Source organism: Planococcus circulans (genome assembly GCF_020023385.1).
Lineage (GTDB): Bacteria > Bacillota > Bacilli > Bacillales_A > Planococcaceae > Planococcus.
The window spans coordinates 114,026-171,696 of the sequence record NZ_JAIQCL010000004.1; the positions used below are offsets into that span (position 1 = coordinate 114,026).

Below are 57,671 nucleotides of genomic sequence, written 5' to 3' on the forward strand. Positions count from 1 at the left end.
CCGAGATTGATCGCTGTATCCCGCCCCAGCGTCAGAACATCCAAGGACGAATTTTGTTTCCAGGCGAATGCAATCAGCAAAGTGATGATGGCCAGTGAGGTCCACACCAAATCAGAATTGACATTATTGAAGCTGGCAAACATCCGGTCCTGAATGATCGAGAATTCGTTGGGGTCGATCAGCACTTGGAGGAAAGTCGTAATACTGCTGAAAAACGTTCCGCAAATGATGCCGACCAATAAGAGAAAGTAAATCGGCCGATCGTTCTTTTTAAAGAGCAAGCGGTAGAATAACAAGGCGAAGATTACCATTACAGCAATCGACAGCAAGAAATTCACTTGCTTGTTTACGATTGTAATATGATCTGAACCCAGGAAAAAGATCAGCACCGTCTGAAGCAGCATATACAGTGAATCCAAGCCCATAATGCTCGGCGTCAATATCCGGTTATGGGTGATGGTCTGAAAGACAACCGTCGCATATGCGATGGCGACTCCCGTCAAAACCATGGCAAACACTTTTACCCCACGTCTCGGCAATGCGTAATCGAAACTCCCGTTCAGGTCCTGAAACAGATAGACTCCACAAGCCGCTAAAGCTAAAGCGACTAGTATGAGCATCTTATGTAGGTCACGCATACGATTTCCTCCTAAACAATAAGAAGAGGAAAATAAAGCTTCCGATAACGCCGACCATCAGGCTAATGGAAATCTCATACGGATAAATCAGCACTCTTCCCAAGATATCGCACATCAGCAAGAAAATAGCTCCAAGCATTGCAGTATGCGGCAATGTTTTTTGTAGATGATCTCCTTTGAAGATCGACACGATGTTCGGAATGATCAACCCAAGGAATGGGATAACCCCCACCGTCAAAACTACCGTCGCCGTAATCAAGGCTACGAGTGTCAAACCGATGTTGACGACACTCCGGTACTTCATCCCCAAATTTTTAGAGAAATCTTCGCCCATACCTGCTACCGTAAATCGGTTGGCGTATAGATAAGCGATGACAAAGACCGGAACGCTGATGTAGAGAAGTTCATAACTCCCCTTCATGACCATCGAAAAGTCACCTTGCAGCCAAGCGGACATGTTCTGGATAACGTCCGCCCGGTAAGCGAAAAATGTTGTAATGGACGACAGGATGTTCCCAAACATCAAACCCACTAAAGGAATGAATATAGCATCTTTAAATTTGATGCGATTTAGAATTTGCATGAAAAGAAAGGTACCGGCAAGCGCAAAGGCGAAAGCCACTGTCATTTTTTCCAGCATCGATGCATTGGCAAACATCAGCATCGATACCAGAATCCCAAGCCGAGTGGCGTCCAATGTACCTGCCGTCGTTGGAGACACGAACTTATTGCGGCTTAACTGCTGCATGATGAGTCCTGCCATACTCATCCCTGCACCCGCCAGCAAAATCGCGACCAGCCTTGGCAGACGGCTGATCAGGAATATCTGTGTCTCTTCCGATTGGAAATCAAGCAAATCAACAATGCTGATACTGCTGACCCCGACAAACAAGGAAATGATTGACAGTATGATTAATGTTGGTATTAAATAACGTTTCTTCATTCCTGTCCCTCATCTGTCCTCAATAAAACAATATTGATTATTCGATAGTGATAATCATTATCACTGCTTACAGATTTCAGTATAGCATGATGAAAAGAAGAGTCAATGAATAATTGAGAATAATTTTCATTTAGATGAGAATTGTGAGCATTTGTCAAAAGTTCGTCAAATAGTCAGAACATAAGGCAAAGAGCACACCAATGTGGCGTGCTCTTTGCTTTCTTATCTCTTCATCCTTATTGAACGCTTAATTTCTCAACCAGTACTATCAACCTGCTATTTCCTGTGCCTGCTCCACGACTTCAGCTGGTATGGTGATGGCTTCGATTTTATTGTACTGGCTGTAATCGGCCTGTACATCCGACTTGATGTTCATCATGTCGCCTTCTATATTCATATCCATGTCCATTTGCATATTCATGCTGTTTGTCAGGAAAGTTTCTTTATCGATCGTGAGAATGTAGTTCACTGAATGGATGGTCATGTCTTCAAGTGCCATTTGCGCTTCAATTTCCATTTGGCCTAAAGTTTTCTCCAACTGCTGATCCATCAATTTTTTAAATTTTTCTCCAGAAGCATCCAGTGTCAAGATATACTCATCTGCTGTCTGTTCAAATGTAAAATCTTCCTGGAATTCAGCTAATTCTTCAAGCTGTTGAGAAGGATCAGCTGTCTGTTGATCAGCCAAGCCTTTCAGGTCATCAATACTTTCATCTGGCATCTTCAGCCAAGTCGCCATTGTTTCTTCATACATATACATTCCTTGTTCCGTGAAATACATTTCCATCGTCATCGGATTTGTATTGTCGATCTCCTCAGACACGATGGAAGTTTCGGCCGTCTGGTGGAAAGCCAGCGGTTCAGCCGTCATGTCCATGGAAGAATCCACTTTCATATTGATCACCATGCCATCAGGCTGCATCGCCATCACCTGATCTGTTTCAATATCTGCATGAAGACTGTTAATGCCCTCAGAAGCCTCTACCGATTTGGTATACACCTCTTTTGCCGTCAAATCGCTGTTTTCACCTTTTGCCGTTACATCTCCAGACGCCGGTTCCGCTGTTTCTCCACAAGCGGAGAGGCCAATCGCCAAAGTAGCTGTGCTCATAAACAATATCCATTTCTTCAAAGTATTCGCCCCCTTGTTGGTTTTTATCCTTCTTTCCGATTTTGCCGTTCAATGGAGTGTATTGAAAAATAGCCCATTGTTTTTAGTTGTTTCTATACTTACGTAAGCCCTTGAAAAAGGTTCCATATTCATTATATACCCAAATACCATTCGTCTATTTCTCCATTTTCGATTATACTTTTCATTGTGAGAAAAAAACGAGGTGGATGTTTTTGAAATTAAAACAATTTTTTAAGTACTACAAGCCGCATAAACGGCTGTTTATCATTGATTTTTCCAGCGCCGTCTTTGTGGCTATTTTGGAACTGGCATTTCCGGTCGCTGTCCAATGGTTCATCGACGACCTGCTTCCAAGTGGAAACTGGGGAACGATCACTACTGTCAGCTTCCTGTTGTTGGCCGTCTTCCTATTAAGTACGTTATTACAGTATATCGTCAGCTATCTGGGCCATAAACTGGGCATCAATATCGAAACCGATATGAGGGAAGAGCTGTTTACCCACGTCCAACGACAGTCTTTCCGCTTCTTCGATAACACCAAGACCGGCCACATCATGAGCCGCGTGACCAACGACCTGTTCGACATTGGCGAACTCGCCCACCACGGACCGGAAGACTTTTTTATCGCCATCATGACATTTTTCGGGGCTTTCGGCATCATGTTCTGGATAAACCCGAAACTGGCATTGGTCACATTAATCGTCATTCCGTTCCTGATCTGGCTCATTACGTTCTGTAATATCAAGATGAACCAAGCCTGGGGCAACATGTATGGAAAAATCGCTGACGTCAACGGCCGCGTGGAAGACAGCGTCTCTGGAGCACGTGTAGTCCAATCGTTTACAAATGAAGAGTTTGAAATCGAACGCTTCAAATCAGACAATGACCGTTTCCGCCTGGCGAAGATGGTCGCTTACAAAGTCATGGCAGCAACACATTCCAGCATCTATATGATGACCCGTCTGTTGACTCTGGTTGTCTTGGTTTATGGAGCCTGGCTTAATTTTCAAGGTGAATTATCGTACGGGGAACTTGTCAGTTTTGTGCTGTTCCTGAATGTTTTGATCAAACCGATCGACAAAATCAGTGCATTGCTTGAACTTTATCCGAAAGGCATGGCAGGTTTCAGCCGTTTCCGTGATTTGATCGAACAGGCACCCGACATCAATGACCGGAAAGATGCCGTTGCCGTTGAAGGATTAAATGGAGACATCCGTTTTGATAATGTCCATTTCGGCTATGACGACAACAAACCTGTTTTATCAGGGATTGATTTGAAATTGCGCGCCGGAGAGACCGTTGCGTTTGTCGGGCCATCAGGTGCCGGAAAAACGACGATTTGTTCATTGATCCCCCGATTCTACGATATCCAGCAAGGTTCCATTTCCATCGATGGCATGGATATCCGGGATATGACCATGCATTCCCTGCGCTCGCAGATCGGCATCGTCCAGCAGGATGTTTTCCTGTTTACCGGAACGATCCGCGAGAACATCGCTTACGGCAAGCGGCATGCCACTGAAGACGAAATTCTTGCTGCTGCCAAAAAAGCGCATTTAGAGGATTTCGTCCAAAAATTGCCGCATGGCTATGATACACAGATCGGGGAACGCGGCTTGAAATTGTCAGGCGGCCAAAAACAGCGCCTGGCTATCGCCCGCATGTTCCTGAAAAATCCGCCGATCCTCATATTGGATGAAGCCACTTCTGCACTCGATACCCAAACAGAGCGTGTCATCCAGGAAGCTTTGGCAGCGCTCGCTGAAAACCGGACGACTTTGATCATCGCCCATCGCCTGGCCACAATCCGTGATGCAGATCGTGTGATCGTCGTTACGGAAGACGGCATTGCCGAACAGGGTGGCTACAGCGAATTACTGGAAACTGACGGCATTTTTGCAAATCTGCACCGCATTCAGTTTCAGCAATAAGAAATCACACCAACAAGTAAAAATAGAGGCTGTCCGATTCATTTATGAGAGGTGTATTGCGTCATGCGTGACTGGAATTACCGCCGGGGAATGTGGCGTATCAGAATTTGTGGCCATTGTGATCCGGCCGCTCATCTCGATGCATTGGTGCATTACCATCCCTTGGCCAAAACGACCATGAGCAAGTGGGAATTCACTGGAACTCATTCCACTACTACCGCCTCCAAGATGTTGAAATCGGCAAATATGCCATTCGCCGGGAGTTATAAAGATCGAATATATCCCATTTCTGAACTTTTTGAAGGCATGGAAAGTATTTAGAGCTTATTAGAAAGTATTCAGCCGTTTACGGAAAGTATTTGAACCCAAACAGAAAGTATTTTATCCAACTTGGATAGTAAGCTCTATTAATGGAACAAAACCATTCTTTTTTTCAAATAAAACCCCCAAAAACTGCATACAAAGCAAAAACCGCTGGAGAAAAATCAATGATTTTTCTCCAGCGGTTTTAGTTTAGGGACTTATGGGACAGCCCCTTTTTGACTTTCTATTTCCCGATGACAAACTCTTGGTAGCGGTCATAATCCGCATGGCTCATTTCCACTTTCAGCAAAGTGCCTTCTTCTTCGTATTCCGTTTCCAGAATACTTGCTTGTTCGTTCAGGTAAGCGACGATGTCTCCTCGATCGAATGGAATGACCATCCGGCAAGTGACGTAATCTGCAAAAATCCGTTTCTTGATGACTTCCAGCAGTTCATCCAGACCCTTGCCTTCTTTTGCCGCAATCCATAAGCCATCCCCATTTACGGTCGGGTAACGGACGCCTGCCAGATCTGATTTGTTGTAGACATACAGAGTCGGGACGTTCTCCACTCCAACAGCCTGCAGCGTCAGATTGGTCACTTCCATCATATAGCGGTGCTCTTCGTTTGAAACATCGACGACGTGCAGTAATAGATCCGCATTTCGGGCTTCCTCTAATGTGGAGCGGAAAGCTTTTACCAGGTGATGCGGCAGTTTGCTGACAAATCCGACCGTATCCGTCAGCAGGAAGCTTTTGTTGTCCTCAAGACGGATCTGGCGGACAGAGGTCTCGAGTGTGGCAAACAGCATATCTTTTTCAAATACCTGCTTTTCCTCATTCTGTCCGGTTTTCGCCAATAAGCCATTCATGACAGTTGATTTTCCGGCATTTGTATAGCCGACCAGTGATACGACTGGCATGCCTTTTTTGGTGCGCTGCTTGCGCTGTGTGACGCGCTGATCCTTGATATGCTCCAGCTCTTTATGAAGCTTTGAAATCTGATCTTCAATTTTTCGGCGGTCCAGCTCAAGCTTCGTCTCCCCGGCTCCACGGTTGGCTACGCCACCGCTACTGCTGCCTCCTTGGCGGCCAAGCGATGCGCGCAGGCCGATCAAACGGGGCAACATATATTGAAGCTGCGCCAATTCCACCTGCACCTGTGCTTCACGTGTTTTTGCACGCCGCGAGAAGATATCCAAAATCAGCATGGTCCGGTCGATAACTTTACATTCCAAGTCTTCTTCCAAATTCCGGATCTGCGAGGGCGACAGTTCATCGTTGAAAATCACCAAGTTTGCGTCCGATTCTTCATAAAAGGCTTTAATTTCTTCTACTTTTCCGCTCCCCACATAATGCGAAGGATTAATGCGGTCCAGATTTTGTGTAACTTCTCCTACTACTTCCACATTGCAGGCTTCCGCCAAGTTATGCAGTTCTTCCATTCCGTAAGTGAAATGCAGATCTTTTTGGAGCTGGACACCGACAATGACCGCTCTTTCTTGTAATTCATCCATTTATGTTGTCCTCCTATTTCAGGAAAGGAAAATTCCTATTCGATTCCTCCATTTTACCACAGTTTCTTTGCTGCCCCCTACAGACGGGGCAACCAGTACTGGCCATGCTCAAATTCCACTTTATTTTCGCCGTCCGCAAAATGCACTTCTTCCAGACGTTCCTGCGGCTGATCGGTTTTTCTGAATTCAATCCTGCAATTCTCCAATTCCAGGCTGCCGCCGAGAATCTTCCGCCAAGCAGCTGCGGTTTCTTCCGGATCCCTTACTCCAAATACGCAACGGCCGATTGCCAATGTTTCGTTTGAAGCTTCAATAGCTCCCGTATCCCGTAATTTTCTGTAGCGTTGTTCATCTGTTTCCTGCCATTCAATGAAAAACGGACAAGGCAGCCGTGCGGATATCTCTTCTTCAATGAACAGCATCTTCCACTTGATCAGCTGTCCGGCTTCTGTCCGGCGCTCCGCATCCAACACTCCTGATGTCTTGACCCCTCGGTCTCGCAATTCTTCATCCAGTTTTTTGATAGCAGCAGTTCGTACACAAATCGTCCCAAAACCGACTTGGTCATGCAACAGCAATCGGGTGAGCGGATGATTTGCCTGAGACGCAATTTCTGCTTTTTCGACTGTCAGCCACTCAATATAGCAGTCTTTCAAATACAGCAGTGCATTAAAAGTTCCCCATTTCTCGTGCCGGCCGCCAATAGCTGCATGAAATCCTTTTTGCTGCCACTCGGCTGTCGCCTTTTGGGGAGTTTGGCGGACAAAATGAACAATGTGATCCAATTCCATAAAGCACCTCACTTTTTCTACTTTATCTAACCGTTCGCTATTGCTTCCTCTCTTCCCTTTTTATCGGAGTAGAAAAACCAAATCCGAAGTTTTCTGATTATTCAAACGATTAATTTGATTTTTTTACCAAAATGGGTGGTATTTTTTCTGAATATTCGGTAGGGTAACTATATAAAAGTTTATAGGAGGTCGTGATGGATAAAAAACTGTTTTTAAATCCTGTATTTATAGTATCCGCCGCCGTCATTATTGTACTTGTTATCTTCGGTGCAACCACACCCATTCAATTCGGAGAAGTAGCAGGAAACCTATTCAGTTTCACAACCCTGAATTTCGGCTGGTTCTATTTACTCGCAATTTTTATCATTACACTTTTTCTCATCATCATCGCCATATCCAAATATGGGAGCATCCGGCTTGGCGCCGATAATGACCGTCCGGAATTCCCATTCTTTACATGGGTCGGCATGTTGTTTTCTGCCGGTTTCGGAGCCGGCCTTGTGTTTTGGGGCGTAGCTGAACCGATGAGCCATTTTTTCACCACCCCTTTCGGCGCTGAAGCACAAACGCCGGAAGCAGCAAGAGTTGCCATGGGCTATTCGTTTTTCCATTGGGGCATCAGCCAGTGGTCGGTCTTCGCCATTGTTGGCCTCGTCATCGGATTTCTCCAGTTTCGTAAAGAGAAACCGGGCTTGGTCTCTACGGCCCTTGAACCGGTGCTCGGCAGAAAGCCCTTAGTCAAACACTCGATTGATTCCCTTGCTGTTATTGCTACAGTCATGGGGATTGCCACATCCCTCGGCTTGGGCGTGCTTCAAATGAACGGTGGGCTAAATGCGGTATTCGGCATTGAAAACGCTTTCCCGATACAATTAGGGATTATCATTGTCATGTTCATCGCTTATACCATATCTTCTTCCACCGGCCTAAAAAAGGGTATTGCGTACTTAAGTAATTTAAACCTTGGTTTGGCTTTGGTTCTCATGATATTCGTCTTTATTGCAGGGCCGACCGTCTTTATCATGGAGACTTTCACTTTAGCGACCGGCGACTACATCACCAAATTCATCTCCTACAGTTTGCGCCTTGAACCTTATGAAAATGGCGAATGGGTTCAGGGCTGGACCATCTTCTATTGGGCCTGGTCAACTGCCTGGTCTCCGTTTGTCGGCGCGTTTGTTGCACGCGTATCCAAAGGGCGGACCATCCGCGAATTTGTCGTGGGGGTTCTTGTCATTCCACCGGCCATTGCCTGCGTTTGGATCGCCGTGTTCGGCGGCACGGCACTTTGGTACGATTTGAATCAGGGCACAGGAATTGCCGAAGCTGTCAATAACGATCTGACCTCGGCGTTGTTCCAAACTTTCGAAGTGCTGCCATTTACACCGATCATGTCCATTCTTGCAATCTTGCTGATCTTTACCTTCCTCGTGACTTCTGCCGACTCCGCTACATATATTCTGGCGTCGATGACTAGTTACGGAAGCCTGAATCCACCTACAATCTTTAAAGTTGTTTGGGGTGTGCTGATGGCTGCGATTGCGGCAGTTTTGCTGTATGCAGGTGGACTGGGAGCCCTGCAAACCGCTTCTCTGATATCCGCCCTGCCGTTCACGGTATTGCTGATAATCATGCTGTGGTCCTTCACTAAAATCATCCGTAAAGAATCACTGCCTATTCGGGAATCCGATTTACAGCGATTCAAGCTTATGGAAAAAGAAAACAAAAAACAAAGCGATAAATAATCGAATGACCGACAAAAGGCGTACAACCTTTCCATTTGGAAAGAGCTGTACGCCTTTTTGCTCGGAGAATTATTTGTCTTCGTTGATCAAACGAACTGTTTCGTCGAATTCTTTCTCAATCTGTGCATCCGGTTTGTAAGTAACAAGGCTAACTAGCCAAGTGACTAGCAAACACAGGAAGAATCCTGGAATGATTTCGTAGACACTGCCGATGAAATTCGTCATCTCAGTAGCTCCAGGATCATCTGCAGCCGTACCGATGAGATCCCAGATAATGACTGTGACAGCACCAACGATCATACCCGCTAAAGCGCCTTTTGAAGTCAGTTTGCGCCAGAACAAAGATAACAAGATGATTGGTCCAAAAGCGGCACCAAACCCTGCCCAAGCATAAGCAACCAAGCCGAGAATGGTGTTGTTCTGTTCCCATGCCAGGTAAGCGGCAATAACTGCAATCAATGCTACAGCAATCCGCCCCAAGTTTACATAGCCTTTTGGCGAAGATTCTTTTTTGAATGCGATTTTGTATAAATCTTCGATTAACGCAGATGAACTCACCAAAAGCTGAGAAGAAATTGTACTCATTACTGCAGCCAAAACAGCAGCCAGTACAAATCCGGCAATCAATGGGTGGAACAGGATCTGGCTCAAGTCAAGAAAGACCGATTCAGGATCCACTAAAGTTGCTCCAGGGTTCTGCTGGAAGTAAGCGATCCCGATAAGCGCTGTCGCAGTTGCTCCAAGAAGGCTGAAAATCATCCAGCCCATACCGATGCGGCGGGCTATGCGTACTTCCTTCAAGGTCTTGATCGCCATAAAGCGGACGATGATGTGCGGCTGGCCAAAGTAACCAAGACCCCAGGCCACCGCAGAAATAACTCCCACTGTCGAAGCTCCGGAAACCAGGCTTAACATATTCGGGTCAACTTCACGAATACTTGCAGCGGTTTCGCTAAATCCGCCTGTAGCGAAAATCCCAATTGCCGGTACTGCGATCAACGCCAGCACCATCATGATGCCCTGGACAAAATCCGTGTAACTGACCGCCAGGAATCCACCAAATAATGTATAGGCTACGACGACTACCGATCCCAGGACAAGCCCCAGATGATAATCCATTCCGAATGAACTTTGGAAGAATAATCCAGAAGCTACCATTCCTGATGATACGTAGAATGTGAAAAAGATCAAAATGATAATACCTGAAACAATTCTTAATAACCGTGATTTGTCTTTCAAACGATTTTCCAGGAAACTTGGAATCGTGATAGAGTCACTGGTAACGAACGAGTAAATCCGTAGTCTCGGCGCAACGAAGAACCAGTTTAAAAAGGCACCGATTGTCAATCCGATTGCGATCCACACCTCAACTAATCCACCGAGGTAAATAGCACCCGGCAAGCCGAGCAATAGCCAGCCAGACATATCCGAAGCACCTGCACTAAGTGCGGCGACTGCTGGTCCAAGCCCCCTTCCACCAAGCATGTAGTCGGATAAATTTACTGTTTTCCGATATGCGTACCAGCCGATGAATAGCATGGCTGCCAGATAGATCGTTAAAGCAATGATTTGATAGGTTGTATCTGTCATTCTATCCCCTCCTTGTTTAACAGTGTAACATTCTTGACACATATTAAAAGTCCCATTTTCGGTTTTACAGTTGATACAAGCGGGGAAAAGAGTGTCAAGGAGGCGATTATTATGCCATGGAGCAAAAATGATTACCCGGATTCGTTCAAAAATCTCGACAATTCTGTGCGCAATAAAGCCATTGAAATTGCCAATGCGCTGCTTCGTGATGGCTATGAAGAAGGCCGGGCAATCCCGATCGCTTTAGAACAGGCAAAACGAAATGTGGAAGGTGATGAAGAGCGGCCAGTCTATGAAATCAGAAAACATGATGAAGGATGGCAGTTAAAGAAAAGAGACAGCAAGAAAGCGATTCTAATCGAAGATACCAAAGAGAGCCTGATGGGAGAAGCCAAGCGCTACGTCAACAAAAACCATGGAGAACTGCATATTTACACTGAAGATGGTTCCTTGTCGGACACGCTCTACGAATAACTATAAACAAGAAAATGCTGCTGTCGCTTCTGACAGCAGCATTTTTATTTGAACCAGCCTTTTTCTTTGAAACGCGAAATGGCTTCGATCCTGTTTCCAACTTCCAGTTTATCCAGAATCGTCGAAATGTAATTCCGCACTGTGCCAGTCGTGATGAACAGCTCTTTGGCAATCTCTTTCGTGCTTCGTCCTTCCGCAATCAATTCCATTACCTGACTCTCCCGGTCGGTCAATGGATTTTCATCAGCATACGCCAGATCCACTAATTCCGGTGCATAGATCCGGCGCCCATCCATGATCGACCGGATGGACGTAGCCAAATCTTCACTTGGGCTGTCCTTCAGCAAATATCCGCTGACTCCCGCTTTTCTAGCGCGCTCAAAATAACCTGAACGGGCAAAAGTCGTCAAAATAATAATCTTGCACGGCTGATCTTTAAGAATTTCCGCAGCATCCAATCCACTCTTTAATGGCATCTCGATATCCATGATGCAAACATCCGGCTGCAGTTTTTCGACAAGCTCAATCGCCTCTTCACCGTTTGATGCTTTACCGACAACTTCCATGTCCTCTTCCAAATCCAGTAATGAACCCAAAGCTCCAAGCATCATCCGCTGATCTTCAGCTAATACGATCCGTATCATTCGACCGCCTCCTTTGAACTATAGAGAATCACGTTTGGCACCCGGATGTTCAAGGTGGTGCCTTCCATTTCCTTAATATCCACTGAACCATTCACAAATTCGAGCCGTTCCCGCATACCTGCCAGTCCGTTCCCTTGCAGGAAAGTATTGCCTTCCGGGAACCCTTTGCCATCATCCTGTACCTGAACAAGGATTTCTTCAGGATTTTGCTTGATCAAGACGCTGCAGCGCGTAGCACTGCTATGTTTGACGACATTTGTCACGGCTTCTTTCAAGCACATGCTCAAAACATTCTCCACCAAAAGTGGTGTATTGGTCAGCTGCGGAGAACCATAGAACACAAAATCAATTTCAGCCGCTTTTAAAATCTGTTGAATACGTAATAACTCTTCGTCCAACTTGGTGCCACGCATATTGGAAACCAGTTCCCTCACTTCCTTTAATGCAGTGCGGGCAGTTTGGCGGACATCATTTATTTCACTTAAAGCAGATTCTGGATTTCGGTAAATCAACTTTCCAGCTAAATCACTTTTCAACCCGATCAACGAGAGCTTTTGGCCTAGCGTATCATGAAGATCACGTGCAATCCGTTCGCGTTCTTCAATGATGACCAGTTGAGAAATCCGTTTATTGGCATCTTCAAGCTGACCTTCTAATTTCTCTCTCTTATTGCGGTTGTAGGTATTGAAAGGCAGGAGAATCACACCCAATATGCTGAGCACAATGAACGGCAACTCCGAAATATACAATTCATTATGATCGAGAAAACCGAATACCAAAGCCATTATTGTCGTTCCGATATGGAGGCCATAGACGATGAAGAAACCGACTTTATTGCGCAGATTCCCGATGAAGAAAGCAACAAAGATAGCAAGGTACACATAACCGAACAACAGGATCATACCAATGTTGATGGCCATCTCCAGACTTACCCAAACATACACAAAGCCGGTCCTTGAATTGAAAGACAGCCGGTAAGCAATGAAGAACAGCAATAGCAGAAAAATGCCAAAAATAATTTCAGGCAGTGAAGAAGAACGAAAGATAAAGAAGAACGGCAAAATACAAAAGATAACCCAAGCGTAAAGACTCAACCACGGGTTTTTAGGAAATATTTGATACCAGCTTTGCATAAGGGCCTCCTCTTTCTTACTATGTAACCCAATCATAGCAAAAAATAAGCAAAAGAAAAAACCATTCCGCTAAGAATGGCTTTTCTGTTTGGTTCTTATTGTTCAGCCGTTTTCGAATTGCCAAGCAAGTGTTTGATATCACCAAATGTAACGAATGTTTTGTTTGGTGCATCATACAATTTGTAGCGCAATGATTTAAGGCTCGATTTAATATTGATTGTTGTTGCCTGTTGAAGCGGTGGCGTAGAAACATGCGCTTTTTCCAGGTTGTAGTTTGGAACTCGCGGGCTTAAGTGATGCACATGGTGGAAACCGATATTGCCGGTTACCCATTGCAATACTTTTGGAAGCTGGTAATACGAGCTTCCTTCTACAGCCGCTTTTACATAATCCCATTCGTTTTCGTCTTCAAAATACGAATCTTCGAATGTATGCTGGACATAGAATAACCAAATACCAAATGCTCCAGCTACGAACATGGTAGTTCCCTGAACGATCAGGAATGCCTGCCAGCCGATTGCCCAAATCAAGAGCGAGTATATGACCACAAGGGAGATATTGATCAAATACGTGTTATTACGTTCTTTTTTACGCGCATCTTTGCGGTTGAAACGGCTTGAAATCAAGACCAGGAATAATGGGCCAAATCCAAACATGACCAATGGATTGCGGTACATGCGGTATTTGAAGCGTTCCCACTTAGAAGCTTCTACATATTCTTCAATTGTCATAACCCAGATATCGCCAACTCCGCGTTTATCAAGATTACCACTTGAAGCATGGTGGATCGAATGCTCGCGTTTCCACTTCTCATAAGCGAAAAGTGTCATGATGCCGGTAATCGTACCGACAACTGCATTTGCTTTTTTGTTCTTGAAGAACGATCCGTGCGTACAGTCATGGAAGATGATGAACGTGCGGATAACGAATGCGGCCGCTACTACTGATAATGCAATGGTCAACCAGATAGAGACATCAAGTGCCTGATAAGCCAGGAACCATGCCAAAATAAAAGGTGGGATTGTATTCACTAATTGTCTTACACTTGATTTAACATCGGCTTTTTCAAAAGGAGCGATAAATTTACGTAACTGTGCTGTTTTTTCTCTGCTCATGCTTTCGTCTTCCTCCTCTATACGGACTATTTCAGCCCGGATAACTTATTAACCTAATCATAAAGGAAAAATTATATGGCAATAAGACATAAACGTCTATCTTTCTATATGACAGGTGTCATGTATTTCAAGAAATCTACTTCTTTAAAATTACAAGCGATATGTGTATACTAAGAGTAATCAGAAAAATCAGAACGGAGTGAGGCATATGACCGGTCTTGTTGCCGTCATTATGATCTTTTCAATTCCACTGGCAGGTATCATCACTTCGCATCTTCAAACACAGACCAAACTTAAGCATAAGATGATCAGCACGGAGTTAGAACTCGAAAAGTTAAAACACGAGAATTTTGTCATCGAGACACAGAAGATGCGTCTCGAATTGGAACAATTGAAGTTGGAAGATGCCAAAAAAGATGAACACTTGCTGCTGAAGTAAGGCGGTGGAGAATGCCGCAAGTATGGAAAAGACCCTGCACACGATTAGGTGCAGGGTCTTTTTTGTGCTTTTGGGGCTTGTGCTTTTAGGTTAGCATCTGCTTTTGGGCGCTTCCGCTTTTCTTTTTGTCCAGGCTCCAGCGCCTAGAACCTCGGGGTCTTAAGTCCGCTTGCCTGTGCGGCTGAAGGAACGCCGCTTCGGCAAACTGCCTTAAGCCTGTCGGTTCTAAACAGGCGCTTCCGCTTTTCTTTGTCCAGTTGCAAGCGCCTAGCTCTTCGGGATGTAAGCCACTCTGGCTGTGCGGCTGAAGAGATGCCGCTTCGCCAGAGCGTCTTACACCTGTCAGAGCTGAACAGGCACTTTCACTTTTCTTGTTGTCCAGGCTCCAGCGCCCAGCTCTTTGGGTCATAAGCCAACCTGGCTGTGCGGCTGAAAAGACGCCACTTCGCCAGTCTGTCTTATGCCCGGCAGAGCTACACGGGCGCTTCCGCTTTTCTTATGCAAATACACTATTCTCGATTTGCTTTAGTTGGTGGAAATATGATTTTTTCTTCATCAGTTCTTCGTAGGATCCGGTTTCCACGATGCGGCCGTTTTCCATTACGATGATTTGATCCATCTTTTCAAGCCCTGCCAAGTCATGGCTGATGATGACGAATAGATCGTTCTCGCCCTGTTGGAATAATTCCTGATAGATGGTGTGGCCAGTGAGGCTATCGACTGAAGAGACCGGCTCGTCGAGAAGCCACAGTGACTTCCCTTTCAGCAGAGCGCGTGCAATTGCCAGCCGCTGCTTCTGCCCACCTGATAAATTCTGTCCTTTTTCCTCGACATTCATCTCCAGCGGAAACAACTCCAGCTGAACTTTGGCCAACGCCTGCTCCATCTGCTCATCGCTTGCTCTAGGGTCAGCGATCAATAAGTTGCTGCGGATGGTTCCGTAAAAGAAATGGTTCTCCTGCAGCACTACATTCATTTCCTGCCAAATGCTTTCCTGTGCGAGCGTTTCGACAGGCTCCCCCCCGATCGACAATTGTCCATGGTCAAGCGGGAACACATTCAACATCAACTGCATAAGCGTTGACTTGCCTGAACCGCTTGATCCGACAATCGCCGTCTTTGTACCTGGTTTCAAGTGGACCGAAACATCATCAACTGCTAAGCTCTTTTCTCCCGGATAGCTGAAAGACGCTCCCGTCAGCTTGATATCAAGCGGTCCGCTCGGCAGCTTAACTATTCCTTGCTGCAAAGCCGGCTCCGCTACAATTTCCTCTAATCGAACAGCAGCTTTACGGCTTTCTTCAAAATAAGAGGGGAATGCAGCCATTGCGGCCACATTTTCAAAAGCGGCAATGGAAATCATGACAAGCATCGCCAAATACAAGCCATTAAGTTCGCCTGCCGCTACAAAATACGCTCCAACGCCCAACACGAAAAATGAAACCAGCAATGCCACTAATGAATTGATGGATTGAGCCAGGTTTTCTTCCAGCCCCTCTTTTTTCTGTCCTTCATTGTAATAGGCAGCATCGCTTTTCAATTGCTGTTCTTTCGCATCGAGCTTTTGATGGATTTTCAGATCGCGAAAACCATAAAGGAATTCAGTGGCCTCCACAGCCAGATTTCCCCGGTCAGCTCTGAGCTTTCCATCCGAACGCCGTTTTCTGATGGAAAAAAGCGCAGGGACTGCAACCACTGTCAACAGCAGTCCAATCAGCATAACAACAGCGATTCCCATTGAGAAAAACGAGCTGAAGAAAATGGTGCTTAACAAGACGATGCCCAGTACCACGGGCGGATAAAAAACACGCAGCAGAAAGTTCTGCAGGCTTTCGACATCCCCAACAATTCGCGATAGCAGGTCTCCACTCCGGTACTTGCCGAATATTCCAGGAGCTAGCGGTGCGAGGCGTTCAAAAAATGACACTCTTAAATGGCTTAGCATGGTGAATGTTGCCCGGTGGGAATACAAGCGCTCCCCGTAACGGCTCAATGCCGAAGCAAAGCCGAATAGCTTCAGACAGGCAGCCATGACTACGAGTGTCGTCATTTGAGTGGTCAACGCTGCTTTGGAGATTAAATAACCACTTGACCCCATTAATGCCACACTGGCGATTCCAGCTAAAAAACCAAAGAGGATAGCAATGGAGACATCCTTCTTTTCCATAAGCGTAAGTTTTAACACATGCTTCAATTCATTCATCGTACGCCACCTCCTTGCTGCGCAGCAAGCATTTCTCCGTACGGACGATAATTCTGCAGTAATTGATCATGGTTTCCTGCGGCTTCGAGCTTGCCGTCTTCCAGGAAGAAAATCAGGTCCGCCTGCTTAATGGTATGCAGACGGTGAGCCACCGTAATGACCGTCGATGTTTTTTGCAGCTCACGAAGCGAGTTTTGCAGGATCTGTTCAGTCCGAAGATCCAAGCCAGTCGTCGGCTCATCAAACAGAATCAGCGATGGTCTCTTTAGGAAGGCACGAACCAACGCAATCCGCTGTTTCTCGCCCCCCGACAATCCACGTCCAGCCTCACCGATCCGTGTTTCAAAACCTTGCTCAAGCGTTAATACCATTTCCGCAATGCCCGCCTTTTCAGCCGCTGCCAGCATTTCTTCATCACTGATCGGCCGGTCCGCTCCGATTTCCATGTTTTCGCGGATGGTCCCAGCGAAAAGATACGGGTTTTGTGAAATATAACTTAATTGGTCGAACCAGGACTTCTCAGCAATGTTCTCCCGTGGTACTCCATTGATCATCAACCGGCCTTCAGTTTGTGGAAAAAGACCTGCCAGCAAGTGCATAAACGTGGTTTTACCAGAACCGCTCTTGCCGACAATCGCCACTTGGCTGTAGGGAGGAATTTCTCCAGCAAGTGGAGCCAGTGAAAAACCTTCTCCATACTGGAAAGAAAGTCCCTCCAATGAAAGATGCGGCGGCTCAGATGCAATGGTTTCACTGCCCCATGTCAATGGAGAACGGCTTTTCTCAAGTTCAGCCGATATCTGGTTGGCCGCCGATACGCTGCCGCGTGCCGTGTGAAAGGCGCTTCCGAAATCCTTCAACAGATTGAAGAAATCTGGTACTAAAATCAAAATAAAAAACGCAGTGAAAAAACTGATACTATCGAACACTACCAGGCGAAGACCAATCTCCAACGCGATGATGCCGATGCTCAGCATTGAAATATACTCCAGCATCAATGAAGATAAAAACGCTGATTTCAATACTTCCATCGTCGAATCGCGAAAGCTTAAACTGCTTTTGCGGATGGCCTTTTGCTGCTTTTCAGCCTGTCCGAATAATTTAAGCGTGGACAGCCCCTGCAATATATCCAGAAATGTGCCGGAAAACTGACTGAGCTGCTCCATTTTTTCGTCCGCTTTTTTCTTTGTCCCTTTTCCGACCATAGCCATGAACACCGGAATGAACGGGGCCGTAATTAAAATGATGGCCGCCGATGTCCAATTTTGAGTGAAAATAACACCCAACAACAGTATTGGGATGATATAGGTTTGAATCATTTGCGGAATATATTTACTGAAAAAGCCGTCGACTTCATCCACTGCATCCATCAGCAAGCTGACCTTCTGGCCGGATTGGCCTTGAGACGCTGACAGCAATGGATTTTCAGCAAACGACTTTATCAAATTATTTCGAAACTCATTCTTAACGTCAGCAGCCAGATTGACACCCGCCCGGCCAATTGCATAACCGGCTCCTACACGCAGCAGTATCGCTGCGAACAAGCCGCCAAACAAAGGCAGTAAGCTTTCGAATGAAGCATCTTGAAGAAAAACGCGATCCGCAATAAACACGAAAAATAAGGCTTGCCCGATTGTCGCAACCCCTTTTAAAAACGACGCTACGGCGAGGAAGAGCATACTTTTTTTTCGTTGAAACGCCAGCTGTTTTAGATCGTTCATGCCATTCTCTCCTTCACTTTACCTCCTTCCATTATAAAGCATCCACTGTTGAAACCCCCGTCAGGTGCCCATGGCTTGAGGATTTAGAGAGGGGTTTGTTACAGTTCTGTTCACAAATTACCTCGCTTTTTGCACACACAAAAACCTGCAGACGGCATTCTCTGCAGGTTTGGAATCACTGGTTTTCAATTGTTTGTTCATACGAGCCTGTTGAAAAAATGGCCGTTTTTAACCAAGCCATATCTTCCTGTATTTTCAGTTTCAAGGATTGATCAACGCATTTTCGATATTCATCCATCAGCTTCATTAGTTCGTATTCGAAAATGGCTAACTCTTCATCTGTGATCACTGCAAACACCCTCTTAGGTAAGCCGTTTTGCGCGCTGTGCTTTATTACCTACTGTTATAAGTATATTGTACCAAAAGATTTATTTTTTTGCCATAAAAACAATTTTTTATTTTACAAAAGTAGCAATAAGACAGAGTAAGAAATTAACCCAGTACAAAAGGCCAACAAGCTGCTGTCTCTGTCTTCCGGCAGTTCTTCTTTTAGGACATTCAAAATTACCCCGCCTGCCAAGAAAGCAGTCAACACCGAAATAATCCATTCGTGGACTTCAGCAAAAGCTCCAATTCCCCAGCCGATCAGAATAGCAACGGCTAACATCCATCTGCCGTATCGATCGTAATCCTCCGCATGAGTGGCACGCAAGGCTTTGTCATTGGTGATAAAATGGACACCCATCGCAATGAAGAACAAGGTCATACCCAACGCATCTCCGTACTCCTCCCTGACAAGCAAATAGGCGATGACTCCATTGTAAAGAGCAAAAGTGACGATGTGAATCCAAAAAAGACCTGATGCATTTTTGGACGCTTCTCGCTCGGGTTTTCTTTTCGAAGCTTTGACTGAACTCTCTAAAGCATAAAAAATGACCAGACCAGCCATGGCTACCAGGTAAATATGATTTTCCAAAAACTGCAGACTGCTATTTTCAAGCTCGCCCTGCAATTCATCCTGAAAAACGCTGAGCTCCGGCAATAAATGCAAAAATACATAAGCGACCGATATCCCGCCTGCAATGGAAAGGAATCGGCTGCGCGGCAAAACTTTCAGGAACTTTAGACGTTTTGAAAAAAGATGGATCAATATAAATCCAACGGCAAAAATAAAGCTAAGCCAAACCACCTTCAAGCTCCTCCTTTAGGCATGAATGCTGTACTACAAAATTTTCTGGATCACTGTTTGGAGCCAATGGATATCCTCCATTCAAGATAATCATTCTTTTTATGTATGTCCCCTTAGTTGAAGATCCGTAAACTAACCGAATGACCGACTTGGGTTTCTTCTATAAAGTACAAAAAAAGCGCCCCGGAAGACGCTTTCCTTTTTCCTATTCAAGTTTCTTAAACTTCCGTTTTCCGGCTGTGCTCGACAGATAACTCACGCAGCTTGAATTTCTGTATTTTCCCTGAAGCTGTCATCGGGTATTCTTTAGTGAACTCGATATAACGCGGAATTTTATGACGGGAAATTTTCCCCGTACAATAAGCCTTCAATTCCTCAGCGTTCAGCTGCTCTCCTTCTTTGAGGATCACCCATGCCATCAGCTCTTCTCCGTATTTCGGATCCGGCACCCCCACCACTTGGACATCCTGGACCGAAGGGTGCTGATAAAGGAATTCTTCGATTTCACGCGGGTAGATATTTTCGCCTCCACGGATCACCATATCCTTGATGCGTCCGGTGATGGCAATATAACCATCTTCATCTTCAATAGCAATATCACCGGTATGGAGCCAGCCTTCCAGATCAATGGCATCTTTTGTTGCTTCTTCGTTTTTATAATAACCTTTCATGACGTGATACCCTCTTGTACAAAGTTCTCCGGGAACACCTGTGTCGACCTTTTCGCCTGTTGCGGGATCGATGATCTTCACTTCCACGCCGGCATGCGGTTTGCCGACTGTCGATACCCGCTTTTCAATATCATCGTCTGCCCGTGTCTGCGTAATGACCGGTGACGATTCAGTTTGTCCGTATGCAATGGTGATTTCCGATGCCCCCATATCGTTGATGACTTTTTTCATCACTTCAATTGGGCAAGGCGATCCTGCCATAATGCCTGTCCGGAGCGTAGATGTATCGAAAGACGCGAAATCCGGATGGTTCAATTCCGCGATGAACATGGTCGGCACTCCATGAAGTCCTGTGCATTTCTCATTCTGTACCATCTGCAGCACCCGTTTCGGTTCAAATTGTTCTGCAATGACCATCGTTGTGGAATGTGTGACTGCTGCCATCGTTCCGAGGACGCAGCCGAAGCAATGAAAGAACGGGACCGGAATGCAGAGCCGATCGGTTTCCGTCAAGTTCATCGTATCGCCGATCAATTTGCCGTTATTGACGATATTCAGGTGCGTCAACATGACCCCTTTCGGAAATCCAGTAGTGCCGGATGTATATTGGATATTGATGACATCGTCCGGGTCCATCGACCGGAAGCGTTCTTCATATTCAGACTCACTGACGTTTTCAGCAAAAGCCTCAAATTCATCCCACGTGTAGATTCCCGGATAATTGTTGCCGCTCATGACAATCACCCGTTTGAAATGAGGCAGTTTTTCGCTGACAATGTCCCCCTTATCAGCTGTTGCCAACTCCGGACAAACCGTGTTGAGAATGTCTATGTAGTTCGCTCCTTTAAATTCCTCCCCTAATATCAAAGTGGTCGCGTCCGACTGCTCCAATAAATACTCCAACTCACTCGACTGGTAGCTGGTGTTGACTGTTACCAGCACACCGCCCATTTTTCCGGTTGCAAATTGGCTCAACAGCCATTCGCGCTTATTATCCGACCAAATCGCCACATGTTCCCCTTTTTCAATGCCGATTCCGATAAATGCCTTTGCCAGGCGATCTGTTTCTTCATCAAATTCCTTATACGTTTTTCGGATTCCATGTTCCGGATAGACATAAGCCTCTGTATCCGGGTTTCGCGTGGCCTGTTCTTTCACCACTTGGCCAACTGTCTTCTGCAAAATCACCATTTCCCATCCCCCTAATTGAAAACGTTTTCAGTCCCCTATATATTATCACAAAATTCCAAATAAACGGAACCTGCTTTTGGCATGGCATAAAACCATCAGCTCGCTCTTTTTATGCACCGCATGATAAACTAAACTTATTATGTACAATGGAAGGGATAATCCATGGAATTACAAACAATGCAGGACCAACTAACAGAACGCCTTTTGCAGCAACAACTGGTGTCAGCCACCATCAGCCAGCCACGGTTAAAATCCAATGACATCAAACGGATCAAGCTGAAGCCGGTTGAGATAAAAAAGGAATACCTGATTCAATTCGAGTACCAGCATGAGCATGTCCTGAAACATGAAAATTTGCCACTCGAGGAAGCAGCCAGCAAATTGACTTCTCTTTTCAATGATTTCCGTCAGGCAATGTTCCAATTTACAGACGAGAAAGTGCAAATCCAGCTTTCCAAGAAATTCAAAGTCAGCTGGAAAACAGAGCAGACCGTAGAAAAAAAGGTGGAGCTGTCGCATAATCGTAAAAAGCAGTATTTGCTGGAAGATGGGATTCCCTATCCATTCCTTGTACGCCTTGGCGTGCAAAGTCCGGACGGAAAAGTCAAAAAGCAGAAATACGATAAGTTCCGCCAAATCAATCGTTTTATCGAATTTATTGATGACTCACTTGCGTATCTGCCGCAGGACCGGACTGTCCGCATCCTCGATTTCGGCTCAGGAAAATCGTATTTGACCTTTGCGCTCTATCATTATTTGCGCATCGAAAAAGGGTTGGACCTCCGCGTTACCGGCCTCGATCTAAAAAAAGAGGTAATCGAGGAATGCCAGCAGATTGCCGAAGATCTTCGCTATGAACAGCTTGAATTCCTGGTGGGCGACATCAATGATTACAACGAAGAATCGGCTGTCGACATGGTTGTCACCCTGCATGCCTGCGACGTGGCAACTGATATGGCTTTATCGCGCGCAGTCAAATGGGATGCCAAAGTAATTTTGAGTGTCCCTTGCTGCCAGCATGAATTGAACAGCCAAATCGATGCTCCGGAGCTTGGGATTATGCTGCAGCACGGCCTGATCAAAGAACGCTTCAGTGCTTTGGCCACCGACTCGATTCGGGCAGAACTGCTGTCGCTGGTCGGCTACGAAACGCAATTGATGGAATTTATCGATATGGAACACACGCCCAAAAACATTTTGATCCGCGCTTATAAAACCGGACGAAAACCGGCGGTCGGGCAATTTGAGCGCTACAAGCAATTCACCGCTTTGCTGTCAGCCAAACCGTTTTTGGAAAATGAATTAGGGGAGTACTTATGAAACGAAAAAATCTGGTGAATGGCATGATTTTGGCCTTCTCCGTCGTTCTGATTCGCTTTATCGATGTCCGTATTTATGACATGAACCTGGTTGTGACATTGCTGATTCTAGTTGCTCTTATTTATGGAGCCATGCGGATTGTCGAACGTTTTCCATCTCTCGATCAGCCGGTCAGCAAGCGGGCGTCGTTCGCGGTCAACACGCTTGTCATCATCGCCATCTTTTTGGCGTTCTTTATCTTTAAACTTTAGGAAAACATGAAAAAAAGCGATGGCCAGAAATTGGACCATCGCTTTTTTCTATTTATGGAGAATTTTCATTGGGTTTTTGCTGTGCCTGTTCCTCGATTGTTTTATATATATAGGTTTCTACTGGCTCTAAAGTGAAATTCAGTTTACTGGTCTTCAGATGGTTTTCCAAATAATCCAATTGATGGTCTTCTACCGCCTCCGATGGCAGGTTCAGGATATCGTTGACATAAAGCATCCCTTCATTCGTTGCCATTGGACTGTCCTCTCCTGCCTTCTCACGTGATTCCACCTGCTCCATACCGAAAATCAGTCCCTCGTCTTCCAAGTTTTTCATCAACTCGGCATACCGCTCTTCTCCAATTTCCTGTGACAGATGCTGATCCAGTTGTTTGATGTCATCAAAATCCGCACCTTTATAGTATTGGGTATAGAACGCCATCAGCACCTGCTCTTTGTCCTCCATCTCTTTCATCGCCAATCCCTCCATCATTTCGCTGTTGCTTTTATTATTCCCTTTTCCTGAGTGCAATATGCATTGTTGCTGAAAATCACAGGAAATAACTGAAACTTTAGCCTTTGTGGTTCGTTATTACTACAGAGACAATGAGAGAAAGCAGGTGCATTAAATGGCTAAACAAGCGATCGTTCAAATAAAAAATCTGTCGAAAACGATCGGCAATAAGAAAATCATCAAGAACCTGAATCTTGATTTGCATAAAGGGGAAATCACAGGATTTCTTGGACCCAATGGAGCTGGAAAGACGACGACCATCCGGATGATGGTTGGCTTGATGCGCCCAACTGATGGGGAAGTTTGGATCGATGGCCAATCCGTACAAGCAGATTTTGAAGGCAGCATCCAGAAAGTTGGCGTGATTGTGGAGAACCCAGAAATGTATAAATACATGTCCGGGTACAAGAATCTGCTTCATTTTTCCAGAATGCATAAAGGCGTTTCAAAAGAACGGATTGACGAAGTCGTCAAACAGATCGGTATGCAGAATCGCATCAACGAAAAAGTCAGCTCTTATTCACTCGGCATGCGTCAGCGCCTGGGTCTCGCCCAAGCACTTTTGCATGATCCGAAGTTCCTCATTCTTGATGAACCCACTAACGGCCTCGACCCTGCCGGTATCCGGGAGTTCCGGATTTACTTGCAGAAAATCGCCCGTGAAAATGGGGTAGCGATTTTTGTCTCAAGCCACCTTTTGTCTGAAATCGAATTATTATGCGATCGGATCGCCATTATCCAAAATGGCGAATTGATCGATATAAAAGATGTCAATGAGCTTCAGCAATCCCGCTACTATATTCAAGCAGAACCATTGGAGCTTGTCGGGGAAGTGCTGACTGGTGCCGGGTTTCCGACAGTCTTGCATGCCAATGGCTATTTGATCGATTCCGGAGCTGAACATATTCCAGGGGCCATCAACTTGCTGGTCGGCGCCGGCGCCAGAATTTTTGCCGTCCAACCTTACCGCGAAACCCTTGAATCCCAATTCCTTGAAATGACAGGAGGCGGCGAAATTGCTCAAGCTCATACAAAATGAATGGATGAAATTATGGAGCCGAAAAATGACTTGGATTATGGTCTTGTTGCTGGTATTTGTGGTCTTTTCCGGCCTCGGCATCACAAAATGGCTGAATTCCACAGCGAATGAAAACCTCGATGAGAATTGGCAGGATCTTGCGCAGGCAGAAATCGAAAACAGTACCATTATGCTGGCAGAACCTGGTCTCAGTGAAACACAAATCGACTACCATGAGGGGCAAATCGCTATCGCAGAGCATCGCCTGGAAAATGATATTCCTTCATTGGAGTATGCCAGCATGCAGCAGCAGGTAATTGACACCCACATGTTGATGTCGATCGTCACCCTGCTCGCAGTCGTTGCAGCAGCCGGCATTGTCGCTTCCGAGTTTTCGCAAGGGACAATCAAAATGTTGCTCACGCGTCCCGTGAAGCGCTGGAAAATCCTCACCTCCAAATACATCACGATTTTGCTGTTCGCTGTTTTATTGACTTTGACCCTATTGGCTTCAACTGCACTTGCCGGACTGATCTTTTTCGGCATCGGCGAAGGTACACCACTTGTGTGGAATGGATCCGAAGTGGCGGAAACGTCGTTCTGGCTGGAAGCCCTCAAACTGGCAGCCCTTAAATTTTCAAGTGTCTGGATGATCAGTACGTTCGCATTCATGCTGGGCACCGTATTCCGATCCAGTTCTCTAGCGATCGGCTTATCGATTTTCCTGATGTTCACAGGCATACAAGCGGTCTTCTTTTTACAGAATTACGAAGTCGTCAAATACTATTTGTTCACTCATACGGATCTGACACAATTCTACAACGGCAACATCCTGATTCCGGGAATTACAATGTCAATGTCCATCTTAGTCCTGACTGCTTACTTCCTGGTATTCATGGTTATCAGCTATTGGACATTCGGAAGAAGAGACGTTACAAGCTGAAAGCTTACTTTCCAATTTTATTAAAAAAACAAAAACTGACCCGGAATCTCCGGGTCAGTTTTTGTTTGAGCTTGTAGACAAAAGAATATTGATGTCATTTAAATAGTGAATACACATTTTATCCTGTTTATACCGGATCCTGCGCTTCAGGCGGACGCTTTCCACGGGCTCGCGCCGAACTAACTCGGACTGGCGCCCGAGTTAGTTCGGCACTTCGTCGCTTCGCTGCTCCCGCAGGAGTCGCCGCCTTGCGCTACGGATCCTTGAGTGAAGGTTCTACCAAATTTGTTAGGACTATTTTTACTAGCAGGCTTCTTCCTTTGATTGAAGCAACACGCTCCTGACCGGGCTGGCCACGAAGACTCCTGTGGGAGCAGCGCAGCGACGAAAGCTGAAGACCCCGCAGGAAAGGCATTGGCCGAAACTTGTGAGGCCAAGCCTTTGCGACGAAGCTAGCGCAGCGATGCAGGAGCATGGCTTTCAGTGACGAGGAGGCTGAAGCTGAGCCCACGGAAAGCGAAGTGGCCGGACCGGTTGGGGATTATGCACCGCTATACATTTTGGTCAGTTTTCGTTTATCCACTCCGTTAACGCTTCTACTACAAGATCCTGCTGCTCAATCGGAGTTATTTCAGCAGGATTATCCCCTTTTTGTTCGCCGTACAATCCGAATTGCGCATGGTTGCCTCCTTTGATTTCCACGAAGACACTGTCGGCAGGAAATAATCCACGACTTTCTTCAATATCTTCGGCAGTAGACAAGCCATCCCGCTCCCCATAGATCGACAGCATCGGTAAATCGCTTTCCGAAAAATCACTCGCTGGATAAGCACCCAGAAAATAGAGTCCGGCAAGTTTCGGGGAAGGGTCTTCTGCATAAAAAGAAGCAGCTACTCCACCTAAAGAGTGCCCGCCGAGAAACCACTCTTGCACATCCGGATACTCTTCAATCACTTTGTCTGCTGTTCCAGAACCAAGAATCCCGAAATTCAATGGCAAATGAGGAATCGATACTACAAAACCTTGCTCACTCAGGGATTGCCCAAGATAAGCGTAAGCTTCTTTTTCGACTTTGGCACCCTGATATAGGATGACTCCTTTGCCATTCGGTGATTCTGGACGGAAAATCAGCCCTTCCCCATCACTTTCAACCGCTGACAAATCCATATTGTCACCCAATACACCACTGGGTCCATAATCGAATTGTGCGTAAATAACAAAGCCTGTGACCACAATCACCAATAATGCGAAAATACTCATTAACATACGCAATAGCCATCTCTTCATAGATTTACCCTCTATCTGAGCCTATTAGTAAGCCAGGCCTACACGACTCTGGATGAATTCCGGTGATTCCAATTGTCGATAAGCGAATTCCGCTGTATCGCCAACTGTTATTTCTTTTCCTTCTTCAGGCAGTAAATCTTTTTCTGCCCGGTAATTGCCGCGGGCTTCCCCATCCGGCAAATATGTAGGGCAAACAATCGTCCAATCAAGATCTGTTTTTTCAAACAAGCGGTAGACAGTTTCGTGCTCTTCTGCAGCAAAAGTCATTTTGCGTTTCGAATCCCCGCCTTCATAGCGAAGCAGGCCCGGACTCAAGCGGCTGTCCAAAATTCCAGCCGTTCCGATTGTGATCACCCGTTTCACATGATGGTTCTCCATTGTCTTTACAATCAAAGGCGCCGCATCAGACAAGGTAGTCGAACGGTCTGTACCAATCGCACTAAACACCGCATCGACTCCTGCTACGGTTTTTTCAACGTCTATCGCATTCCGCACATCTCCCAGAATGACTTCCAAATTCGGATGTGATTCCAATTTTTCTGAACGGACCAATGCTTTTACATAATGGCCGTCTGCCAGCGCGCGCTTAAGAATCTCTCCTCCCACACGGCCAGTCGCTCCGAAAATTGCCAATTTCATTGTGCTTCCCCCTTGTGTTCAATCTATAGAAAAGAAGTTTCCTATCGATTACTTGAAATGATAGCCTTTTTTCGCCAATACCTCTTTGATATCTTCACGACGAGGCTTGCCAAGAAAGTCTGCCATTTGTTGTGTCCAGGTGGCCGTCTTCTGGTTCGAGCCTCTGCTTGTATAATAGGATTGGATCGTGTTGTCGTATTCCGGCAGAATTGTTTCGTATTTGGCTTCATCGTAGTTATTTTCGTGCAAGATGGCTTCAACCGGCAAACGCGGTTTGACGCCATTCGCTTCATTTGGCACCCCAACCGTCAGGCCATAAACCGGGAAGACGCCATCCGGCAAACCAACCAACTCACTGATGGCTTCCATGTTGTTCCGCACTCCTCCGATATAACAGATGCCGTAGCCTTTCGACTCAGCAGCAAGCGACAGGTTCTGGGCCAGCAAACCGACATCTGTCACCGCCACAATCAAATTTTCCGCCCGATCGAAGACGATATCCCGTCCCTGTATTTTACCTGCGTGCTGAAGGCGATTATAGTCGGCGCACATCAGAAAGACTGCTCCTGCACCTTCCATTTGTTTGGCATTCTTGGATAGTTCGCCTAACTTTTTCCGTTTTTCAGGATCTGTTACCCAAACGATTGAATACGCCTGGACAAAATGGGAAGTGGCTGCATGCTGTGCTGCTTCGACCAGTTCACTGACTTCCTCCCGTGATAATTGCTTTTCTTTATAATCCCGGACAGATGCATGTGCTTTCATTAATTCGATAACCATTGATTGTATCCCCTCTCTGTTCATTTCATCTATCGTACCAAATTCTTTGCCACGATACTCTTTTAGTGATTTTTGCTACAATAGAACTTAATAGAGGTGAACCGACTTGAAAAATACGAAGACCGCTTTTTCCATCCTTTTCTTGCTTATTCTTGGCGGTTTTTTGTTCATATGGCTGGAAAAGGAATTGGCGTTCCGTGAAGAGCTGGAACAGCGTCCTTTGCCCTCCGGCTTGCACCCCATTGTGGAAGAAAAACGCGACTTGCTGGTTGCTCGTGCTGCTGAGATCGGCATTGATATCCTGATTACAGACGGCTACCGATCTCCTGAAGAACAGGACGGTCTGCACAGACAGGGCCGCAGTGCGTCGGGATCTATTGTTACGCACGCGGAAGGTGGCGAATCCTATCATAATTACGGACTCGCTATCGATTATGCACTGCGTCTTGATGACGGTTCGGTGGTGTGGGATATTACACGCGATGACAATGGCAACGGTGAAAGAGATTGGTTTGAAGTCGCCGCCATCGGCAAAAGCCTCGGCTTTGACTGGGGAGGCGACTGGCAGCGCTTTAAAGATTATCCTCACTTGGAAATGACTTTCGGTTTGTCGATTCGCGAGCTGCAGCAAGGGTGGCGCCCCGAAGATAAGATGGAGTAACCCCGCGCTGCCCGTGTATCTTTTGTAACAGATAGCCCCGTTGTCCCGTCATATGTACAAAGGAGGCAGAAGGTGATGAAAACGATTATAGCAGCCTGTACACTCATTCCTGCCTTATTACTGACAGCCTGTGGAAATGATGAGACAGGAAAACAGCCAGCAGATGATTTATCTGATTTCACTGTAGCTGCTTCACAGGCCGAGTCGGCAAAAGGTGATTTCATCTACCGCTTAGCTACCGAAAAAGAACAATATACCGAAGGTGAGAAAGTAGAGATTTACGCCGAGTTGGAGTATACCGGTAAACAGGAAAGCATTGAAATTTCTCACGCCGCTTCTCCTTTCTATTTTCCTCTTCACGAAGAAACAAGGAATTATGCCGTCGAATATGCTATGAACGAACCACTTTTGACTACCCGCTTGATACAAGGTGAACCGCTGCAGGAATCCTATTCCGGCAGCGGCGGATACAGTGAAGCAGAAGATGTGGCCTATGTCGAATTTGTTCAGCGCATTATGGAGCAGGACTTTCCTGCTGGCTACTATAAAGTAAATGGTTATGCAGATTTCATAGTGGAAGCTGCCAATGGCTCAGCTGCCCCTTACGAAATCCATGCACAAATCGACTTTAAAGTAATTCCGGAAATTTGAAAGCAGCGCAGCCCAGTTGGGCCGCGCTGCTTTTTATCTGTTGCCAAAGCGGCAACCTTATCTATTGCTGCTGTAGTCAGTCAGGTAAGACAACGGCGTCAAGCAGTAAAGCTCTTCCGGACATCTTTGGGACACTTTAAATAGGTCCCAAAACAATTCTTCGGAAATTTCATACCGGTTTATCGAATCCGGCATTTTCTTTATCTTCGAAGCAGCCTGATCGACCTTCAGTTCTTCTATATCCACCCAAACCGTTTTGTGCTCACCTTTATCTCCCGGTTCTCCTGCATAAAAAACCTCTACACTTGATCGTGCAAATAACGTCACAAAACATTCTCCAGCTTCTTCATGAGAACCCTTGGACCTTGAAAAATAAAAACGGACATCTTTTTGATCAGCAGATGGATTTTTTGACATGACTCTATCATCCTCTCTGTTTTTAAAGATATTGATCAAAATGAACAAACAAAAAAGCCGAAAAGCCCTCCCTCGGAGAGTTGCTTTTCGGCTTTACTGACAGCTCTAGTCTCTGCAGCATTTGACCAAGTGATTCAATTGTCTACTAGGGTAAAAAAAGAAATGTTTGTTTAGAAACGATCATGCGGAAACGCTATTGTTTTCCTGTTGCTTCTAGCTTACTGGAATTTTCAGAATTAGTAAAGAGTCTTGTCCGAATAGTCTTTCAATTCAAATAGACTGCTTCCCTATTAGGATATTTTCAGCACACCAAAACAGGAAGAAAGAATCTGAGATTCTCTCTTCCTGTTAATCTCACCGAATTAGTGAATTATTTGTTTGATTACTTTGTCACTTTGGTCTCTTCCGGAGTTTCTTTCAGCCAAACTTCTCCATCTCTATAGACCATTTCCTCTGGATAGCGAAGATCCATAACTTCTTCCTGTGTTTCTTTCGAAGGTGCTTTAGTAGCCAATGAAACTACGATGATGGTGATGATTGCCGCTGCAGCCCCAAATACTCCTGCACCTGTGTCGATGATGCCGAATAATGTAAAGCCGCCGTATTGGGCAGAGAAAATATAAATCAGTGTGACGGTCAATCCGACCAGCATTCCGGCAATTACACCCGGACCGTTCGCCCGTTTCCACCACACCCCTAAAATGAGTGCTGGGAAGAATGTTCCGGAAGCCAAGGCAAATGCCCATGCAACAATTTGGGTAATGGCGCCTGGAGGATCCAAAGCCACAATCCCAGCTGCGACAGTTGCAATAATGATGGACCAGCGGCCAACCAGTAGGCGTTTTCTTTCAGTCGCCTGTGGATTGATCGAACGGTAGTAAATATCCTGTGAAAGGGCTGCTGAAATAGCAATCATTAAACCACCCGCGGTAGAAAGGGCGGCGGCCATTGCGCCTGCCGCCATCAATCCGACGACGAAGACTCCGAGATTAGCAATTTCAGGGGTGGCCATAACAACGATATCACGGCTGATAACCAACTCAGCCCATTGCAGTATGCCATCTCCATTTGCATCCGCTATAGAAAGCTGTCCCGTATTGACCCAAGACGTGGTCCATGCCGGCAGATCCGCAATCGATGAACCTGCGACTTGCGTCATCAGGATAAAACGGGAAAATGCGGCATAAGCAGGAGCTGAAAGGTAAAGCAAACCGATGAACAATAATGCCCATGCTCCACTCCAACGTGCTGCTTTCATGGTCGGAACTGTATAAAAACGGACAATAACGTGCGGAAGTCCCGCTGTTCCGGCCATCAAAGTAAACATTAAAGCTAAAAACTGCCAACGCGTCGCTTCAGTGAAAGGCACAACGTACTCTGAAATGCCTAATTGAACATCCAGTACTTGAAGTTCACTGACAATTTGACCATAAGACAGCCATGGCAATGGATTGTTCGTCAGCTGCAGTGACATGAAGATGACGGGGATCAGGTAGGCAGTAATCAACACAAGGTATTGAGCTACCTGTGTCCAAGTGATTCCCTTCATCCCACCCAAAGCTGAGTAGAATGCGATTAGTGCCACACCAATCATCGTTCCAATCGCCGTATCCACTTCCAGCAGACGGCCGATTACCACCCCAGAACCTGAAAGCTGACCGATGGAATAAGTGAAACTGATGATGATTGTAGCTACAGCCGCAATCAGGCGAGCTGTGCTGCTATTATACCGATCCCCGATAAACTCTGGTACCGTATAACGGCCAGACTTTCTCAATTGGGGAGCGAGCAGGAAGGTCAACAGCAAATATCCGCCTGTCCAACCCATAATATAAGCAAGCCCATCATAGCCCAGAAGCATGACTGTGCCTGCCATCCCAATAAAGGAGGCAGCACTCATCCAGTCGGCACCGATTGCCATCCCGTTGAAGACAGCCGGTACATTTCGTCCTGCTACATAAAAGTCCGATGTTTTTTTGGCTAAGTTATAGAAAGCGATTCCGATATACAGCCCGAAAGTCGCTAATATAAGGCCCAGTGATACAAGAAATTGTGTATCCATTGCGTTTCCCCCTTTTCAAGTCATAAGAAATTTTACCTGGATGCTTTTTCGCCTTCTTTTTTGAAGTACTTATGCAGCTGGCGATTATTTCTTTTTGCCTTGATCCAGGCCGAATTTTTTATCGATGCGGTCATTGATTATGGCATTGATGAATAATAAGAAGATGAAGATCAATACGGCTCCCTGCGCTCCCATGAAATAATGGAAAGGAAATCCGTTTATGCTGAAACCGGAAAGTTCTTCTGCAAAAAAGACTACCACGAAGGAAGCACTAAATCCGATAAGTAAATAAATGACCACTAAGGTTGTACGGATACGGAAATAAGCATCTGCATCTTTTTTATCAATCTTTCTCAAGAGCTTCACCCCATTCTTTTAATGATGAGCCGACTGCTTTGTCGTTCAGCCTTTCAAGTAAAAAATGAATCGGATTGTTTCCATGAACGGTAAAGGAACCATAATGACCTTTACCAGCATAAAGGCAAAAATTGACCCGAAAGGTACTAGGAAAAAAAGCGGTTTCCGCTTTTTTAACCCTGTCACGACAGAAAGCACCGTAATCAAACCAAAAGCGATTACCCAGATCATTTTAATCCCCCTTTAAATTTGAAAGCGTCTTCATTTTAAATATGCACAGCTTTGTTAAAATTATCTTTCTCACTCCTCCTTACCATTTTTAGTATTTTTTAGCACTTCCAAGTTTTAATTATTCTAAACTTTCGAACTATTGTCAACAGTTTTTTTGGTCCGAAAGGATATAGAGAATGCTCCAAACAATTAAAAAGAACGGCCGTTTAAGCAACCACTCACTTAATCGGACGTTCTTCTAATTTACAGCCAACACATTAAACTGACCTAAGCTGGTCTTTCTCTTTATTCGCCATGTGCCCAGGCAATGCGTGGGTCGATTTTTCTTGTCATACGAACCATAACTGGCTGAAAGCCCATTCTTGGCCAAAAGTATGAGGCCAATTGGTTAGGTGTATGCCAATCCGCATATATATATTCATATCCCTGTTTCTTCATTTCATTGAAGCAGTGATTGGCTAACGCACGCCCCACTCCTTTTCCCCGTAGATCCGGGTTTGTCGATGCGGCAGGAAGCTCCGCACAATTCTCAGGCATCACCAGACTCATTGGTTCGTCTTTCCTGAAATAAACATGGAAGCCGGCAATTCGGTCTCCTTGCTCCGCCACCCAAAGATAAGCATCCTGATTCTCGGTTAATGCCTCGTAGTTTTTTTTGACATCTTCCAATGTTTCTCTTGTGATGGGCAGCCATGAAGGAGCCGCTGCCTGATGAATGCTGTTCCACATGCCCATTTTCTTCAGCAGCGGTGCATCTTCCTTACTGCCTTTTCGGAATTCCAGATTTGGAAGAGTTCCATTTTCCGGTTCAAAATCATCAAGGGACAGTATCCCGTACTTCTGATCAAAACTGAAAGACTGATCCAGCCACTGATCGATTACCGCTTCATTGCCGAGAGGAGCCATCAGCATGTGATGGAAATAACCGTGCTTGACCCATTCAGCGCCGGCATCAGCGTACAGCAGCCTCAATAGCCGGGGATTTTCATGTTCGCTGATGGCGATGGATTCATAATCCATCCAGACATAGCGGCCATGCTTGGCATCCTCCTTGAATTCATAAAGCAAATAACCGATGACATCGATGCCCCTGACTGCAACAATGCCGCTGATGAAAGGACGTTCCAATATTTTTCTCAGGACCGCTTCCGTATCATCAATCTCTTCAAATCTTGAAGGTAGAAAGTTGAAGATTTTCCGCTCCCGTTCATGCCGCTTCGCGAGCAGTACGGACATCTGCCGAATATGTTTTTCTTCCATCCCTGTAATTTGAATCATCCACGATCACTCCTCTGAATGAAGTTTCACTTCCAATATCCCGTAATTACCGGCTCTCACCTTTTCACCAAACCGAACCGGAACCGGCTCTACAAAAATCGGTCCATCGATGATCATCGTATGGAACTCCCCTTCTTCTCCACAGGCATCCACGCCTGCAGCTTCCAGTTCATCGATTAACCCGTGTGTAAATTCCCGTCCCAAAAACTTCTCATCCAGCCGCTTGGTATCGACTACGGTGATGACAGCCCGAAAACCTTCATCAATCAATTCCTGCAATATTTTTTTGCGCGGCTCCTGCCACAACGGATGACTGACGCCCATATCAGCTTCTGCACTGACTTTTTGCACCCATTCTAAATGGTCCTGCAAATCGATGTCGCCATAAACGCCCATATCGATGCCCTGCGTTTTAAAGTTCTTCAACTGCTCGATGAATTCCTTTTCATATCCCGACCAACTGGCCTTTCCGATAACCAAAGGCAAACCCATCCGCTCAGCCTGCGCTTCCATGACTTCCATCGGCAGCCCGTGCGATCGTGATTTGGTGCCATCTTCTTCAAACATGGTGAATAAGGCGATCGGCACATGCCCTTGCAGTACCGCCCGGTAATAAGCTAGTGCTGAATCTTTTCCGCCGCTCCATGACATTACAAATGATTTTTGCATAATGCACCTCTTCTTTTCTAATTCGCTATTGCTGTAACTAGTTCGCCATTACTTGATCAAAACCCTTTTACAGCAGACGATTTTGACGTTTTGAAATTGCTGGCAGGCCTCTTCAGCTGAACAGAATTATCTTCTACCCCGCCAAACTCCTTTATCTTCTGTTCACCTGTTTAACACGTGAAAGCACAGGGAAAACTTTATTAAATACAAAGGAGGCAGATGAATGCAACAGCATCGATTATATGTGAACGGCAAGTATACCGACTCCACAGGAACAGAATGGATTGACATTATCAACCCTTCAACAGAAGAGATTATATCGCAGATCCCTAAAGGAACCAAAGAAGATGTCGATCGTGCAGTAGAGGCCGCATTCAAGGCGCAAAAAGCATGGGAGCTCACACCGAACATCGAACGCGGCAAAATTGTCCGCAAGCTTGGAGACAAAATCGCTGAAAAACGCGATACATTTATTGACCTGCTGCAGGAAGAACAGGGAAAAAGCTATGAACTGGCTAGCGGCGAAGTCGATCTTGCCATTGATTATTTCCATTACATGTCTGAATGGGCACGGCGGATCGAAGGTGAAATCCTGCCGAGCGATCGTCCAAATGAAAATATCTTCATCTACAAAAAACCGATCGGGGTGGTAGCCGGCATCGTTCCCTGGAACTTCCCGGTCTTCATCCTCGCCAGAAAAGTAGCGACTGCTCTTGTCACCGGCTGTACGCTTGTCCTGAAACCAAGTCAGCAAACACCCAATACCGCTATGGAATTCACAAAGATCATCGATGAGATGAAGGAGATTCCAGCAGGTGTCTATAATGTAGTAACCGGAACCGGCTCCGAAATCGGCAACGCACTCGCTTCACATGAAAAAGTGCAACTGGTCACCATGACCGGCAGTGTTCCAGCAGGTACGAAAGTGATGGAGGCCGCCGCGAAAAACATCACCAAAGTCAATTTGGAATTGGGTGGCAAAGCTCCCGCCATCGTCACTCAAAACGCAGATCTTGATCTGGCAGCTCAAGCCATCGCCACTTCACGGCTCGCAAACAATGGCCAAGCCTGCACAAATGCAGAAAGGGTCTACGTTCACGATAGCGTCGCAGAGGAATTCACGAAAAAGCTCACTGCTGTTTTTGAATCACAGGTTATGGGAGACCCGCGTCAGAACAAAGAAGCGGACATGGGCCCACTTGTCAGCCAGGACCGGCTCGACACTGTCCATGACATGGTCAAACAAGCCGTAACCGAAGGTGCCACTGTGGCAATCGGTGGTGAACGCGACAGCAGCCAATCCGGATTTTTCTACAAACCCACCATCCTGACAAATGTGGTACACGATTCAGCGATCATCCGGGATGAAATTTTCGGTCCTGTGCTGCCGGTCACCACTTACAGCACGCTGGAGGAAGCCATTGAAAAAGCGAACGACACAGAATTCGGCCTATCCTCATCTGTTTATACAAATGATTTGAACGAAGCCATGCAGGTCGTTAATGAAATGAAGTTTGGCGAAACCTATGTGAACCGCGAGAACTTTGAAGCCATACAGGGCTATCACGCCGGAATGCGCAAGTCGGGACTCGGCGGTGCAGATGGCAAGCATGGCATGGAAGATTTTCTAGTCACGCAAGTGGTTTACATGCAATATAAAAACAATAACTAAACGAAAAAAACTCTCTTCCTATAGAAAGGAAGAGAGTTTTTTAGATAGAGAGCGTTTCCTCTCTGCAGCCGAGTAAGTCCCGGCCGCTTCCATCTTAGTTTATTTTTTTCCTACCATGTTCTCTGGTTTAACCCATTCGTCAAACTGGTCAGCCGTCAAATGACCGCTGTTTACAGCAGACTCTTTTAATGTCGTGCCGTCTTTATGCGCTTGTTTAGCAATTGCTGCCGCTTTCTCATATCCAATGTGGGGATTTAATGCCGTCACCAGCATCAATGAATTGCTGACATGGTTTTGAATAACATCCAAGTTGGCTTCAATGCCCACAGCACAATGATCATTGAAGCTGATCAGGCTGTCAGTCAACAGACGGACAGACTGCAGGAAGTTGTAAGCGATAACCGGTTTAAAGACATTCAATTCAAAGTTCCCTTGGCTCGCCGAGAAGCCGATGGTTGCGTCGTTGCCCATTACTTGAGCCGCTACCATCGTCAACGCTTCACTTTGGGTCGGATTCACTTTTCCTGGCATGATGGAGCTTCCAGGCTCGTTTGCAGGAATCGTAATTTCGCCGATGCCGCTGCGGGGACCGCTTGCCAACCAGCGTACATCGTTAGCAATTTTCATTGCATCTGCAGCTAAAGCTTTGACCGCCCCATGTGTGTATACCATTTCGTCATGGCTTGTCAGTGCATGGAATTTGTTTTCTGCAGAAGTGAACGGTGTTCCAACTGCTTCACTGATGAACTCAGCAACTGAAGGGCCGAAAGTCGGGTCGGCGTTGATGCCTGTTCCAACTGCTGTACCGCCGATAGCCAATTCACGCATATGTTCAACGCTTTCACGGATCATGCGCTCGCTTTTTTCAAGCATATGCTTCCAGCCGCTGATTTCCTGGCCAAGTGTCAAAGGCGTCGCATCCTGTAAATGGGTACGTCCGATTTTGATGACCTCATCGAATTGCTTCGCTTTTTCATCCAATGTCGCCTTCAGCTTTTGAACAGCCGGCACAAGCTTTTCAGTTACTGCTAGAACTCCAGCAACATGCATAGCTGTCGGATAAGTATCATTTGAGCTTTGAGACATATTCACGTCATCATTTGGATGAAGTTTTTCCTCAGAATTCTGTTCGGCCAGGATTTCATTGCCGCGGCGCGCCAGAACTTCGTTCATGTTCATATTGGATTGCGTACCGCTCCCTGTCTGCCATACAACCAATGGGAAATGATCGTTCCACTTGCCTTCGATCACTTCATTTGCCGCAAGTTCAACGGCTTTCATCTTCGCTTCAGACAGTTTCCCCAGTTTATGGTTTGCTTTGGCTGTCGCTTTTTTCAACTCGGCAAAAGCCATGACGACCTCATGCGGCATACGCTCTGTACCGATTTCAAAATTCTGTACGCTGCGCTGCGTTTGAGCGCCCCACATTTTATCCGCTTCAACTTGAATTTCACCGATGGTATCTCTTTCTGTACGATACTGCATTCCATTCACTCCAATTCTGATGTCTATGTATTCTTCTTTTCTATTATAACCACATCCAGACGCTAAAAAGCGACCTTTGCGGTTAAAAATCGCTGGTTTTACTACTGAAAAATTCTTCTATGATGGCTTCATCAGAATGCGGGATATACTCCCCTTTGACAATTTGGGCACCGTTGATCGACCCACTGGACAATAGAACGAGATCGTCCGGTCCACTTTCCTGCAGTGCTGCGAGAACTGCTTCACGACGGGAATCAGCAGTCACTACCGTCTGCTTGTACGGCAAAGTAAACCCCTTGAGCACCGCATCAATCACTGTGCGGGGTTCATTGTCTCCAGGATGGTCAACGGTTACTACAAGAACATCCGCTTTCCCTTCAGCAGCTTTGGCCATCTTCGGCATTTTCGAGAAATCCCGTATGCCAATGCCAGCGATGAGCGCGATGAGTCGGTTATGCGATAGTTTTTTCACTTCCTCCAGAACTGCTGCCAATGCCACTGGCGTATGAGCATAATCCAGAATGATTTTCCGGTTTTCTGGGCCCTGAATCACCTGGAAACGCCCTTCGACTTGAGACATTTTCGGCACAACAGCGAGTATAGCTTCTATGCCGATGCCGGATAGCAATGCCGCACCGATAGCTGCAGTCAGATTAGCTGCATTATATTCACCATAAAGCGGTACATGCACAAGCCACCGCTTCCCCAGATAATGCAAGTCGAATTTCAATCCGGTATCAGAAGATTCACAGGCTGTCCAGATCAAATCAGCATCGGAATTCACCTGGCTGCTGTATGTCAGATGAGGACACTCGATGACTTCCAAAATTTGCTTTGCCATTCCTTCATCATCTATATTCACGACCACAGCATTAGACTGCTTGAACAATAATAATTTCGATTGAAGATAATGCTCGAAGATTTTATGGTACTCCAAATGTTCTTCCGAAATATTGGTGTGTATAGCTACATCAAAGCGAATGCCTTCTACGCGTTTTTGGTCCAATGCAATAGAAGAAACCTCCATAGCCACTGCACGATCATTTTCCATTACAAACTTTGAAAAAATCTTATGGATGTCGGAAGAGATTGGAGTCGTTGGAGTGCTTTTATGGAATGGGATTTTGCCATTTGCCCCTAAAACCCCTGTTGTTCCAATAAACCCGCAGGAAATGCCAAGTAGGTTGAACAGGTTATAGACATATGTGGCTGTGGTTGTTTTTCCATTAGTTCCGGTAACGCCGATTTTAAGTAAGCTTTGTTGAGGTGAACCATAAAAGAAATCAGACATGCGGGCAAGTGCCGTCCGGACATTTGTGACCACTGCAAAGGAGAGTTTCGGATACTTCTTCGCATATTCAGCCAGCAGACGTACGTCGGAGCCGACAATTGTTGTCGCTCCCTTTGCGATGGCTTCACCGATATATAAATGTCCATCGGTATTTTCACCCGGCACACAAAAGAAAGCACAGTCTTGAGTAATCTGCGTAGAATTGTACTCGATTGAACTGACCTTCGGCTTTTCTGGTCCAAATAGCGTAGTGATGGGGAAAGAAGGAATGCTGGTGAGTTGTATCTCCATTTAAAGGCTCCTTAGGAAAGAAATTATATCAAATACCTATAGTTTCACAGGAAGATGTATCATTATTCTATCATTTTCGTTTATCAGCGCAAACCATTCCGGACTAATTTTTCTGAAATGAGGTTATTTTCTGTACTTTTTTAAGACATAAAAAAACCTTTGCTCAAAACAGCATTGAGCAGAGGGCTTTTCAGTTTCTTATACTTCCAGTTCTTTAGGAGGCCGTTCTTTCTCAACCGGCTCGTATCGTGATTGTTCAATAGTTTGAGCGTACTCCGATTTCCGTGTAAAGTTCTCCAACGTATCATCCGACTTTGCCATCCTCTATTGTATTTCTCTGGCCGGTTTTATTTTTTCTATAAACCCCAATGGTTTATAAGCCTGCACATATAAGGTGCCGTCATTCACCTCGACGATCAAAACTTTTTCGTCTTGGTCGATGGCTTCATTGTCATAGCCAGTGGCACGCTTTGAAGTCATACCTGTATATGTCTCCAGAACTACTTCTCCATAACCGTCGACAGGAATCGGAATGACGACATTCGCGACTTGCCCAGGGAGAGGCTCTTCCGCATAGGCAATTGATGATCCAGCAGCAGACAAGGGCAGTAAGATGCAGAAGTAAAGCAACAGATCCAATACAGCTGAACCCATTACCGCAATCCCTAATACTGACCATTCGTTAAAGCTTGTCGCACTCTCCAATAACAAGCCAATTGCGGCACCAAATGTAATGAATGCCAAAATCACCGTCGGATTTAGTACAGGCAAAGCCTCTCCAAAATCCGTGACGTCTCCGAAAAAGACATATAACACGGTCACTGCCCCTGCTGCAAGAAGAATATACATATAGAGCTCTTCAATCGGCAAGCCAAAAACCATCATTCCAAAACCTCCCATTCCAGTAAGTATCTTTCCATCTTCTTAGTAATACGAATACGATAGCCGGAAGTTTCCGAATCCTTTGAAATAAAGAAAAAACCCGTTCTTTTACAGAACGGGTTTTGCAAATTGGAGTTCGTGAAAACCATGCACCAGCTGAAAACCAATGCCCACATACCCTTCATTGAGCAACTGCTGTTGCTTTTCCAAGTCATCCAACTTCACTGTAACGTGTCCATTATAATGAACAGTCTGATTTTCCAGGTCCTTCACCAGGATATAGCGCTTTAATCCTTCATACTTTTCCTTTAGAGCCGCGATATACATCGCTTGAGTAAATTTATCTTTTAAACTGGGGATATTCAGCGGAGCTACGGTGCAGCAAACGTAGCGAAATTCCTCGTCAAGATTGGGAAGTTCTTTCATAATGACTTCAGCTAATTTCTGCTGAAGGCGATTTCCACGGTATTCGGGAAGAACCACTGAAATTTCCTGATAAATGACTTTTCGCAAGTCTTCAGGCGGCAGGCCGATATCCCAACCCAAATGCTCTTCATCGATTTCTGGAATCAGCAATGCCCTGAACCCGATCAACTCATCTCCGACAAAAGCACCAACCAGCAAACCACGTTCATTTAGGATAAACAGGAATTCCTCTGTAGTTAAAGCTTGAAGCGAAGCCTTTTCAGGAAGTGATTCGATTACTTTTGCTTGAACTTGTTCTATTACGGGCAAATCCTCCAAATACAGCCGCTTCATAGAAAAAGGCAACTTTTTATGAAGCACTTGATTGGTTATCGTGCCTTCATGCAGTAACTTCATCAGCCATTCTCCTCCGTATATTTATGTAGCTATAGGATACCACTTCCGTCTTTGAACGTCTGCACGTTTTTTCAATTACCTCATAAATTGAAACGATCTTCTTAACGGTCTAAAAAAGACTGTTTAAAAATTCGTCAATTTCTTTTTGAGTACGCAAAAAAACAACTGTATGTTGAGGACTTTCTTCTATAAAGTGTTCCATCCGTTTTCTCATCTTCACTTTACGTGCCCGATACGTTGAAGTGATGAACGTCAGAAATCCTTTATCCAACTTTTCCAGACAGCCAATCGCCATATCTGAACGAGTTTTTCCGTGATTTACGATTCGGCGTTTAACGACACGGTACAGGCAGACGATTAAAGGGCGTTCCAGGTAGATGATGGTATCCGCCTCTTGTCTTCGGATTTCATAGGTGGCTGTGTAGTTGCCTTCAATGATCCAACGGTCCTTTTCAACGAGCCGCCGCTGTTTTTCGCTAAATTCTTCATGAGTGCTTTCCACCCATCCCGGCTTCCAGAAATAAGTATCCAAATGATGGACCGGAATAGCCGTCTTTTCTGACAGCTTTTTTGCAAAGCTTGATTTACCAACACCTGAGGACACCCCGAGCACCATTATCTTCTCCAAAACCATTGCCTCCCCCTCTATTTCCTTCAGTTTTTTTATTATAATCCAACAGGAGATCAAGCAGTAGCAAAAAGAAAATTCGATTATCACTTGCAATATCTGTATACCCGTGTTATTCTAAGGAAGAATTATTTTTGTTCGGATAACTTTTTACAAAGTGTCAGATGTTCATCTGCAAGATTTGAGCAAGGATAGTAATACAATGTATGCTTACGCATACGAGGAGGAAACACACATGGAACAAGGTAAAGTAAAATGGTTTAACTCAGAAAAAGGATTTGGCTTCATCGAACGCGAAGGCGGCGACGATGTATTCGTACATTTCTCTGCAATCCAAAGCGAAGGCTTTAAATCACTTGACGAAGGTCAAGAAGTAACGTTTGATATCGAGCAAGGCCAACGCGGTCTTCAAGCTACTAACGTTCAAAAAGCTTAATCTAAAGCTAACTTATCAATGAGCTCTTCTTCGGAAGAGCTCATTTTTTGTGCATTTTTATAAAGCCGCAGCCTGGAAAATCTTCCAGGCTGCGGCTTTTACGATATTATGGACTGCTCATTTTTTAAAGAACAGTTTCTTGCCACCAAAAAAAGACGGTAGTTGCCCCCAACAGCAACTACCGTCTTTTCCTCTGCGTTAATTCAACCAAAAATATAGCTGAAAGACTGCGAAAATAACTATACATAGACCAAGCGTGCCGAAGACGATCCCCAGCGCCAATTTCTTTCCGGTCATACTTTCACTCCTTCTCAATTCTCAATTCTCAATTCTCAATTCTTCTATAATCCCTGTGATCTCATGAGCGCCTGTGCCTTTATTTGATAGGACCGTCAGCACACTGCCATCCGCAGGGTAAAATGCCGAATGGAAACTGACACCAGGATCATAGCCCATCACATGATACTTCAAAATATCATCTTTCCCTTGTTGTATCCATATACCATAACCATACGCACCGTCTTCTCCAGAGGCGTGGATTTGCAGCATTTTATCAACTATTTCTTTCGCCAGCAAAGTGCCGTCCATCAGACTGCGCCAGAAATTCGCCATATCATTCGCTGTGACATAAGCACCTCCATCAGCACCACCACGGATTGGAATGGCGTACTGATTTGTCCGCCACGTTCCCTCTTCTTCAATATAGCCAAATGCTGTTTGGCTTGGCAACCGATCCAAGCGGAAATACCCCGAGTTCTGCATTTTGGCGGGAGCAAAAATCCGCTCCTCCACCACCTCTGCAAACTCTTTTCCCGTAACTCGCTCAACGATCAGTCCGAGTGCGATAAAGCCGGCGTTATTGTAGTGGAACCTTTCGCCTGGCTCGAACATCGGCGGCTGATCTTTAAACAAAGGAATAAAATCTGAAGCGGCTTGCATCAAATACATCGGGTGCTGTCTCCATAAGTCCTCGAAATCGTCCATGACCTGCTCATCAAAATAATCCGGAATGCCGGACGTGTGTGTCAATAATTGATGGACAGTGACTTCGAAATTCGGAAAAGCTTGTGGCAACAGCTCTGATAGCTTATCGTCGAAAGCCAGCTCCCCTCTCTCCACCAATTGGCAAACTGCAACAGCGGTGAACAGTTTGCTGCCAGACGCAATGCCGAATCTGGTATCAACCGCATTCGGCCTTTCATCGGCACGATTGGCAAAACCTCTCGCTGCTGTCCAGGTTTCCTTTTTCTGCAGATAGGCAACACCCGAAAAATCGATTTCCTCCATCCTGTCCATAATCGGATTGGCAGGCTTCTCCTGCTGGAATCGCCCTTCTTCTGTAATAGTGATCTGGCGGCCATCAGTCAATTCGATTGCTAAGGGATGGGTCTCGCTTTTTTGCTTCGAAAAATACCACGTACGTTTCGGCGCCACTAAAATGATATAAGCATGTCCGCTTCCCAGGAAATTCAACGACTTCGCATCGATGCCTTTGTTGCCGCGCACTGGAATGTCCATCTCTTCAATCCGTTCCCCGACTTCTTCGACATACGGGGTAGTGATACTTACTTCACTGATGTTGAGCAGTGAATCGACGGTGAAATTCCCCATCCGGTCAACACTGCGCCTCGCGATGAATTCAATAACATTGCCGGCCGGATCCTGAAAGTAAAACGCATCCGCATCAAAATTGGCGTAGAACACTTCATCCATGCCTTCTTGCCGATTCAAGGTCACCCGTTCACTGGCCCACCATTTGGCCAGCGTGAACTGGTTGCCTGGAATGTTCAGAGCATAATGATAGACAGCTGCCCTTTCCGATTCCCGGAAGACCAATTGAGATTCACCGATTGACAATGTAAAACTGGCCTCATCTTCTTCCACGATACGGAAGCCCAGTTGGTATTCATAAAATCCCTTCATATCCTCTAACTGGTTTGTGTATAAGATCACCTTTTTGAACATGTCCTCACTCCTTGCCTTTAGCATACCGAAAAATCCAATTTTTTTCCTCTTTTAACCACAAAAAAAGAAGCCAAAGGCTCCTCATTTTTTTGGCTCTATAAACAAAGTCATTATCCGTTGACCATATACCGCAGTCTGATCATGTCGCGGCATTCGATACCATTCTCAAAAATCGGTTCTGGATAATTTCTTCTGAAAAAGTCTGGATCGATCGCTTGCAAACGGAAGCCGCATTTCTGGTAAAGAGTTAGCTGTCCAAGGCTAGAATTGCCGGTACCGATTTCCACAAACCGGAAACCTCGTTGCGCTGCTTGCGCCAGAGCATGCTCTAAAAGCTGACGGCCATAGCCCCGGTCTCGAAAGCTTTCGGAAACCGCCAAATTCTTAATTTCTACAACTGTTTCAGATAAGGCGAGCAGGACATACACACCAATTAACACACCGTCCTGCTTCCCGATCATACACCAGCCCGAGTCACAATAAGCCCGGACCAATATTTCCGAAGGATCCGCTTCCAGAAGTAAATCCATCGGCAAGGATTCATCCGCACTCAGCAAATGGAACTCCATTACTTCATTTCTTTAAAACCTTGATCGATCAGATAGTCTTCAGCATTGTCGAAAGTGCCGAAGCTTTCCTCCAGGTTTTTGCCTGTATAGATATTCCAGAATGGCTCTTCATAGACCAGGTCCAATTTCACATTTTCCCGGTTTATCCACGTCTTGTCGTATGGCGGTTCCGGCTCTAAAGACAGGTAATCGAGGGAGTCTGCCAAAACGCTGCGCAATTCCTTTTCGGAAAAGTCACGGATATTGACGAAGCCTTTCTTATCCACTTCATAATGCGGCAAGTTTCCTACATAGACAAAACCATTGCCAGTCGGATGTAAATGATAGACCACAATTTTCTTGTCGTACAGGCTCTCTTCATAATGAAAATTCACGCGTTTCATCGATACATCTTTTCTCGTCAATTCCGGGAAAGACTCAATGATTTCCAACTTTTGTTCAAATGTTAACAATCTCATTACCTCATTTCTTAGTTTCATTTATTTCATTAAAAACATTAGTAAGATCCAAGACAATAGATCTGGAGCTTTATATTAAGCCCACAGATATATGGTTACACCCGTTTCGCATTTTCAATTACCATTTAGTATACCACGCCAAGACCAATCCCACATCCATAGAAAAAAGCTGCGCAAACGCAGCTTTTCTCACCTTGCTATAAAATTGATTAACGCCTTTAAAATAAAAGATTCACTTAATCACATTTATTTCTTCTTGCCGAACGGCCACCAGACACCCCGGTCGAAAGATACTGAAATTGCCGGTATCAATAACGGCAGGACAATCAGCCCGTACAGCAACAATCCGGTGATGACGATCGTTGCAATCTGCACCAAGCTCAAGACGCCAGAAGGCATCATGGCACCGAATGTACCTGCCAAAATGATGGCTGCCGTGATGATGACAGTCCCCATCTTCGCCATTGATGTCCGCATTGCATCACGAACGCTGATGCCATTGAACGATTCTTCGCGGAACCGGTCGAGCAGGAAGATCGAGTAATCGACTCCCAGTGCCACCAACATCACGAAGCCAAAGAACGGCACTGCCCAGCTGATGCCATCATAGCCCAGGCCATTGACGAAGATCAATTCCGCAATGGAAATTGATGTATAATACGTCAGCAACAAGGATCCGATCATATATAGCGGCATGATCAACGAACGGAAAAGAATAGCCAAAACAACAAACAAGCTGATCAGCATGATAACCACTGTACTTGCAAAGTCACTGGAAGACACTTCTTCTAAATCGCTGTTGATGCTGGAAATTCCGCTGAATGCAATTTCCGCTTCTTCTAGCGGCGTTCCTGCTGCAGTACGTTCTACTGTTTCTTTGATTTCAGTGGTAATGTCAATTGCTTCAGGAGAATACGGATCCTCTGATAACACCACGTCCATCATCATTCCTCTTCCGTCAGCAAAGGAATAGCGATCCAGTACCTGTTCAAAGTCTTCGCTCTCCAATGTTCCTTCCGGAATGAATAGGCCAGTGTCACGCACAGCTTCACTGTCGCTCATTTCCTGCATCATGTCGACAGCTTCCGTCAATCCGGTCTGGATTTCAGCCAAGCCATCATTTGAAGCACCTACGCCATCCGCCAATTGCGTCAACCCGGCACTAAGTTCTGCTGTCTGTCCAGCTGCTCCAGCCAAACCCTGCTGAATTTCTGTCAAACCGCCACTGATTTGAGTCAAAGCTCCGACGGTTTGCGGGATATTCCCTGTTTGTTGCAAGCCTTGCGAAACCTGCACCAATTGCTGGTTGATCTGTCCAAGACCCGCGGCCGCTTCGTTCAATCCTCCAGCATTTCCAGCCTGTTCCCCGATAGCCGTTAAGTTGGTCTGGACTTCCGTAAGCCCTGCCTGCACTTCACCAAGTCCATCGCGGGCTTCACCAAGTCCATCTGCCATAAGGCCGAGCTGTTCGTCCACGTAAAGTTCGTCAATGACATCGCCTGTCGGTCGTGTAATCGACCGGACAGTCTCGACACCCTCAATTTTTTCAATCTCAGCACTTACTGATTCGAAGTAAGGGACAGTTGACCGATCTGTCAAGGAATCATCTGATTTGACGATTACTTGAACGGGCAGCGAATCTCCTTTTCCAAAGCCTTCTTCAATAGCACGCAGGCCTTTCACTGACTCATATTCCGAACCGATTTCATCCACCGTGTTAAAAGATAAGGAATTATCGTACGTAAAGAGCAATGGAACTGTAATCACAGCTACCACCAACATCGACAGCAACGGTCTGTTGATCGACAGTTTGCTCATCGTGATCCATAATTTGCTGTCACTGTGTGAAGCGGATTTTTTCGCTGGCCAGAATAGTTTCTCCTTCAATAAAGACATGAAGAATGGCACGATCGTATAAAGGACCAGCAGCAGGACAAATATGCCGACCGCTACAGCCACTGCCGATTTGAATATCGGAAATTCAGCAAAGCCGATGGCGAAGAATCCGATAAACACGGCGATCCCGCTGATCAGCAAAGTTCTACCCGCTGTTTTATACGTGTTGATGATTGATTGTTCCACCCCGTGTCCAGCCGATAGTTCTTCTTTATAGCGACTTAACAGCAGGATACAATAATCCGTTCCAATTCCAAACAGAATCGCCACCAGGAATATCTGTGTATAGTTGGAAACCGGGAATCCAAACCAGTCGATGAAAAATGCCACGACCGATTGGCTCAATAAATAAGAAATTCCGACCGCAACAAGCGGGATGAACGGTGTTACAATCGAACGGAACACCGCCAGCAATAACCCGAAAATCAAGATGACTGTAATGATTTCTGTACGCTTCAAGCCTTCTTGCGCACTGATATTCACATCATTGTTGATGATGGCTTCTCCTGTTACATAAGCAGTCAAATCTTCCGGAATGATGGTTCCTCTGATTGTGTCGGCAACGGCATTCACTTCTTCGTCCGTGCCATCAACCGTAATCGGCATCAATACGGTTTGGCGATCTTCCGAAATCAGTTGATCTTCCAATTCTTCACTTTCAACCGGATTTAATACGCTTGTCACCGGATCTCCGAGTGCTTCGATATCCACTACCATCTGTTCGAGCGTTTCCCGCATCGAATCAGTTATTTCACTTTCCAATGGAATGACAAGAGAAATGGTTTGTTCTGCAGCATCCGCATCCGTCAAAATTCTTGATGCTATTTGCGAAGAAGCTTCATCAGATAACTGAAACGAACCTGCCTTTTCTGCCTGTTCCGTTAAATTAGGCGCCAATAGGAATAAGACGATCGTCAAGACGATCAAGCCGATGGCAATCGGCCATTTAAATTTCAATACGCTATGCATGTATTACGCTCCGTCCATTTTTAGTATCGTTTTCAGCTTCCGGAAAATCGTCAGGAATTGATCTATTTCTTCATCCGCTATATTTTCGGACATCAGCTTCTCAATATAATCGGTCAATACTTTTTCCAGTTCCACCAAAACTTCCTGGCCTTTATCCGTGAGTTCCAGCATTTTTTCCCGGCGATCTGTTGTCTGCACAACCTGGATCACTTCTTTTTGCAGCAATTTTTTTATCCGGCTGGAAATCGCACTTTTATGTACCGCCTGCAATACAGCTAACCTAGCCGAAGTAACCCGCTTTTCCTTGCCGATCAGCTTCAACATTTGAATCTGTTCAGGTGAATATTCCTTCCATAAAGGATGATCGACCGATTTGATGACCCGCTCAGTCCCATAAATCATCACTTCCTGAAAAAGATCCACCGCTTCTTTTATTCGTCCATCCAAAGTAGTACACCCCCTCAACCAATATTTATAGTTTAGGGGGTAAACCTTTTAAGGTCAAGAGAGATTGTTTATCCCAGAAAAAAACCTGTGAACAAAGTTCACAGGTTTGATATTATTCAATTTCACGTGTAGCCGTATTACGGATTTCACTACGCCGGGCATAGATATTTTTCGCGATGGTCTTGATAACGGCATACACGGGAATCGCTAAAATGATTCCCCATAAGCCAGCAATATTCCCCGCTGCGAGTATCAAGGTGATGACAGTCAGCGGGTGAACGTCGAGTGATTTGCCCATAACATTCGGCGTGATGAAATTACTTTCAATCTGCTGGGCAACAAGCATGATGATGGCTACATACACTGCCATGATCGGATCCTGCACCAAAGCGATGATAATTGCAGGAATGACCGCGATATAAGGCCCCAAAAACGGGATGACGTTGGTGGCCATACCGATCAATGCCAATAGTAGAGCGTAATCCAGACCGATGATCAGATACCCGATCAGCAGCATGATCCCAACCAGGAAGCTGACGAATAATTGGCCTTGAATATATGCCTGTAAGGTTTCATCGATATCATGCAATGTTTTGCGGATCCATCTTTTCCGCTCTCCTGAAAAGAATCCAGAAACAAACGGTACAAATTTCTTGTGGTCAACCAATAGGTAGACGAGGAAAAATGGTACCAACACCAAAGTCACAACACCGGAAACGAAACTGCCGATAAAGGAAAGAATCCATCCGCCAACATCACCAAGCCGATCACCAAGTTGGCCGGTCATGCCCTCCAGCTGTTCTTCAATCGAGTCGGGAAGCCGATCACGTTGGTCGAATATGTATTGGCCGTACTCTTCTACACTTTCAATTATTTCAGGTGCATTATCCACCAATGCATTGATTTGGTCAGTGACAATCGGCCCAATCATGATGTAGAACAAGTAGAACACTAAGACAATCGCCAGAAGGACGGTGAGAACCGCAGCCCATTTCGGAAATTTTCTCTTCATCAGAAAGTTCAGGATCGGCCTTGTCAGGTAGAACAAGACGCCTCCCAACAACAAGGGAACAAAAATTGTTCCTGCAATAATAAATAAGGGATCGAAAATTCCTTGTACTTCAATAAACAATCGAATGATGACTAAAGCTAGAATAATTCCTACTCCCACTTGAAACCAAAGCTTGTTCGTCAAGCGCGTCACTTCCTTTCTTTTCAATAGTATACCCAGTTTACCACGAAAATATGGTATTATAATTTTTATGTTGTTTTGAAATTTCCACGCGGAAAAGGCATTACTGACAGATAAATAAGTGAACGTGCAATGGAGGATTTATTTTAATGGATCAATTATGGCTTACTATCAAATTTCTGCTTCTCGGCCTCTTTCAAGGGCTCACGGAACCGATTCCCATCTCATCAAGCGGGCATTTGCTGATTGCCCAGTATTTCCTTGATGTTCAGATTGAAGGCAGTGTTTCCACTTTTGCTTTGCTGGTCAACAGCGCATCTCTCATTGCTGTTTTGATCATTTACCGCGATGATATTAGACGCCTTGTCGTGAACGGCTTAACATACTTTACGGTGAAAAATGCTGAAACCAAGCGGGATTTCATGTTCGTTGTCTACTTGGTGGTGGCGACAATCCCCGCTGCAGTCATAGGCGTTTTGTTCCAGGATGCAATCGATGATAACCTTTCGACGATCGTGACTGTCGGCTTGACCCTTATCGTGACAGGTTTCGGCCTTTGGTGGATTCGCAATATGCGCGGACAGCGAAAAGATGGCAACATGAACATGAAAGACGCTATCATTATCGGGGGTGCCCAGGCAGTGGCACTTATTCCTGGCATCAGCCGAAGCGGTGCGACGATCGTGGCAGCGATGGCCAGAGGCATCAACCAGGAAACAGCTTTGCGCTTCTCTTTCCTGTTGTTCATCCCGATCAGTCTGGGCGGTGCTGTCCTCAGCATCACGGATATCGTCAATGACGCTAACTTGGCGACCATGGCCGGCCCTTACACCATGGCTTTCCTTGGATCTCTGATCGCTTCTTACTTTTCATTAAAATGGTTCATGAACATCATGGCTAAAGGCCAATTGAAGTACTTTGCCATTTACTGCTTTATTGTTGGGCCACTTGTCGTTTTGGCCTGGCTCGTACTGAATTAATTAAAAAAGACGGACTTTCAATAAAATTGAAAGTTCGTCTTTTTTTATCGATTAAAGAAATTGGCCGTGTAATACGGTTGATTCTCTGAATTGAACGCTGCGCCAATCCCTAAAAATCCAAACTCCGGTTTGACGATATTTTCCCGGTGGCCCATCGAATTCATTAGGCCTTCGTGAGCAAAAATGCTGCTGTACTGCCCGTATGCCAAATTTTCACCGGCTACATAAAATGTGATGCCATCTTCATTCATCCGGTCAAACGGCGACTCTCCCGCCAGATTGGTATGGCTGAAGTATTGATTTTCCGCCATGTCCTCACTGTGCTTCCGGGCTGTCAGCATTGCTTGTCCGTCCCACTTCAATAGTGGAAGGTCACGCTGGATACGCGCTGAATTAGTCAATTCAAAAAGCAGATATTCATAGCCTTCCCTTAACTCCTCATTCGACTCGGCGTAAATTTCAGAACGTTCTTTTTCCAAATCTTCATGGATCACCTGCACCGCTGTCACAGTATCCTCTTCGTGGATATCATAAAAAATAGTCGTATACGTATTATCGATCTTAAAAACATCATATTCTTCGCGGGTATCGAGTATATATTGAACATTTCCTTTTTGAAGGCTTTTCAGTGGAGCGCCAAGCAAGGAACGGACTTCGGACTTTGTGGAATTCATCGTAATGCCTTCTGTCGAGGAAATCAAATCCTGATTGGTGAACATTCCATTCACTTTGCCTTCTTGATCATACGATAATAATACATAGTTTTGATAATCCTGATGGTAGCTATGCCAATCAGTGCCATACTCGTTAAGCATCAAGCGAAGCGGCATACCCAGTTTCCCTTGAGCCTCGTCCTTATCCATACCAAGCGTAACATTGTGGATGGCAAACAAGGAATCCGTTTCAACCAGCTCCGGTTTCGCTACAGCTTCCGGCAACTCGAGCGAGTTGGACGCAACCAAAGACTGCAGTTGAGAGCCAATCCTCGAAGTGAAGTCGCGTGCCCCATCCAAAGCCTGGGACACCTCCGGATCTTCGGTGATGTTCTCAATTGTGCGATCAACAGAATCCAAAAAACTTAAATCGACATATTCACCAACCGGTTCCTCCCAAATCGGGCGCGCAAAAAAAACGGCCAGCAACAAAACCATCAACCAAAACAGTTTCCGCACACGCATCACCTCTTACCCTACAGTTTAATCGCAAACGCATCATCCATAAAGCAAAAAGCCTTTGTGAAAGAAAAGCGGAAACGGCCGTTCAGCTCCGAAAGGCATAAGACGATCTGACGAAGCGGCGTCCTTTGCCGCATAGTCAGAGTGGCTTATGACCCGAGGAGCTGGCCGTTGCAGCTGGATCACATGAAAAGCGAAGGCAGCGGTCTAGCCGCGACAAGCGCTGGAAGCCTTGCCGGTAATGGCGGGCTTTGCCATTGCTGGAAAGGCTGAAGCGACTCGAGCGGCTGGCTGCCGGAGCTGGACAATCTGAAAAGCGGAAACGGCCGTTCAGCTCCGAAAGGCATAAGACGATCTGACGAAGCGGCGTCCTTTGCCGCATAGTCAGAGTGGCTTATGACCCGAGGAGCTGGCCGTTGCAGCTGGATCACATGAAAAGCGAAGGCAGCGGTCTAGCCGCGACAAGCGCTGGAAGCCTTGCCGGTAATGGCGGGCTTTGCCATTGCTGGAAAGGCTGAAGCGACTCGAGCGGCTGGCTGCCGGAGCTGGACAATCTGAAAAGCGGAAACGGCCGTTCAGCTCCGAAAGGCATAAGACGATCTGACGAAGCGGCGTCCTTTGCCGCATAGTCAGAGTGGCTTATGACCCGAGGAGCTGGCCGTTGCAGCTGGATCACATGAAAAGCGAAGGCAGCCACAAACAAAAAAGCGATACCATCAAATTGATGGCATCGCTTTTTACTTAATTGTATTCTTCTGTAATAGCTGTCTTTTTAGGTGAACTGAAAAGCAATGTAAATACCAGACCCAGCGCGAATGTCACGAGGCTTGTGATAAGCGTGGTTGGATCCGCCGAAAAGCCGGGGAATACCACAAACAGGGATCCCAAAATCAAACCGATGATCGCTGCGTAGGTAACATAGGTAAAGTGCTCCAATAAATACTGAATCGCTTTACTGCTGACAATGAATCCAACGATAACGCCGGCACCGATAGCCAAAGCAACCGGTATGTTCAACGTCGATAGCGCATTGATGGCTGTCGTATAGACACCCAATAACAGCAGGATAAACGATCCGCTGATTCCTGGCAATAACATCGCCATACTGGCCAACCAGCCAGAGAAAAACAGCAAAAAGAAAATCGGCAACGTGAGTGATGCAATCGGCGCTAAATCTTCCTCAGTCGGGATAAAGGCAGTGACCGCTAGCGCTGCGCCAATGACCAATAAAATAACCAAGTGGCGTGCCGTAAAGTTCTTTTTGACTTCCGCTTGTTTCATAATGTATGGAATAACGCCGATGATCAGCCCCATAAAGAAAAACTGAGTCGCTTCGTAATGCTGTTCCAATAAATACTCAATGACCCGGCTGAATAACAGCAGCGTAATGACGATCCCGATGCCAAGCGGCACTAAAAATCCAAGATGTTTTTTCCATTCGCGGCTGAAAAATCCGCTGATGGATTCCAATAAACGGTCGTAAATCCCTAAAATAAACGCAATCGTCCCCCCGCTTACTCCCGGGATCAGGTCACTGATTCCCATAAGAATACCACGGTATATATTCTTCCATTCCATTCGTCTAATCTCCTCGTCTTAAAATCACTTTAACTAGTATAGCATGTGTGAAATGGAAACTCGAGCTTCACATTCAGCATTTACCTGGTAGCCAAAACTAGTTTATGATCCTCTTTGCCTCTTCTATAATCGTCTTTACTATTTCAGCCGCCCCTATTTCTTCAGTCAGGCCGCGTGTGGATTGACCTGCCCACAACGACATGAACTCTGGATTATCAGTTTTTGCGGCAGCTGCCCGAATATCTTTGGTGATGGTATTTTGAGAAGGAAATGGCAAAGGAGCAATGCCGGTTTCTTCAAATTCCTGAATAAAGCGATTTTTGATGCCGCGCGCCGGGCGTCCGGAAAAGCTTTTGGTCACTACCGTACTTTCTTCGTTGCTTTCGAATATTGCCTGCTTGTAAACATCATGTGCTCCAGATTCTTTGGCACCGACAAAACGGGTGCCGATTTGGACGCCATGTGCACCAAGAACCAGGGAAGCAGCGAGACCCCGTCCATCAGTAAGGCCTCCAGCCGCAATGACCGGGATTTTAACAGCATCCACCGTCTGCGGCACCAATGCCATCGTACCAATCTGGGCACCTGACGGGTGGTTATCGAGTGAAAACGTGCTGCGGTGCCCTCCTGCTTCACTCCCTTGAGCTACGACAGCATCAGCTCCCGAAGCTTCCGCCTGCTCTGCTTCTTCCACTGTAGTGACCATGGCTATGATTTTGACCTGGTGCTCTTTGGCTGCTTTCATCTGCTCTTCCGATAAACAGCCGAAAGCTGTGCTGATAATCGGGACGCCTTCTTCAATGCAAATAGCGAACTGCTCTTCGCTCCAATCCGGCGATTGATACGAAGACTGTATTTCCAGAATATCCAATTGCGAACGAAAAGGGCTTAATGCATTCTGCACTTCTGCTAAACGGCTAAAATCATCCTTTACCGGAGCGGCAAAAATATTGACACCAAACGGTTTTTGAGTTTTTGACTGAATTTCTTTAATTGCTTTCCGTAACGCATCCGGCGCCATATAGGCCGCACCTAAAGTTCCAAGTGCACCTGCATTGCTGACTTCCACCACCAGTTCCACAGTCGTTGGCCCCCCGGCCATACCGGCTTGAATAATCGGATGTTCAATTTCGAGTAACTGACAGATACGTGTTTTCAATGAAATCATGTATAATCCCCCTGCCCTTGATTTGTTTGAATTTTGCTGTTGCCTTCAGTATCCCGTAAACGGTAATATACAGCAATAGGGAACTTTTCTGCAGAACGCATCGTTCTGTATAGTAAGTAAACATGAGAAGGCGGGATTTACTATGAAGGGATTCCTTTCACTTTTAGGCATCACTTTAATTGTTGGAGCATTCGGATTGATCCTCTTATCTTTTTACGGCAATCCTTTGGAAAAAGCGATCAGCCAGGAAAGACTGTACGCATATATTGAAACACGCCAGAACGACCTCCCGGAAATACCGGAACAAAACCAGGTGACGGCAGAGATTCCGGCACAGGCTGCTTTTACGACTACAGCATTTACCGCCATGGATAACAGCTGTGACAGAGCAGCCTTGGAATGACAAAAGCCGACTCGAATTGCGAGTCGGCTTTTTCATCCTTATTAAACAAGCAGGCGGATAGCATTTCCGGATGGGTCTTTGACTTCCCAATAATTGTCCTGTTCTACAATTTCGGTTCCCATCGCTTGGAGCTTCTTGCCCAACTCTTTGCGCTTTTCTTCTTCCATAATCAATGTGTAGTAATGCAAGCCTGCTTCTTTCTCAGGCAACGCTGGAATACCGGTGCCATTCCAGACGTTCATCCCGATATGGTGATGATACTTCTGATCAGCTAAGAATAGAGCCTGACCGCCTAGACTTGATACCACTTCAAAACCAAGTGCCTCTACATAGAAATCTCTTGCCTCCACTAAATTTGAAACATGAAGATGAATATGCCCCATTACAGTAGTTTCAGGCATTCTTTTCCATGGCTCTGACGAACTTTGGGCAGCTTCCACTAATCCTTGCGCATTAATTGGATCTACAGTCATAGAAACTTCATCATTGCTCCAGTTCCATTGTTCGGGTTCACGGTCCCGATAGATTTCGATGCCATTGCCTTCCGGATCTGACAGATACAAGGCTTCACTGACCAAATGATCTGAAGAACCCAACTGGATTCCCTGCTGATGAAGATGAACAAGAATTTTTCCTAAATCTTCTCTCGTTGGCAATAGAATCGCAAAATGATACAGCCCTGCGTAACGGCCTTGTTTTGGCGTAACTCCTTCAACCGCTTCCAGCTTGACCAGGACTTTACCGCCTGAACCCAACTCCACATAATTTTGTTCTTCTGAAATAACATCAAACCCAATTATCTCCTGATAAAATTGCTTCATTTTTTTAAGGTCCATTACTTTTAGTCCTACTTCGCCTACATAAGTGACAGGTTTCTGATGAAAATTCATTTGTATTCCTCTTTTCATTTAGTTACTTTATGTAACCAATTATATTTATAAAACAAGACTATGTCAAGTAACTTAATTCTTTTAAAGTAGTTAGTATATATGGTATTATAATAGGAAAGGAGTGAGGAGTATGGATACTTCCGTCATTTGCCCCCGTTTTGAGACAGCTATTTCCCTTCTCAGCCAACGCTGGACTGGACTGATTATTTATCAATTATTATCGGGACCGCAACGCTTCAGCCATTTAACTGAAGTGATCGGCATCAGCGGCCGTCTATTGTCTGAACGCCTGAAAAATCTGGAGGCGCAAGGCCTTGTTACACGGACCGTCTATCCCGAAACACCCGTCCGGATTGAATACGCATTGACCGACAAAGGCCTTTCCCTAAAACCGGTTATGGATGAAATCCAAAACTGGTCACAAGTATGGGTGGAACCAACTGAAACATGAAATGCGTAGGCAGCCGTTTAGGCTCGACAAGCGCTGGAAGCCTTGCTGGTAATGGCGGTCTTTGCCATTGCTGGTAAGGCTGAAGCGACTCGAGAGCCTGGCTGTTGGAAGTCTGGACAACATGAAATGCGTAAGCGCCAGTTTAGCTCTGACAGGCATAAGACAGACCGGCGAAGTGGCGTTTTGTGCCGCATAGCCGGGATGGCTTATGACCCGAAGAGCTGTGCGCTGAAGCTGGACAACATGAAATGCGTAGACAGCCGTTTAGGCTCGACAAGCACTAAAGCTATTTGAATCATAATTCTCTAAACTAAATAAGAGCTTATCCAATTTACTGGATAAGCTCTTATTTAGTTTGCCTGTAACTGGATGATGTGCTTCAAACCTTCATGGGCTGAACTGAAGGTCCGTGTCTTATTGTCCAATGCAACAATGGACATGGCCAGTCTTGGACTGATGCCCACAAGAATGCATGTGGCACCGATCAAATTCAGTGTATCCGTCATCATCTGGATTTGATAGCGGATCTGGTTTTCAAACTCTTTGATGCCGCTCAAGTCGATTAAAACGTATTCGATTTTCTTCTCGGAACATTCCAGTAGAACCGTAGCAATCAACTGATCTGTCCGGCTCCGGTCAAACTCACCAATTAGGGGCAAAGCAATCGTTTTGTCCCATATATTCAAGATGGGGATTGACAATTCCTTGATCAATTGAGCACTTCGTTTCTGTTCTTCAGCTTGCATCGTGACGTCCATCAGCATGACGATGTACCCTTCGGCTTCACTTCCATTGCCCATGATCGGGGTTATCACGATATCGGTCATCACTTGGTTACGGATTGTTATGCGCGTCCGGTGGACTCCAGTCAATTTCTGCATGATTTGCTTCTGATGATGCGGGCGTTCATGGAATGCGTCCATACTCATTCCGATCATTTCTTCGCAGTCTGCCATGCCGTACAAAGGAGCAACTTCACTCATTAATCGGCAAGCTTCGGTGTTCATCCATCTGATGGTATAAGAACTATCTGCGATGATGATGGTTTCCCCGATAACATCCAGGGCATTGAGTAAGAATATATTTTCCGGGATCTTTCCTATGGCTGGCATGTGTTTCCACCTTATCCTCTGATTTTTACTGACTCGTGTTCATACATTATGCCACAGCCGTACCAGGATTACTGTTCTTTCAAAAAAATTATTTCATAACAGCGATGCCTTTTTCCCGTGCAATAGAATAGTTTCCATTAAAGCGTTCGATGGTTTCATTTTTCACCCAATAAGTGATGGGAAACAGTTTGTCGAGAAAGTACCGATCATGGGAAACGGCGATAATGGTACCTGGAAATTCACTTAAAGCCTCTTCCATCACTTCTTTCGCTTCCAAGTCGAGATGGTTGGTGGGCTCATCCAGAATCAGCAGATTGTGGTTTTGGTGCATCAACTGAGCTAGCCGAAGCCTCATCCGTTCACCCCCGCTGAGCTGCCGAACCGGCTGGAAAACCATATTGCCGAAAAACAGGAATTTCGCCAGCATCGGTCGCGCATCATATTCAGAAACAGCAACGGCATCACGA

Annotated in this window: 58 protein-coding genes (2 of these 58 running past the window's edge); 16 read left to right on the plus strand and 42 right to left on the minus strand. The window is 45.7% G+C overall.

Translation table 11 applies throughout. The features are described from left to right. The 3 genes from K8U60_RS08580 to K8U60_RS08590 all read right to left on the minus strand — a co-directional run. On the minus strand, positions 1-638 hold the 5' portion of the coding sequence (locus K8U60_RS08580; protein ID WP_223637094.1) for an iron chelate uptake ABC transporter family permease subunit. It extends 313 nt beyond the left edge of the window; only the first 638 of its 951 coding nucleotides appear in the window; its start codon is at positions 636-638; the stop codon falls past the left edge of the window. Further along, the gene (locus tag K8U60_RS08585) at positions 631-1,581 is read right to left on the minus strand and encodes an ABC transporter permease (RefSeq protein WP_223637098.1); all 951 of its coding nucleotides are present in this window, start codon (positions 1,579-1,581) and stop codon (positions 631-633) included. The genes K8U60_RS08580 and K8U60_RS08585 overlap by 8 nt, the downstream gene beginning before the upstream one ends. Positions 1,582-1,849: 268 nt before the next feature. Next, positions 1,850-2,713 carry a DUF6612 family protein gene (locus K8U60_RS08590; protein WP_223637101.1) on the minus strand — a complete coding sequence of 288 codons (864 nt, stop codon included), beginning with the start codon at positions 2,711-2,713 and terminating at the stop codon, positions 1,850-1,852. Positions 2,714-2,919: 206 nt separating this feature from the next. On the opposite strand from K8U60_RS08590, the gene K8U60_RS08595 reads away from it, so the two are divergent. Together K8U60_RS08595 and K8U60_RS08600 are read left to right on the plus strand one after the other, a co-directional pair. Continuing rightward, positions 2,920-4,644, plus strand: a complete 1,725-nt coding sequence (locus tag K8U60_RS08595; protein WP_223637104.1) for an ABC transporter ATP-binding protein — start codon at positions 2,920-2,922, stop codon at positions 4,642-4,644. Between the two features lie 63 nt (positions 4,645-4,707). Beyond that, entirely contained in the window at positions 4,708-4,965 is a 258-nt protein-coding gene (locus K8U60_RS08600; RefSeq protein WP_223637107.1) for a hypothetical protein, read from the plus strand. Between the two features lie 226 nt (positions 4,966-5,191). On the opposite strand, the gene hflX is transcribed toward K8U60_RS08600, so the two are convergent. Further along, on the minus strand, positions 5,192-6,463 hold the full coding sequence (gene hflX, locus K8U60_RS08605; RefSeq protein ID WP_223637110.1) for a GTPase HflX: 1,272 nt from the start codon (positions 6,461-6,463) through the stop codon (positions 5,192-5,194). A gap of 77 nt (positions 6,464-6,540) precedes the next feature. Then, positions 6,541-7,254 (minus strand): VOC family protein, encoded by a 714-nt coding sequence (locus K8U60_RS08610; RefSeq protein ID WP_223637113.1) that lies wholly within the window; start codon positions 7,252-7,254, stop codon positions 6,541-6,543. A 194-nt stretch (positions 7,255-7,448) separates the two neighbouring features. On the opposite strand from K8U60_RS08610, the gene K8U60_RS08615 reads away from it, so the two are divergent. Continuing rightward, positions 7,449-8,999: a BCCT family transporter gene (locus K8U60_RS08615; protein WP_223637116.1), complete on the plus strand. Its 1,551-nt coding sequence runs from the start codon at positions 7,449-7,451 to the stop codon at positions 8,997-8,999. 69 nt (positions 9,000-9,068) lie between these two features. Here K8U60_RS08615 and putP read toward each other — a convergent pair whose 3' ends face one another. Next, complete coding sequence (gene putP, locus K8U60_RS08620; RefSeq protein ID WP_223637119.1) at positions 9,069-10,589, minus strand: sodium/proline symporter PutP; 1,521 nt, start codon at positions 10,587-10,589, stop codon at positions 9,069-9,071. A gap of 111 nt (positions 10,590-10,700) precedes the next feature. Here putP and K8U60_RS08625 point away from each other — a divergent pair, with 111 nt between their 5' ends. Then, on the plus strand, positions 10,701-11,063 hold the full coding sequence (locus tag K8U60_RS08625) for a DUF2188 domain-containing protein (protein WP_223637121.1): 363 nt from the start codon (positions 10,701-10,703) through the stop codon (positions 11,061-11,063). 44 nt (positions 11,064-11,107) lie between these two features. Here K8U60_RS08625 and K8U60_RS08630 read toward each other — a convergent pair whose 3' ends face one another. The 3 genes from K8U60_RS08630 to desA form a co-directional block, all read right to left on the minus strand. After that, positions 11,108-11,707, minus strand: coding sequence for a response regulator transcription factor (locus tag K8U60_RS08630; RefSeq protein ID WP_223637124.1), 600 nt, complete (start codon positions 11,705-11,707; stop codon positions 11,108-11,110). After that, entirely contained in the window at positions 11,704-12,840 is a 1,137-nt protein-coding gene (locus tag K8U60_RS08635; protein WP_223637127.1) for a sensor histidine kinase, read from the minus strand. Before K8U60_RS08635 ends, K8U60_RS08630 begins: the two co-directional genes overlap by 4 nt. 95 nt (positions 12,841-12,935) lie before the next feature. After that, positions 12,936-13,955: a Delta(5) desaturase DesA gene (gene desA, locus K8U60_RS08640; RefSeq protein WP_223637129.1), complete on the minus strand. Its 1,020-nt coding sequence runs from the start codon at positions 13,953-13,955 to the stop codon at positions 12,936-12,938. 208 nt (positions 13,956-14,163) lie between these two features. Here desA and K8U60_RS08645 point away from each other — a divergent pair, with 208 nt between their 5' ends. Beyond that, entirely contained in the window at positions 14,164-14,394 is a 231-nt protein-coding gene (locus tag K8U60_RS08645; RefSeq protein WP_223637131.1) for a hypothetical protein, read from the plus strand. Between the two features lie 496 nt (positions 14,395-14,890). Here the strand turns inward: K8U60_RS08645 and cydC are convergent, their stop codons facing one another. From cydC to K8U60_RS08670, 5 genes are all read right to left on the minus strand, one after another. Continuing rightward, positions 14,891-16,597, minus strand: coding sequence for a thiol reductant ABC exporter subunit CydC (gene cydC, locus K8U60_RS08650; protein WP_223637133.1), 1,707 nt, complete (start codon positions 16,595-16,597; stop codon positions 14,891-14,893). After that, a complete protein-coding gene (gene cydD, locus K8U60_RS08655) occupies positions 16,594-18,318 on the minus strand; it encodes a thiol reductant ABC exporter subunit CydD (protein ID WP_223637135.1) in 1,725 nt (574 codons plus the stop codon). The genes cydC and cydD overlap by 4 nt, the downstream gene beginning before the upstream one ends. Positions 18,319-18,493: 175 nt before the next feature. After that, positions 18,494-18,667 carry a hypothetical protein gene (locus K8U60_RS08660; protein WP_223637137.1) on the minus strand — a complete coding sequence of 58 codons (174 nt, stop codon included), beginning with the start codon at positions 18,665-18,667 and terminating at the stop codon, positions 18,494-18,496. A gap of 111 nt (positions 18,668-18,778) precedes the next feature. After that, positions 18,779-19,507: a hypothetical protein gene (locus K8U60_RS08665; protein WP_223637139.1), complete on the minus strand. Its 729-nt coding sequence runs from the start codon at positions 19,505-19,507 to the stop codon at positions 18,779-18,781. A 218-nt stretch (positions 19,508-19,725) separates the two neighbouring features. Further along, the gene (locus tag K8U60_RS08670) at positions 19,726-21,369 is read right to left on the minus strand and encodes an AMP-binding protein (RefSeq protein ID WP_223637141.1); all 1,644 of its coding nucleotides are present in this window, start codon (positions 21,367-21,369) and stop codon (positions 19,726-19,728) included. Positions 21,370-21,531: 162 nt separating this feature from the next. On the opposite strand from K8U60_RS08670, the gene K8U60_RS08675 reads away from it, so the two are divergent. Continuing rightward, positions 21,532-22,689, plus strand: coding sequence for a class I SAM-dependent methyltransferase (locus K8U60_RS08675; protein WP_223637143.1), 1,158 nt, complete (start codon positions 21,532-21,534; stop codon positions 22,687-22,689). Then, positions 22,686-22,940 (plus strand): hypothetical protein, encoded by a 255-nt coding sequence (locus K8U60_RS08680; protein ID WP_223637146.1) that lies wholly within the window; start codon positions 22,686-22,688, stop codon positions 22,938-22,940. Before K8U60_RS08675 ends, K8U60_RS08680 begins: the two co-directional genes overlap by 4 nt. Positions 22,941-22,992: 52 nt before the next feature. Here the strand turns inward: K8U60_RS08680 and K8U60_RS08685 are convergent, their stop codons facing one another. Next, complete coding sequence (locus K8U60_RS08685; protein ID WP_223637149.1) at positions 22,993-23,412, minus strand: hypothetical protein; 420 nt, start codon at positions 23,410-23,412, stop codon at positions 22,993-22,995. 154 nt (positions 23,413-23,566) lie between these two features. On the opposite strand from K8U60_RS08685, the gene K8U60_RS08690 reads away from it, so the two are divergent. Next, positions 23,567-24,490 (plus strand): ABC transporter ATP-binding protein, encoded by a 924-nt coding sequence (locus K8U60_RS08690; RefSeq protein WP_223637152.1) that lies wholly within the window; start codon positions 23,567-23,569, stop codon positions 24,488-24,490. Continuing rightward, positions 24,468-25,412 carry an ABC transporter permease subunit gene (locus K8U60_RS08695; RefSeq protein ID WP_223637155.1) on the plus strand — a complete coding sequence of 315 codons (945 nt, stop codon included), beginning with the start codon at positions 24,468-24,470 and terminating at the stop codon, positions 25,410-25,412. The genes K8U60_RS08690 and K8U60_RS08695 overlap by 23 nt, the downstream gene beginning before the upstream one ends. Positions 25,413-25,976: 564 nt before the next feature. Here the strand turns inward: K8U60_RS08695 and K8U60_RS08700 are convergent. Genes K8U60_RS08700 through K8U60_RS08710 form a run of 3 tightly spaced genes read right to left on the minus strand, consistent with a single transcriptional unit; the run spans position 25,977 to position 28,118 of the window. Beyond that, on the minus strand, positions 25,977-26,699 hold the full coding sequence (locus K8U60_RS08700) for an alpha/beta hydrolase (RefSeq protein ID WP_223637158.1): 723 nt from the start codon (positions 26,697-26,699) through the stop codon (positions 25,977-25,979). A 24-nt stretch (positions 26,700-26,723) separates the two neighbouring features. Continuing rightward, positions 26,724-27,338 carry an NAD(P)-dependent oxidoreductase gene (locus K8U60_RS08705; RefSeq protein WP_223637161.1) on the minus strand — a complete coding sequence of 205 codons (615 nt, stop codon included), beginning with the start codon at positions 27,336-27,338 and terminating at the stop codon, positions 26,724-26,726. A gap of 48 nt (positions 27,339-27,386) precedes the next feature. Further along, positions 27,387-28,118, minus strand: a complete 732-nt coding sequence (locus K8U60_RS08710; protein ID WP_223637163.1) for an NADPH-dependent oxidoreductase — start codon at positions 28,116-28,118, stop codon at positions 27,387-27,389. A 106-nt stretch (positions 28,119-28,224) separates the two neighbouring features. Here K8U60_RS08710 and K8U60_RS08715 point away from each other — a divergent pair, with 106 nt between their 5' ends. Further along, a complete protein-coding gene (locus tag K8U60_RS08715) occupies positions 28,225-28,779 on the plus strand; it encodes a M15 family metallopeptidase (RefSeq protein ID WP_298832709.1) in 555 nt (184 codons plus the stop codon). Positions 28,780-28,854: 75 nt separating this feature from the next. After that, positions 28,855-29,430, plus strand: coding sequence for a hypothetical protein (locus tag K8U60_RS08720; protein WP_223637165.1), 576 nt, complete (start codon positions 28,855-28,857; stop codon positions 29,428-29,430). Between the two features lie 57 nt (positions 29,431-29,487). Here the strand turns inward: K8U60_RS08720 and K8U60_RS08725 are convergent, their stop codons facing one another. From K8U60_RS08725 to K8U60_RS08750, 6 genes are all read right to left on the minus strand, one after another. Next, positions 29,488-29,847, minus strand: coding sequence for a hypothetical protein (locus K8U60_RS08725; RefSeq protein WP_223637167.1), 360 nt, complete (start codon positions 29,845-29,847; stop codon positions 29,488-29,490). A gap of 382 nt (positions 29,848-30,229) precedes the next feature. Then, entirely contained in the window at positions 30,230-31,909 is a 1,680-nt protein-coding gene (locus K8U60_RS08730; protein WP_223637168.1) for a sodium:solute symporter family protein, read from the minus strand. A gap of 84 nt (positions 31,910-31,993) precedes the next feature. Beyond that, positions 31,994-32,266: a DUF4212 domain-containing protein gene (locus tag K8U60_RS08735; RefSeq protein ID WP_223637170.1), complete on the minus strand. Its 273-nt coding sequence runs from the start codon at positions 32,264-32,266 to the stop codon at positions 31,994-31,996. Between the two features lie 45 nt (positions 32,267-32,311). Further along, entirely contained in the window at positions 32,312-32,497 is a 186-nt protein-coding gene (locus K8U60_RS08740) for a hypothetical protein (protein WP_223637172.1), read from the minus strand. Between the two features lie 285 nt (positions 32,498-32,782). After that, complete coding sequence (locus K8U60_RS08745; protein ID WP_223637173.1) at positions 32,783-33,775, minus strand: GNAT family N-acetyltransferase; 993 nt, start codon at positions 33,773-33,775, stop codon at positions 32,783-32,785. Positions 33,776-33,781: 6 nt separating this feature from the next. Beyond that, positions 33,782-34,444 (minus strand): Dph6-related ATP pyrophosphatase, encoded by a 663-nt coding sequence (locus K8U60_RS08750; RefSeq protein WP_223637175.1) that lies wholly within the window; start codon positions 34,442-34,444, stop codon positions 33,782-33,784. A gap of 223 nt (positions 34,445-34,667) precedes the next feature. Between K8U60_RS08750 and aldA the strand changes: the two genes are divergently transcribed. After that, positions 34,668-36,116, plus strand: a complete 1,449-nt coding sequence (aldA, locus tag K8U60_RS08755; RefSeq protein ID WP_223637177.1) for an aldehyde dehydrogenase — start codon at positions 34,668-34,670, stop codon at positions 36,114-36,116. 99 nt (positions 36,117-36,215) lie between these two features. Here aldA and fumC read toward each other — a convergent pair whose 3' ends face one another. The 6 genes from fumC to K8U60_RS08780 form a co-directional block, all read right to left on the minus strand. Beyond that, positions 36,216-37,601: a class II fumarate hydratase gene (gene fumC, locus K8U60_RS08760; RefSeq protein WP_223637180.1), complete on the minus strand. Its 1,386-nt coding sequence runs from the start codon at positions 37,599-37,601 to the stop codon at positions 36,216-36,218. Positions 37,602-37,683: 82 nt separating this feature from the next. Beyond that, on the minus strand, positions 37,684-39,183 hold the full coding sequence (locus K8U60_RS08765; RefSeq protein ID WP_223637182.1) for a UDP-N-acetylmuramoyl-L-alanyl-D-glutamate--2,6-diaminopimelate ligase: 1,500 nt from the start codon (positions 39,181-39,183) through the stop codon (positions 37,684-37,686). A 198-nt stretch (positions 39,184-39,381) separates the two neighbouring features. After that, positions 39,382-39,504: a hypothetical protein gene (locus tag K8U60_RS19045; RefSeq protein ID WP_263298621.1), complete on the minus strand. Its 123-nt coding sequence runs from the start codon at positions 39,502-39,504 to the stop codon at positions 39,382-39,384. A 3-nt stretch (positions 39,505-39,507) separates the two neighbouring features. Then, on the minus strand, positions 39,508-40,068 hold the full coding sequence (locus tag K8U60_RS08770) for a hypothetical protein (RefSeq protein WP_223637184.1): 561 nt from the start codon (positions 40,066-40,068) through the stop codon (positions 39,508-39,510). 105 nt (positions 40,069-40,173) lie between these two features. Next, a complete protein-coding gene (locus K8U60_RS08775) occupies positions 40,174-40,887 on the minus strand; it encodes a hypothetical protein (RefSeq protein ID WP_223637186.1) in 714 nt (237 codons plus the stop codon). A 109-nt stretch (positions 40,888-40,996) separates the two neighbouring features. Further along, positions 40,997-41,515, minus strand: coding sequence for a P-loop NTPase family protein (locus K8U60_RS08780; RefSeq protein ID WP_223637188.1), 519 nt, complete (start codon positions 41,513-41,515; stop codon positions 40,997-40,999). Positions 41,516-41,750: 235 nt separating this feature from the next. On the opposite strand from K8U60_RS08780, the gene K8U60_RS08785 reads away from it, so the two are divergent. Next, positions 41,751-41,951, plus strand: coding sequence for a cold-shock protein (locus K8U60_RS08785; RefSeq protein ID WP_006830093.1), 201 nt, complete (start codon positions 41,751-41,753; stop codon positions 41,949-41,951). Positions 41,952-42,269: 318 nt separating this feature from the next. Here K8U60_RS08785 and K8U60_RS08790 read toward each other — a convergent pair whose 3' ends face one another. The 6 genes from K8U60_RS08790 to K8U60_RS08815 all read right to left on the minus strand — a co-directional run bounded on the left by K8U60_RS08790 (position 42,270) and on the right by K8U60_RS08815 (position 49,450). Next, entirely contained in the window at positions 42,270-43,916 is a 1,647-nt protein-coding gene (locus tag K8U60_RS08790; RefSeq protein ID WP_223637189.1) for a serine hydrolase, read from the minus strand. A 110-nt stretch (positions 43,917-44,026) separates the two neighbouring features. After that, positions 44,027-44,485, minus strand: coding sequence for a GNAT family N-acetyltransferase (locus K8U60_RS08795; RefSeq protein WP_223637190.1), 459 nt, complete (start codon positions 44,483-44,485; stop codon positions 44,027-44,029). Next, the gene (locus K8U60_RS08800) at positions 44,485-44,937 is read right to left on the minus strand and encodes a hypothetical protein (protein WP_223637688.1); all 453 of its coding nucleotides are present in this window, start codon (positions 44,935-44,937) and stop codon (positions 44,485-44,487) included. Before K8U60_RS08800 ends, K8U60_RS08795 begins: the two co-directional genes overlap by 1 nt. 252 nt (positions 44,938-45,189) lie before the next feature. Beyond that, positions 45,190-47,808 carry an MMPL family transporter gene (locus K8U60_RS08805; protein WP_223637192.1) on the minus strand — a complete coding sequence of 873 codons (2,619 nt, stop codon included), beginning with the start codon at positions 47,806-47,808 and terminating at the stop codon, positions 45,190-45,192. Between the two features lie 3 nt (positions 47,809-47,811). Next, entirely contained in the window at positions 47,812-48,255 is a 444-nt protein-coding gene (locus K8U60_RS08810; protein ID WP_223637194.1) for a MarR family winged helix-turn-helix transcriptional regulator, read from the minus strand. Between the two features lie 112 nt (positions 48,256-48,367). Further along, complete coding sequence (locus K8U60_RS08815; RefSeq protein ID WP_223637196.1) at positions 48,368-49,450, minus strand: AI-2E family transporter; 1,083 nt, start codon at positions 49,448-49,450, stop codon at positions 48,368-48,370. A 146-nt stretch (positions 49,451-49,596) separates the two neighbouring features. Here K8U60_RS08815 and K8U60_RS08820 point away from each other — a divergent pair, with 146 nt between their 5' ends. After that, on the plus strand, positions 49,597-50,427 hold the full coding sequence (locus K8U60_RS08820) for an undecaprenyl-diphosphate phosphatase (RefSeq protein ID WP_223637199.1): 831 nt from the start codon (positions 49,597-49,599) through the stop codon (positions 50,425-50,427). 44 nt (positions 50,428-50,471) lie between these two features. Here K8U60_RS08820 and K8U60_RS08825 read toward each other — a convergent pair whose 3' ends face one another. From K8U60_RS08825 to K8U60_RS08835, 3 genes are all read right to left on the minus strand, one after another. Further along, positions 50,472-51,599, minus strand: a complete 1,128-nt coding sequence (locus tag K8U60_RS08825) for a CAP domain-containing protein (RefSeq protein WP_223637202.1) — start codon at positions 51,597-51,599, stop codon at positions 50,472-50,474. Positions 51,600-52,343: 744 nt separating this feature from the next. Beyond that, complete coding sequence (locus K8U60_RS08830) at positions 52,344-53,180, minus strand: DUF368 domain-containing protein (protein WP_223637205.1); 837 nt, start codon at positions 53,178-53,180, stop codon at positions 52,344-52,346. Between the two features lie 97 nt (positions 53,181-53,277). Next, positions 53,278-54,348 (minus strand): NAD(P)H-dependent flavin oxidoreductase, encoded by a 1,071-nt coding sequence (locus K8U60_RS08835; protein WP_223637208.1) that lies wholly within the window; start codon positions 54,346-54,348, stop codon positions 53,278-53,280. Positions 54,349-54,490: 142 nt separating this feature from the next. Between K8U60_RS08835 and K8U60_RS08840 the strand changes: the two genes are divergently transcribed. Beyond that, complete coding sequence (locus K8U60_RS08840; protein WP_223637211.1) at positions 54,491-54,751, plus strand: hypothetical protein; 261 nt, start codon at positions 54,491-54,493, stop codon at positions 54,749-54,751. A gap of 41 nt (positions 54,752-54,792) precedes the next feature. Here the strand turns inward: K8U60_RS08840 and K8U60_RS08845 are convergent, their stop codons facing one another. Then, a complete protein-coding gene (locus K8U60_RS08845; RefSeq protein ID WP_223637214.1) occupies positions 54,793-55,641 on the minus strand; it encodes a VOC family protein in 849 nt (282 codons plus the stop codon). A 130-nt stretch (positions 55,642-55,771) separates the two neighbouring features. On the opposite strand from K8U60_RS08845, the gene K8U60_RS08850 reads away from it, so the two are divergent. Continuing rightward, entirely contained in the window at positions 55,772-56,092 is a 321-nt protein-coding gene (locus K8U60_RS08850) for a winged helix-turn-helix transcriptional regulator (protein ID WP_223637216.1), read from the plus strand. Between the two features lie 350 nt (positions 56,093-56,442). On the opposite strand, the gene K8U60_RS08855 is transcribed toward K8U60_RS08850, so the two are convergent. Both K8U60_RS08855 and abc-f read right to left on the minus strand, forming a co-directional pair. Then, positions 56,443-57,204 (minus strand): STAS domain-containing protein, encoded by a 762-nt coding sequence (locus K8U60_RS08855; protein WP_223637218.1) that lies wholly within the window; start codon positions 57,202-57,204, stop codon positions 56,443-56,445. An 88-nt stretch (positions 57,205-57,292) separates the two neighbouring features. After that, positions 57,293-57,671 carry the 3' portion of a ribosomal protection-like ABC-F family protein gene (abc-f, locus tag K8U60_RS08860; protein WP_223637220.1) on the minus strand. It continues 1,253 nt past the right edge of the window, so the window shows 379 of its 1,632 coding nt (coding positions 1,254-1,632); its start codon lies beyond the right edge, outside the window; its stop codon occupies positions 57,293-57,295.

Excerpts from the sequence above, each read along its gene's own strand:
- K8U60_RS08675 (WP_223637143.1), top strand. The coding sequence starts at position 21,532 with ATGGAATTACAAACAATGCAGGACCAACTAACAGAACGCCTTTTGCAG.
- K8U60_RS08855 (WP_223637218.1), bottom strand. The coding sequence starts at position 57,204 with ATGCCAGCCATAGGAAAGATCCCGGAAAATATATTCTTACTCAATGCC.
- K8U60_RS08615 (WP_223637116.1), top strand. The coding sequence starts at position 7,449 with ATGGATAAAAAACTGTTTTTAAATCCTGTATTTATAGTATCCGCCGCC.
- K8U60_RS08850 (WP_223637216.1), top strand. The coding sequence starts at position 55,772 with ATGGATACTTCCGTCATTTGCCCCCGTTTTGAGACAGCTATTTCCCTT.
- K8U60_RS08785 (WP_006830093.1), top strand. The coding sequence starts at position 41,751 with ATGGAACAAGGTAAAGTAAAATGGTTTAACTCAGAAAAAGGATTTGGC.
- K8U60_RS08840 (WP_223637211.1), top strand. The coding sequence starts at position 54,491 with ATGAAGGGATTCCTTTCACTTTTAGGCATCACTTTAATTGTTGGAGCA.
- K8U60_RS08625 (WP_223637121.1), top strand. The coding sequence starts at position 10,701 with ATGCCATGGAGCAAAAATGATTACCCGGATTCGTTCAAAAATCTCGAC.
- K8U60_RS08775 (WP_223637186.1), bottom strand. The coding sequence starts at position 40,887 with ATGAAGTTACTGCATGAAGGCACGATAACCAATCAAGTGCTTCATAAA.
- K8U60_RS08830 (WP_223637205.1), bottom strand. The coding sequence starts at position 53,180 with ATGGAATGGAAGAATATATACCGTGGTATTCTTATGGGAATCAGTGAC.
- K8U60_RS08630 (WP_223637124.1), bottom strand. The coding sequence starts at position 11,707 with ATGATACGGATCGTATTAGCTGAAGATCAGCGGATGATGCTTGGAGCT.
- aldA (WP_223637177.1), top strand. The coding sequence starts at position 34,668 with ATGCAACAGCATCGATTATATGTGAACGGCAAGTATACCGACTCCACA.
- K8U60_RS08745 (WP_223637173.1), bottom strand. The coding sequence starts at position 33,775 with ATGATTCAAATTACAGGGATGGAAGAAAAACATATTCGGCAGATGTCC.
- K8U60_RS08790 (WP_223637189.1), bottom strand. The coding sequence starts at position 43,916 with ATGTTCAAAAAGGTGATCTTATACACAAACCAGTTAGAGGATATGAAG.
- K8U60_RS08670 (WP_223637141.1), bottom strand. The coding sequence starts at position 21,369 with ATGGTGATTTTGCAGAAGACAGTTGGCCAAGTGGTGAAAGAACAGGCC.
- K8U60_RS08685 (WP_223637149.1), bottom strand. The coding sequence starts at position 23,412 with ATGAAAGAGATGGAGGACAAAGAGCAGGTGCTGATGGCGTTCTATACC.
- K8U60_RS08795 (WP_223637190.1), bottom strand. The coding sequence starts at position 44,485 with ATGGAGTTCCATTTGCTGAGTGCGGATGAATCCTTGCCGATGGATTTA.
- putP (WP_223637119.1), bottom strand. The coding sequence starts at position 10,589 with ATGACAGATACAACCTATCAAATCATTGCTTTAACGATCTATCTGGCA.
- fumC (WP_223637180.1), bottom strand. The coding sequence starts at position 37,601 with ATGCAGTATCGTACAGAAAGAGATACCATCGGTGAAATTCAAGTTGAA.
- K8U60_RS08730 (WP_223637168.1), bottom strand. The coding sequence starts at position 31,909 with ATGGATACACAATTTCTTGTATCACTGGGCCTTATATTAGCGACTTTC.
- cydD (WP_223637135.1), bottom strand. The coding sequence starts at position 18,318 with ATGAACGATCTAAAACAGCTGGCGTTTCAACGAAAAAAAAGTATGCTC.
- K8U60_RS08805 (WP_223637192.1), bottom strand. The coding sequence starts at position 47,808 with ATGCATAGCGTATTGAAATTTAAATGGCCGATTGCCATCGGCTTGATC.
- K8U60_RS08725 (WP_223637167.1), bottom strand. The coding sequence starts at position 29,847 with ATGTCAAAAAATCCATCTGCTGATCAAAAAGATGTCCGTTTTTATTTT.
- K8U60_RS08845 (WP_223637214.1), bottom strand. The coding sequence starts at position 55,641 with ATGAATTTTCATCAGAAACCTGTCACTTATGTAGGCGAAGTAGGACTA.
- desA (WP_223637129.1), bottom strand. The coding sequence starts at position 13,955 with ATGAGCAGAGAAAAAACAGCACAGTTACGTAAATTTATCGCTCCTTTT.
- K8U60_RS19045 (WP_263298621.1), bottom strand. The coding sequence starts at position 39,504 with ATGGCAAAGTCGGATGATACGTTGGAGAACTTTACACGGAAATCGGAG.
- K8U60_RS08835 (WP_223637208.1), bottom strand. The coding sequence starts at position 54,348 with ATGATTTCATTGAAAACACGTATCTGTCAGTTACTCGAAATTGAACAT.
- K8U60_RS08720 (WP_223637165.1), top strand. The coding sequence starts at position 28,855 with ATGAAAACGATTATAGCAGCCTGTACACTCATTCCTGCCTTATTACTG.
- K8U60_RS08820 (WP_223637199.1), top strand. The coding sequence starts at position 49,597 with ATGGATCAATTATGGCTTACTATCAAATTTCTGCTTCTCGGCCTCTTT.
- K8U60_RS08610 (WP_223637113.1), bottom strand. The coding sequence starts at position 7,254 with ATGGAATTGGATCACATTGTTCATTTTGTCCGCCAAACTCCCCAAAAG.
- K8U60_RS08635 (WP_223637127.1), bottom strand. The coding sequence starts at position 12,840 with ATGCAAAGCTGGTATCAAATATTTCCTAAAAACCCGTGGTTGAGTCTT.
- K8U60_RS08600 (WP_223637107.1), top strand. The coding sequence starts at position 4,708 with ATGCGTGACTGGAATTACCGCCGGGGAATGTGGCGTATCAGAATTTGT.
- K8U60_RS08770 (WP_223637184.1), bottom strand. The coding sequence starts at position 40,068 with ATGATGGTTTTTGGCTTGCCGATTGAAGAGCTCTATATGTATATTCTT.
- K8U60_RS08710 (WP_223637163.1), bottom strand. The coding sequence starts at position 28,118 with ATGGTTATCGAATTAATGAAAGCACATGCATCTGTCCGGGATTATAAA.
- K8U60_RS08585 (WP_223637098.1), bottom strand. The coding sequence starts at position 1,581 with ATGAAGAAACGTTATTTAATACCAACATTAATCATACTGTCAATCATT.
- K8U60_RS08645 (WP_223637131.1), top strand. The coding sequence starts at position 14,164 with ATGACCGGTCTTGTTGCCGTCATTATGATCTTTTCAATTCCACTGGCA.
- K8U60_RS08765 (WP_223637182.1), bottom strand. The coding sequence starts at position 39,183 with ATGGAGATACAACTCACCAGCATTCCTTCTTTCCCCATCACTACGCTA.
- K8U60_RS08705 (WP_223637161.1), bottom strand. The coding sequence starts at position 27,338 with ATGAAATTGGCAATTTTCGGAGCGACTGGCCGTGTGGGAGGAGAGATT.
- hflX (WP_223637110.1), bottom strand. The coding sequence starts at position 6,463 with ATGGATGAATTACAAGAAAGAGCGGTCATTGTCGGTGTCCAGCTCCAA.
- K8U60_RS08680 (WP_223637146.1), top strand. The coding sequence starts at position 22,686 with ATGAAACGAAAAAATCTGGTGAATGGCATGATTTTGGCCTTCTCCGTC.
- cydC (WP_223637133.1), bottom strand. The coding sequence starts at position 16,597 with ATGAATGAATTGAAGCATGTGTTAAAACTTACGCTTATGGAAAAGAAG.
- K8U60_RS08595 (WP_223637104.1), top strand. The coding sequence starts at position 2,920 with ATGTTTTTGAAATTAAAACAATTTTTTAAGTACTACAAGCCGCATAAA.
- K8U60_RS08700 (WP_223637158.1), bottom strand. The coding sequence starts at position 26,699 with ATGAAGAGATGGCTATTGCGTATGTTAATGAGTATTTTCGCATTATTG.
- K8U60_RS08740 (WP_223637172.1), bottom strand. The coding sequence starts at position 32,497 with ATGATCTGGGTAATCGCTTTTGGTTTGATTACGGTGCTTTCTGTCGTG.
- K8U60_RS08690 (WP_223637152.1), top strand. The coding sequence starts at position 23,567 with ATGGCTAAACAAGCGATCGTTCAAATAAAAAATCTGTCGAAAACGATC.
- K8U60_RS08750 (WP_223637175.1), bottom strand. The coding sequence starts at position 34,444 with ATGCAAAAATCATTTGTAATGTCATGGAGCGGCGGAAAAGATTCAGCA.